Genomic DNA, 57671 nt, shown 5'->3' with positions numbered 1-57671 from the left:
AGCCAACGATCCGCGCCGGCGCGACCAACGACGCGCCACACACCGGCACTCCCAACCTCGGCCCGAGCGCCAGCACATTGGCAAGCCGAATCGGAGCTCCAGCACAGTGCAGGCGTTCAGTCTCCGATCGAGCCAGAGTCCCCAGGCAACGAGGACCGACGTGTTCCCCAGCCCACCAGCGCCTGCGCTCGTCGGCACCTGACACGCTCCTGGACGACCGTCCCGCGCGGTGCCAGCCGCTGCCGGAGCGGCCTCCGACCTCGGAACGTGGCATCTGGGCACGTCCATAGGCTGGCCAGTCCGCCACAGTTCGCCTCGGGCCTTTCGATGTGTGGCAGATGGGCAAGCCTGGGGACATGCTGATCTGACACGATCCGCGCTTGGGCCGGTGCCCCGGCGGACACCATCCCGTCCCGGGCCGCGCGGACTGGGCGAGTACCCGCCCCGGCCGCGGTCGTCCTTCCACGGCCGCTTCAGCCGTGCGCACGCGAACACTCTCTGTGCAGCGCAGGTGAGGCTCCGCCCGGAACGCCGTCGGACAGGCTGTCCCGCTGGCGTCCAGGTCACGCGCCGGCCGTCGGGCTCAGTCGTGCAGGTCGAGCAGGCGGCATGCGTAGTGGAAGACCCGCTGCCGCAAGACCTCTGGGTCGAGCGCCGCGAGCGCGGGCTGGCCGACGGCAGTGATGGCGGCGGCGAGCATCGCCGCCGGGATGCTCCAGTCGGTGTCGCTGTCGTCGTCGGCGAGCAGGGCGAACATGCGCTTGGTGAGGCCGCTGAACGGCTCGTGCTTCGCGAGGACCCGCATCATCGCGGGGTCACCCTGCCAGGCCCGGACCTGCGCGCGGTTGCGCACGGAGAAATCGACCAGCTGAAGTAGGAGGACCCGGCGCGCCTCGACGCGGCTGGGCGCCGCCTCGGCGTTCTCGACGGCCGCCTCGAGGGTGACCAGCTCGTGGTCGGCGGTCGCGATGACGATCTCGTCCTTGGTCTTGAACTGGTGGTAGACCGCCGCCTTGGTGACGCCCATCGCGTCGGCGATCATCTGCAGCGATGTTCCGGCCACGCCGTACTCGGCGAAGAGCCCGAACGCGGCGGTGATCACGCGCACCTGGGCCGGGGTGTGCCTGATCTCTGCCAGGCGCGTGCCCGAGCGGAACGGCGTCGTCGAAGCCATGGACGACAGGATAGCCGATCGGCTAGACCGTAGAGTAGCCGATCGGCTATCCTCGCCCCTCATGCGACGAACTACCGGCGAGACGATCATCTTCTGGACATTACCCGCGGTGGCGGTTATCTGGGTCGCGGCGTTCTTCCTCTTCCCTGGATTTCTGCCACCAATGTCTCCGCGGGCGCCGGCCGCGGAGGTCGCGGATTTCTATCTCGACCACACCGCCCGCGTCCGCTACAGCATGATCCTTCTCAACTGGTTCTGCGTGGCGTTGGTCCCGATCCTGATGCTGATCGTGGAGCGGATGCGCGATATGGCTCACCGCACCCCGGTCCTGCGCTACTGCATGATCGGTTGCGCGGGAGCCGCCCCCATCACGTTCCTGACCGCGACCGTCTTCTGGCTGCTGGCGGCGTTCCGGCCAGATCGGTCGCCCGACCTCACGCTGCTTTTCAACGATCTCGGATGGGTCACGTTCACGTGCGGCGTTCCTTTTCTCGTCGCACAGAGCCTTTTCCTGGCCCTGGCGATCTATCTCGATGAGCAGGAAGAGCCGGTGTTCCGGCGGTGGGTCGCGCACTTCAATGTCCTCGTCGCGGCCGCGCTTGTGCCGGCCGGGTTTGCCGGGCTGACGCTGAGCGGCGTGCTTGCCTGGGACGGGTTCCTGTCGTTCTGGGTCAGGAACGTCGCCATCGCGATCTGGATCGTCGTGATGTCCGTCGTTCTGGGCCGGTCACTGCGGCGCGACAGCGCCGCCGCCGAGGCCGCCGAGGCCGCCGCATGAAGCGTCTCGCCTGGCGCGGGGACCCGAAGCGCGAGCTGTGGCTTATGTGGTACGCGACTCTCATCTTCTACAACGTGTTCACGGTCGTCTTCTTCGTGCTCACACGTACCCAGCCCCCGGCGCCCCCGTGGTATGACGCCGACCAGGCGACCGCGTGGTTCGCGCACCGCCATCAGGGCCTGCTTGTCGGGTTCGCCCTGATGTTCGCGCTGGGTGGTCTCTCGATGACGTCCACCGCGCTGATCACATACTCGATCCGGCGGATGTCGGTCAGCCGTGCCTTCGCCTACTCCTACCTGATCCTGTACGCGGTCAGCGCGGTCCCCGGGCTTCTGCTCATCTGCCTGGCGATGACGGTCGGCGCCATGCGGCCCGACCGGGACCCCGCGATACAGCACTGGCTCTACGACTTCGGGTTCCTGTCGTTTTCCGGCACGATGGGCGTCTTCCTCGTCGGCTCGCTGATCTGGATGGCCGCGATCCTGCTCGACAAGAACCGCGTCCTCCCCAGGTGGTTCGGCTACCTGAACCTCTGCAACGCCCTCACCGAGGTCGTCGTCTCGCCGGCCTGGATCCTCGATCGCGGTGCCTTCTCCTGGAACGGCACCATCGCCTGGTGGATCAACGTGGCCGTCTTCGGCATGTACACCGGCGTCTTCATCACCTTGCTGCGCAATATGATCATCCGTGAGGACTTCGGTACCGGTCCGCTACCTGACCTCCCGCCGAGGAAACCGCGCCAGCGCGCCGCGGCGGAGGTGGCGGAGGTGGCGTCATGACGACCACGCAGACGGTGACCGCGTCGACGGAGAAGACGCCAAGGCGGGTGCCCGGCGAATCGGGCATGTGGTTCTTCGTCCTCTTCGAGTCCCTTGTCTTCACCTCGTACTTCGGTGTCTATCTCTACTACCGCGCTCAGCACGAGGCCGCATTCCTGCGGGCCCAGTCGCACCTCGACCTCTGGCTCGGAGTCCTCGGCACGATCGCCCTGCTGACGAGCTCGTGGTCGGTGGCCCGCTGCGTCCAGACGGCGCGCGTCGGGCGCTACCGGCTCGCACTGCGGGACGCGGCCCTCACCGCGGGCTTCGGCGCGGTCTTCCTGACCCTCAAAAGCATCGAGTGGGCCCGGCAGATCCACATGGGAAACACGTTCACCAGCGGCGACTTCTTCCAGTATTACTTCTTCTTCACCGCGATTCACTGCGTCCACCTGCTGATCGGCTTCGTCGCTCTCGGTGTCCTCGCCTATCAGCTCGCAAGTCCGAGAAGACGATCCCAGGAGATCGTCGAGACCTGCGCCACGTATTGGCACACGGTCGACTTCCTCTGGGTTCTGATCTTCGCTCTGCTCTACGTCGCGAGGTGAGCCGTGGGAACTACATTCAACAAAAGACTCCTCGCCGTCTGGCTCGTCCTGTCAGCCATCACGGTGATCTACCTCTGGATCGACCGCTCGGCCGACGACCGCGGCGCCCCGACGGCGAGCACCGTCGTCACCGTCAGCGCGATCACCCTCGCCCTGGTCAAGGTCAGGATCATCATGCGGGAGTTCATGGAGGTGCGGCACGCGCCTCCGCTGCTCTGCCGCCTCACGGATCTCTGGGTCGTGCTCATGGCAGCCGCCCTGCTCGGCATGTATTTCGTGGGAAAGGCGGCCGCCTAACGGGCCAAAGGGTGTGCGAAAAGGATCTTCCTTCGCACACCCGGCGGCCGTTGTCCCCAGGATCACTAACAGGTCGACACCGTCGCCGATGATGTCCCGCCGCGCGAGCAGGCCGTCCGAGGGGGCACCGGCGCAGCGAGTTGATCAGTGGTGTGCGAGTTCACCGGTGGCTTCGGCGGTGGCGGCCCAGCTGGCGAGGAGCTTGAGCCCGTCCGCGGTCGGGGTGCCGGCTGGCGCGGTGTAGACGAGGAGGGTGAGCCCTGGGTGTGACGGGAACTCCATGGCCTCGAAGGTGAGGTCGAGCGCGCCGACCACCGGGTGGTGGAGTTTCTTGTGGCCGGCACGGTGGAAGCGGACGTTGTGGGCGGCCCAGCGGGCGCTGAAGTCCTCACTGCGGGTGGACAGCTCGCCGATCAGTTCGATGAGCTGCTTGTCCTGGGGGTTGCGGCCCGCTTCGGAGCGCAGCATCGCGGCGATGTCGTCGGCGGCGCGTTCCCAGTCGACGAAGAAAGCACGCGCGGCGGAGTCGAGGTAGACGAAGCGGGCGGTGTTGGCCGGCCGCCTCGGGTCCGCGAGCACGGGTGCGTACAGGGCGCGGGCCAGTCGGTTGGCGGCGAGCAGGTCGTGGCGGGCGTTGCGGACCCAGGCCGGGGCGTCGGTGATGGCGTCGAGGACCTGCTCGATTCCGTCGGTGACACCGGTGGTCTTCGTCCGCCGCTGCCGGGCAGGAGCGGGCGCTGCCGCGCGGGCGAGGTCGAACAGGTGCTCCCGCTCGGCCTCGTCGAGCTGCAGCGCGGTCGCGAGGCCGTCGAGGACCGCGTCGGAGGCGCCGGCGAGGTTCCCGCGCTCCATCCGGACGTAGTAGTCGATGCTCACCCCCGCCAGCAGCGCGACCTCCTCGCGACGTAGGCCCTTGACGCGGCGGTTGCCGCCGCCGTACGCGGGCAGCCCGGCCTGCTCGGGGGTGATCCGCTCCCGCCGCGAGACGAGGAACTCGCGGGCCTGGGCCCGGTTGTCCGCGTAGCTGTCCATGCCTCCACGGTAGGCGCGCCCGACGGCCGGAAGGAGGTACCGCCGTTACCTGGAAAGCCAGGCACTCCCCGGGCGCCGCAGCTGACGCCAGAGTCGGTGACGTGACCGCCTCGACCACCGCGACCGCCTGGCGGGCCGCCACGCCGTTCCTGGCGATCCGTGCCTGTTCGGCCCATTCGACGTATCGCGAAGAGGTGTTTCTATACATGCGACCGTGATGTACGGGGCCGGCGACGTCCGGGTCGAGAACGTGCCCGACGCCCGGCTCGTGGAGTCCTCCGACGCGGTGGTGCGGGCCGTGGCCGGCTGTATCTCAAGGTCCTCATTCGCCCCTGAACACCGACATACTCCCGTGATAGTCGGCCCTCCGAGGGGAGCCCGGACAAGGGGACACGAGCCGGCGAGGACGTTCGCCACCGCGGGACTCAGGATGAAGCCCGGCGCGCCGTGCGCCGAGGCCGACGCCATCGGGACCGGACACCTGCCACAGCGCCGCCCGGCCGAGGCGGCGCGGAAGGACCTGACTATGAAGCATGCCAAGCTGGGCAATCTTGATGTTTCACGGATCGGCCTGGGCGCGATGGGTATGTCGACCGCGTATATCGGGCCGGGCGACGACGACCAGTCGATCCGGACCATTCACCGGGCGTTGGACCTCGGAGTCACCTTCCTCGACACCGCCGAGGTCTACGGGCCGTACATCAACGAGGAACTGGTGGGCCGGGCGCTCAAGGGCCGGCGGGACGCCGTGGTGCTCGCGACGAAGTTCGGGCTGATCTCCCACACCGGCCGCGGCGGGCTCGACAGCAGCCCGGCGAGCATCCGGGCCGCCGTCGAGGGCTCGCTGCGCCGGCTGGGCACCGACTACATCGACCTCTACTACCAGCACCGCGTCGACCCGGACACACCGATCGAGGACACCATCGGCGCCCTGGCCGAACTGGTCGCCGAGGGGAAGATCCGTCACATCGGGCTTTCCGAGGCCGGTGTGGCCACGATCCGCCGGGCCCATGCCGTCCACCCGGTCACCGCGCTCCAGTCCGAGTACTCCCTGTGGACCCGCGACCCGGAGCCGGCGGTGCTGCCGCTGCTGCGCGAGCTGCGCATCGGCTTCGTGCCGTACTCGCCGCTGGGCCGCGGCTTCCTCACCGGCCAGATCCGCTCCGCCGGCGAGCTCGACGACGCCGACTTCCGCCGGAACAACCCCCGGTTCTCCACCGAGAACTTCGACCGCAACCTGCGCAGCGCCGACGAGGTCGCGGCGGTCGCCTCCGAGGTGGGCGCCACATCCGCGCAGGTGGCGCTGGCCTGGCTGCTCGCCAAGGGCGACGACATCGCCCCGATCCCCGGCACCAAGCGGGTCTCCCGCGTGGAGGAGAACGCCGCGGCCGACCAGGTCACCCTGGCCCCCGAGCAGATCGACCGGCTCGACCGCCTCACCCCCGCGGCCGGCGACCACCACAACGAGGAGCAGATGCGGATGATCGAACGCTGACACGGCCGTGGTTGGGTCAGCGGGGCCGGCTTCCGGTCGATGGCTGGGTTAGTCGGCGGCGGCGCCGCGGCGGGCGTTGTAGACGATGACGTCCTCGCGGCTGCCGTAGTCCGCGAAGACCTTCAGGGCCTCGTCGCGGAGGATGTCGGTGCGCACGGTGATGCCGCGGCGGGCGAACTGCTCGGCCCAGTCGTCACGCATGGGTCCCTCGTCGAAGCCGGTGAGCTGTTCGAGCTCCTCGCCGTCGCCGGCGATGGTCAGCAGCTGGACGCCGGACCACAGGACGGCTCCGTAGCACATGACGCAGGGGCGCCAGTTGACGACGAGCTCGACCGGGGTGCCGGCAGCGCTGAGGTCCCAGAGCCCGAGGCGGGTCTGGGCGAAGGAGAGGGCGACGACCTCGGCGTGCATCGCGGACACGCCGGTGGCGAGGACGAGGTTGACGCCGGCGGCATAGATCTCGCCGGTGTCGGGGTTGGCGACGGCGGCGGCGAACGGGCCGCCGCTGCCTTCCTGGTGGTTACGGGCCGCGAGCCGGTGCACGAGGCGCATCCGGTCCTCGACGTCGGGGAGCACGCCGCCGGCGGCGCGGGCCTCCTCGTCGACCCAGGCGGGCAGGACGACGTCGAGCGCGGTGGCGGCGCGGATGGCGGGTGACGCGGGGCTGGGGTTCATCAGGGCTGGGCTTCCTGTTCAGGCGGTGAAGAAGTGGCTCAGACCGAGGGCGCGCAGGCCGCGCCGGTAGGCGACGGAGCTGCGGTCGGCGGCGATGTTGACCTCGATGCGGGGGTCGAGCGGGAGGTTTTCGGGCCGCTGGGCTTCGACGATGGCCCGGTCTTCCTCGAAGATCCGCAGGTTGAAGTCGTAGATCTCCTGGTCGGGCTGGTCGGTATCGAAGTTCTTCGCGATCGGCGCGAACATCCTGGTTCGCCGGGCGGAGACGGGCGACGCGGCGTTCATGATCACAAGGCGGCCGTCGTTCGGGAAGTGCACGACGAGCGTGCCGGTGAACGGCAGGTGGGCCTCGAAGTGGCGCAGCCAGCGAAATCCGGGGTCACCTTGCCGGCCGCCGCGGGGGTAGTTGGCGACGGTGCTCCAGTAGTCGGCGACGAAGCCGTGTTCGGTCGGGGTGGGCGAGTACTCGGGGACCTGGGCGTTGTCCGGGTCGGCAAAGGTGGCGGTGTGTACGAAGGCGAAGTGCGCGACGTCGAAGAAGCCTTCCATCTGCCGGCCGGCGAACGCGGCCACGTCGAAGGGCGGGCAGGTCACCCGCTGGTATCCGGGGTCATCCCAGTGCGGCATCCGCGGGATGACCGCCGCCGGCGGTCCGCCTGGGGCCGGGTCCGGATCTGGGCGTAGGCAGGTCCAGACCAGCCCGTACCGCTCGACGGCGGGGTAGGTCGTCAGGGTCATCCGGGCCGGGATCTTCGCCTGCGGGTGCGCGGGTATCGCGACGCAGGCGCCGGCGGGACCGAACCGCAGGCCGTGGTAGGCGCAGGCGATGGTCTCGCCGTCGCCGTTGCCCAGGGTCAGCGGGACGCCGCGGTGGGGGCACAGGTCGCGGGCGACGACGGCCGCGTCGCCGGCCCGGTACACGACGAGCCGCTCGTCGAGCAGGCGAGCCGCGACCGGCTGGTCGCGGACCTCGCGGGACAGCGCGACCGGATACCACTGCCGGGCGAGGATCGCCCAGTCGTCCGGGTCGAAGGAGCAGTCAGTGGGAAGCGTCACCGGAGCGGCGAGCGCGGCGGGTGCGTCAGCCATCGGAAGCCTCGGAAGGTTCGGAGGGTCCAGAAAGTTCGGAAGGGCGGGGATCGCGTGCCGCCGGGCACGCAAGAGGGACTGGTGGGCTGGCACCGGACGCGGCATGACGAGGCGGCACCCGGAACGGGGCCGACCGGAGGTCTGGTCGTCGGCGTCGTCGGCGTCAGGCGCCGTGCGCGATCCGCCCGCGGGTCCAGGCATGCCGGTGGACATGGCGGCGCACGTCCACGCGACGGTCCTGCCTCATCCTCATCCTCATCCGGCACACCTCCTTCCGTCCGCGGGGCCATCCGGCCACGGAGCTACCCGACTCTCCGCCACCGTCGTTACGAGCCGGTGGCGTTCGTCGAAAAACGGCGTGTCAACCGGCGGGCTCCCGCGCGGGGTGGCCGAGGTGGCGGAGCGGACAGGAGCAGGTCACGGCAGGTACACGAGCGGGTCAGGGCAGGTGTCGAGTGCCGCCCGGGTGGGTGTCCGCGCGCAGGCGCGCGGCGTCCTGGCCCGGTGGGGCGCCGAACAGGCGGCGGTACTCGCGGCTGAACTGGGTGGGGCTGTCGTAGCCGACGAGATGTCCCACGCCGGCGACGTCGCCCGCGCGGGAGAGCAGCAGGGAGCGGGCCTCCTGGAGGCGGATGCGTTTCTGGAACTGCAGCGGGCTCATCGTGGTGACCTCGCGGAAGTGCCGGTGGAACGCGGACGGGCTCATCCCGGCCAGCCGGGCGAGGTCGGGGATCCGCGCGGGCTCGGCATAGTTGTCGCGGATCCACCGGATCGCCCGGCTGACGTGGGACAGGCTGCTGTCGGTCAGGCCGGCCTGGCGGATCACGGCGCCGTGCGGGCCGGTGAGCAGCCGCCAGAGGATCTCCCGCTCGGTCAGCGGGGCGAGCACGGACGCGTCCGCGGGGTGGTCGAGCAGCCGCAGCATCCGCGCCACGGCGTCAAGCAGGTCGATATCGGCGTCGCTGGTCGCGATGGCGGGAAGCCCGGCCGTGGTGCGCGACCACCGCCCGGCCGGGGCCTCCAGCCGCGAGGCAAGCCTGATCCGGGCGAAGTCGAGAGGATTAGGCAAGGCGCCGCGCGGATTGGCCTACCGCGGGACACCCGGCTCGCGCTTCGATGTCATCGACCACTTCCGAGATCATTCCAGCTCGCACGGGAGCATCCTCGGCGCCAGGCGCGTGGACCACCTCGAGACCAACCTCACCGGCCTGGAAGTGCGGCTCGGCCCGGACCACCTCCGCCTGCTGGACGAGGTCTCGGCCCCCGACCTGGACTACCCGGGACTACCCGGCACCCATGCACGGCGCGCAGCGGGCGATGCTGCAGTTCGCCGGCACCACCGTCGACGGCGAGACCTCCACGGTGTATCCACCCTTGCTGCAGAGCGCCGTCCGCTACTGAGCTACGGAGACGCGCCCCCGTAGCGGTCCAACCGTCATGTGCGGTGAACTGGTACCGAGTGCTGCGTGAGACTGGTATTGCCGCCCGCGGCTGACTGGTACTCGGGTACGTGTGAGTCTGGTAGCCGGTACGGCTGGGACCGTCGGGCTGAGGCACCGCCCACAGGAGGCCGGATGATCACAACCGGAGCACCGAGAGCGCCGGTGTGCAAAGAAGGCCTGTGACGAACCGAACAGATACGATTCCAGCCTTCGGGCGGTCGTCAGGCACGGTGGGCAGAGCGCACGGGAGCGGGTGAGAGGTCACCCCGGACTCGGCGGAGCTGTGGTCCCTGCCGACGACACGCAATTCCGAGACAGGAGCATGCTGATGTCCGGGCGCTCTCCCCAGACGCAGGCGACCACCGGGTCCACGATCACCGATCGGCGGGGGGCGCTGGCGCTCGCCCTGGTGACCGGCCTGACCGAGACGGGCACGGGTGCCGGCGGCCATCCGGAGGTCAGGGTCAGTCTGCACGTCACGGGATCGGGCTTCGCGTTCGACACGGCGGCCAGGCTGCTCGCCGGCGAGAGCCGCAGGGCGAGCTTAGACGCCGGAAAGATCGTGGTGCTCGTCGATCCGTCCACGCACGCCATCCAGATCGACTGGGCCCGCAGCGCGCTGGTCAACGGGCTCGTTCCGGCGCTGTTCACCCTGGCCGAGGACGACACGACCTACGACCTGAGTGGGCAGATCGGCCCGCTGATGGAGATCCTCCAGGTTCTCTGGGCGGGCGGCGTCTCACTGAACCGGACGGTCGACGCGCACTGCGACCCGGCGCTGCGCGGGCAGCTCCAGGCGATCATCCGCCGCGCGCCCGCCCAGCCACCGAGGACCGACCGGCCTGAGCCTGAGCTCGACGCCTGAGCTACCGCCGAACGCGCCGCCGACCTGATCAGTCATGATGCGTAGGTGCGCCACGGCTGATCAGGTCATCCGGCGGGCGCCGGGATCAGACGCGGGTTCGCCGATGCGAGCCCTGGTGAGGGATCTCGACGGTGCCGCCCTCGGCGGGCGGGCCAGCGTCGGCGTGGCCGGGCCACCAGGCGGCGTGGCCGATGAGCGCTGTCAGCGACGGGGTGAAGAACATCGCCATGACGAAGGCCGCGACGGCGATGCCGAAGGAGATCGCGAATCCCATCTGGGTGAGGGTGGAGTTGCCGGCGAGCATCAGCGAGGCGAACGTCCCGGCCAGGATGACTCCGGCCGCGGCGACCGTGGGGCCGGTGTGGCGCAGCGACATCGCGGCGGCCTCGCGGGGGTTGCGGCCCTCGCGGGCCTCCTCTCGAAGCCGGGCGATCATCAGGATGTTGTAGTCGGTGCCGAGGGCGACGACGAACAGGTACATGATGATCGGCAGCATGAAGATCAGGCCGGGCTCCCCGCCGGCGTTCTGGAAGATCAGCACCGTGGCGCCCAGGGTCGCGGCGAAGCCGAGCCCGACGGAGAGCATCAGGTACAGCGGGGCGACGACGCTGCGCAGCAACAGGCCGAGTATCAGCATGATCAGAACGGCGGCGATGGGGAAGACGACCGTGTAGTCGTGGTTGACGGCCTTCTGGATGTCGACATAGACGGCGGTGATGCCGCCGACGATTGCGGTGGTGCCGGGCGGTGCCGCGGTGTGGGCGGTGGAGCGCAGCGGGCCGTCGACGGTGTCGATCGCCGTGCTCGACTCGGGCTTGTCGGCGAGCGTGACCTGGTAGTACGCGACGGTCCTGTCCGGGGACAGCTCGGCGGGGGCGACCTGGCCGACGCCGCCGACCTTGGCCAGCGCGTCGTGGTAGGCGGCGGTCTCGGTGTCGGTCAGGGCCGTGTGCCCGGTGGAGCGCAGGTAGATCTGGGTGGGCTCGGTGGCGCCCGCCGGCAGGCCCTTGAGGAGCTCGTTGCTGTAGACGCTGGACTCCGCGTCACTCGTGGTGGAGCCGCCGCTGAGGTCGAAGTTCGGGTGGAAACCGAGCGCGGCGATGGACAGCGCCACGAGGACGCCGCCCGAGGCGAGGGCGAACCGGCCGGGGTGGCGGCCCATCGCGGTGCCGATCGCGGCGAAGCGGGCACCGGTCGGCTCGCGCCGCCAGCTCTTCGACGGCCAGAACACGCGGGTTCCCAGCAGGGACACGATGGCCGGGATGAGCGTGAGCCCGGCGAGCAGGGTGACCGCTACGGCGATGGCCAACGCCGGGCCGAGCGACTTGAACAGCCCGAGCGTGGACAGGCTGAGGATCAGGAAGGCGATGATGACGGCGCCGGCGGCCGAGGTGATCGCCTCGCCCACCCGGGTGACGGCGGCGATCATCGCCGTCTTCGGGTCCTCGCCCGCGCGTAGGCGTTCCCGGTAGCGGAACATCAGGAACAGGATGTAGTCCGTACCGACGCCGAAAAGCACCACGATCAGCAGCGACGTCACGGAGCTGTCGGTCTTGAGGTTGAACGCCTCGTTGGCCCAGCCGATGAACCCGGTCGCGATCTGCGAGACCAGGCCGATGGTCACGATCGGCAGCAGCGCGATGATCGGACTACGGAAGATCACCAGCAGCAGGATGATGATCAGGCCGATCGTGGCCACGCCGATGATCGCCTCGGCCCGGTTGCCGGACTTCTCCGAGTCGAGCGCCTGCGCGGCGGTGCCGGTGATGCCGCCCTTCAGCCCGGTGCCCGCCAGCTTCTCCTGAAGGTCTGCGCGCAGGACCTTGGCCGCGTCGCTCTGGCGCTTGTCGTTCGCGCCGGAGAGCTCGGTCATCTGCACGCCGATCGTCTGGATCAACTTGTTCGGGGACGGCTTACCGGTCTGGACCGCGGTCACGTTCGGCACCTTGGCCGCCGTCAGCGCCGCGCCGATCTCGGCCACCTTCGCCGAGTCGGCCGCGGTCAGCGCCGCGCCGTCGGCGCGTTCGAGCACCACGATCGCCGCCGGTGTCGCCGCCTGCGGGAACGCCTCCTGCTGCACGTTCTGCGCCTGGATCGACTCGTAGTGGCTCGGCAGGAAGGACGCCTCGTCGCTGGTCGACTTCAGCTTCGGCGCGCTCGCCACGATCGCGACCGCCGCCACGACCCACGCGGCGATCACCCACCACCGGCGACGCACCACGAATCGGCCGAGCGCGGCGAACATGTGCGGCTCCTTTTCCGAGCTCGGGAGGTCCGGCCGTGCCTGGCCGGCTGCCGGTCCCGGGTCGCGAAGCGGTCGAACCGACCGCGCCAACGGAAGGCAGCATACCTGTCGCCCGACAAGGGACTTACTAGGCGCCCGTCAAGTAGATTCCGTGCGTCCACGGAGGTGCGCTGGACGTCCGACCGGGCGCACGTCAAGTGAATGTGAGGATGTCAATGCCTACAATCAAGCCCCCGTCCCGGCCCGAATGATCCGGGCGACGGACACTGCGATGAGGAGAAAGCCCGTATGGCCAGCACTGCCGCCACGGCTCTGACGGGCGGCGTGACCCCGCCGGCGGGCACCCGAGAGCAGATCCTCAGCACGGCGCGGGAGCTGTTCGTCTCCCAGGGCTTCGCGGCCACCACGACCCGCGAGCTCGCCGAGCGGCTCGGGTTCACCAAGGCCGCCCTGTACTACCACTTCCGTACCAAGGACGACCTGCTGAAGGCGCTGGCCGCCCCCTTCGTCGAGCAGATGCGCGCGCTGGTCACCGGGACGCCACTGAGCGCCGCCCCCTCCGCCCGCCGCGCGCTGCTCGCCGCCTACGTCGACATCGCCGGCGCGGACCTGGACCTGATCCGTGTCCTCACCCAGGACCCGTCCGTCACCCACCGCCCCGCGACCGCCGAGCATGCCGACCTGTCCCGGCGGATACTGCAGCTGCTGTCCGGCCAGGCCGAGCCGGACACGGCGGCCCGGGCCAGGGCCCGGGCCGCCGTCGGCGCCATCTGGGCCGGGCTTGTCCACGCCGACCCGGACGACGACCCGACCGCCGTCCGCGCCGCGACACTCGCCGCCGCGTGCGGCGCGCTGGGCATTCCCGCCCCGTCGACGCGCCATCCCCTAGGTCACCGAACAGCCGCGCGGTGAATCGCGTGATGATGGGCACAGGTCTTGTCAGGACGACACAGGCCCTGTGGAGGTAGTCAGATGAGCTTCGACACGCAGAACGGCACCCGCGGCGCCCGGCAGCCCGGCAAGTGGGTCAACCTGCCGAACAAACTGATGGCGAAGAGGATCCGCAAGGGCGGCCAGGCGGGCGGATCCGACGCCCTGGTCCTGACCACCGTCGGTCGCAGGACCGGAACCGCGCGCGAGACCCCGGTCGCCTGTTTCCCCGGCGACGAGGGCAGCTGGCTGATCGTGGCGTCGGCCGCTGGCGCGCCCCGCAACCCGGCCTGGTACTACAACCTCGCCGCGCACCCGGACGAGGTCCAGATCGAGACGGCCGGCCGCAAGGTGGCCGTGACCGCCGAGCAGCTCCACGGCGGGGCGCGTGATGACGCGTGGCAGCGGATCACCGCCAACTCCCCCCGCTTCGCCCAATACCAGCAGAAGACCGACCGCGAACTCCCGGTCATCCGCCTGGCCCCCCGCTCGACCTGACCGCGCCCCACCCGTACGCGGACGCGCCCGAGGCCGCGTCGGCCACGGTCCGCGACCCCTCCGGACGCGCCGGACGCGCCGGAGGAGTGCCGGGGCGCCGCCCCTACCGCCGCTCCAGCCGGAATGTCTCGGTCGTGGACAGCGCGGGGTCACCGGGCCGAAGGCGTAGTTCGCCAAGCCCCGGCAGCAGGACCGCCGCCGCGACCGTGCGCTCGCGCCGGATGTCGCGGCTGTCCGGTACTCGGATCGGCGGTGCGGACAGCAGCGCCAGGTGCTCCTCGGGCTCCGTCCCCGCGCTCGCGAGCGCCGCCCTGGCCGCCTCGAGCCGGCGGACGGAGGAGTTGCGGGCGAACACGTTGATCTCGTCGTGGGCGGCGAGGTCCGGGTGCAGGAAGTGGTTGGTGTGCACGGTCTGTGGCGCCCGCATGGTCCGCTGCTCGTCTCCGAGGATCTCCACACAGACGGCCTGGGTGGCATCGCAGAGGGTCAGCGACCGCGAGCTAGCCAGCCGCAGACCGCCCAGGACGTCGAGTGCTTCCTCGACGCTCGCCGCCGTGTCGAGAAGGTGCCGGATCGCCAGGTACGGGGGCAGGCCTGCCCGCCAGTCGCCGCCGAGGACGAGGTTGAGCCCGACGGCGAGGCCGCGGCTGTTGAGGCCGAGGTATCCGAGCAGGCCCCCGAAGCTCAGCACGAGCGAGCGGCCGATCGGCGAGGCGAGGTCGAGCACGGCGATCTGGTCGTCCAGGCCGCCGTTGAGGTCGACGGTCTGGGCGAGCAGAGGGGTCTGGGCGAGCAGAGGGCCGGCGTCCCGCGCGTAGGTGGTGCAGTCTCCCGAGGTGGGGATCTTGGTGTAGCCGAGGATCTCGCGTCGAAGCTGGAGCAGCCAGGCCTCGTCCTCGTCCAGGCCGGCGCCGGCCGCGAGCCCGGCGACCTCCTCGGCGAGCCGCGGTGTGGCGCGCTCGATCTGGGCGCGGTACCGGGCGATCGTCGGGCGCAGGCCGTCGACCGTCACCGGCTCGGGGAGCAGCCGGCCAAGCCGGCAGGCGTCGTCGTCGATGAACGACCGCAGCCGGCCCGCGAGTGCCGCCCCGTGAGCCCTGCCCAGCTCCGCCGGCTCCCCGTCGGCCCTGACCAGCACCGTCACGGGCGCACCTTCGGGTGCTCGCTGAGTGTCTTCTTCAGGCTCGGCCATTCCTCGGCCAGGACGCTGTAGTAGACCGCGTCGCGGCGGCGCCCGTCCGGCATGGGGTTGTAGCTGCGGAGCACGCCCTCCTCGACGGCGCCGATGTTGCGTAGGCCGCGCCGGGCCTGGGTGTTGAGCACGTCGGTCTTGAACTCCACCCGCAACGCGCCCAGGCGTTCGAAGGCGTGCTCCAGCAGCAGCAACTTGGCCCACCGGTTGATCCCCGCGCCGCGGAAGTCGCGGCCGAGCCAGGACCAGCCGATCTCCAGCCTGGAGTCCGGTTCGGACAGGTTGCCGTAGCTCATGCTGCCCGCGGCCCGGCCGGTGCGCCTGTCGGTGATGACGAAGACACATCGCCGGCCGGCTCGGTGATCGGCCAGCGTGGCGTCGAAGAACGCGTCGAAGTCGGGGTCGGATTCCACCCGGGACACGAAGTACCGCCAGATGTCCGGGTCAAGGGCGATCGCCCGCAATGGTTCCCGGTCGGGCTCGGTGACGGGCGCGAGGCGGACATGGTCGTTACCCAGGACGGCCGGACCGTCCGTGCTCCAGGCCACCGGTCAGGTCCCGGCCGGAAGGTGCGGCGACAGGATGTCCACGCAGTCGCGCAGCGTGTGCATTCCCGCCAGATCGTCCTCGGTGAGGCGCGCGATGTCGACGCCCGTGTCCCTGCACAGCGAGGTCAGGAAAAGAACCTTGTTCAGTGAGGTGAGCCCATAGGTGCCGGTCAGGTCGACGTCGCTCGCCAGGTCGGCGGGGGCGACGTCGAACGTCAGCACCGCCGCCAGGTTCTCCCGGGCCGCGGCCTCGATGTCGGCTGGCACGCCTCCGGCCGCGCAAGGCTTCGCCATTGTCGCGCGGCCTTTGGCTGGGTCGGCTGGTACGCCTCCGGCCGCGCAAGGCTTCGCCATTGTCGCCGCCGGGGTCCCCAAAGATCGGCGCCAGCCGATCTTTGGGGGAGCGTCTTTGGCTGGGTCAGGCAGCATGGATTCCCTTCCTCGGGTCGCCGATCTCGCGCAGGTAGCGCGCCCGGATCTGCTTCCGCCTGGGCTTGTACTGCGAGGTGAGCAGGCCGTTGTCGATGCTGAACGGCTCGTCGGCCACCACGACGCGGTGGATGTACTGGTCACCGCTGAGCGCGCGGTTCGTGGCCGTGAGCTGCGCCGAAATGGCGGCCGTGTCCGCCGGCGCCGACGCGGGCGAGACGACCGCCACCAGCTCCGTCTGGGCGGGGCAGTAGAGCACGCATTCCGCGATGGCCGGGCTGGCCTTCAGGTGTTCCTCGATCTGCCGGACAATGACTTTCTTGCCGTTGTCGAGCACGATCGTGTCATCGGCGCGGCCGAGGATGAAAAGGAAGCCGTCGGGGTCGAGATATCCGAGGTCGCCGGTGCGGACCGTGCCATCAGGGCCGAAGACGCGTTCGGAGTCGCCGGGCTCGCAGTAGGCGTACCGCCGGTTCACCGGGTGCTCGGCGCGCACGTGGATGACCCCGTCGTCGTCGACGATCACCTGCTTGCCCGGCAGCACCCGGCCCACGCTGCCCTCGCGGTGCGCCGCCGGGTGGTTCTTGGCCACGATGCAGGTCTCGTTGAGACCGTAGCCCTCGTAGATCGGCAGCCCGAGCCGATTGAAGAAGGCGAGGGTGGCGGGATCGGCGGGGGCCGAGCCGGTCCACAGGTAGCGGATGCGGTCGCCGAACAGGTCGCGAGCCACCTCGGCGAGGTCCAGGCCGGTGCGCCGGGCGCGGCGCTCGATCTGGCTGCGGGCGCCCTCGAAGAAGCCGGGCACGCCCATCACGACGGTCGGGCGTACCTGGGTGAGCGCCGCGAAGGCCGCCTCGTAGGTGCACACCGTCACGTCATGGCCGTACCGCAGCGCCGAGTACACCCAGTAGCGCTGCTGGAGCAACGACAACGGCAGGAACACGAGCAGGTTGTCGCCGGGGCCATGGCCGAACATGTCCTGGACGGCGTTCAGCGAACTGTCGACGCTGCCGATGGTGGCGCCCAGGCCCTTGGGTGTGCCGGTGCTTCCCGAGGTGAACTTGATCGTGGTGACCTCGTCCGGGGCGTACGTCGCCGGCGCCGGTTGCGCCGCGCCGGTCAGGTCGGTCAGGTCGTCGAGCAGCGTCCCGAGCTGCTCGACGCCGGGCTCGTCGCACGGCCGGTCGGTGAAGAGGAGGGACAGGCCGTAGCGGCGCATGAGCTCGCGCGTGGGCATGAACTTGCCTGGTTCCAGGCCGGCGGTCTCGACCTTGCTGCGCAGGGCGGCCAGGTCGAGCACTACCCATTCGAGGCTGTTGGCGCCGAGGATGCCGATCCGGTCGCCCGCGCCGAGGCCGCGGGCACGCAGGCCGGCCGCGACCAGACCGGACAACCGCCAGACCTCGGCGAGCGGGACCTCGCGGGTGCCGGCCAGCCTGCTGATGTGCAGGGTCCCGCGGTCCGGCGTGGACGCCAGGAGCTCGTTGATCACGAGAGGTTCCCGCTGGTCGGGCGGAAGAACGTGGCGTCGGCGAGGGTGAGCTTGCTGCCCGGCGGTATCAGCTCGACGGTGCTCGGCCACCGGTCGGGCGGCGGCTGGCCGAGGGCCTCGGCCAGCCGGCCGGCGAAGCGCGGCATCACCGGCGCGGCGCCGCGCGCGAGCAGCGCGGCGGCGGCCAGCTCGAGCGCCGTGGCCGTGCGCGTCTCGTCCGGCATGCCGCCGGCCCGCGCCAGCCCATCCTCCGCGCGGCTGAACCGCGACGCGTCCGCCACCAGCGCGTCCAGTTCGGCGGCGGCCTGGTTGAGGGAGAACCCGCCGGGCCGCAGGCTGGCGGTGAGCGCGCGGAGCCGGGCCTCCAGCCGGCCGAGAAACCCGGCGTGCTCGGGCGTCCAGTTGCCGGCGTCGGGCGCCACACCGCCGTGGCGGTCGGCGACCCGCCAGCCGAGGTCGTTCAGCCAGGACTGCCAGGTACCGATCAGGCTGGTCGACAGCGTGTGTTCGTAGTCGGCGAGCGTGAAGTTCGTCCGCTCCACTTCGGGGCGGTTACGGGCGAGGAAGTACCGCACGGCGTCCACGCTGTCGGCGTCGAGGATCTGCTTGCCCCAGATGGCGTGCCGGCGGCTGGTCGAGAACTTCTGGCCGTCGTAGAGGAGGAACTCGTTGACGTGGTAGTCGATGTCCGGTGTCCAGCCGGGCAGGGCGAGCCGGTAGAGCACCGGGTAGAGAATCGCGTGGTAGAAGCTGTTGTCGTAGCCAAAGAAATGGACGATCTTCCAGTCGTCGGCCGGCTCGGCTGCCGTCCAGCCGTGGCCGAGCCGCTCGCCCAGCTTCTGGATGCCATACAGGAAACCGAAGGCCATCTCCGGCCACACCCAGATCACCTGGCCGGCGCCGTCCGCCTCGCGCGGGGTGACGCCCCAGTCGCTGGGGTGGCTCACGGGGAGGTCGATGCGTTCCCGGCGGAACAGCCGCGCGGCGAGCTCCCGCAACCGGGCCGGGACGCGGCCCCGGCGGTGGTGGTCGAGCACCGTGCCGGCGTGCTCGTGCAGCCCGAGCAGGTAGCGACGGGCCGTGCCGGCGGTCGGTGCCTGGCCGGACGGCGCGGCGACCGGGTCGGCCAGGTCGGCCACGGTGTTCGGCTCGCCGCACTCCTCGCAGATGTTGCCGCCGGTGGTCTGGCCGCAGCCGGGGCAGCGGCCGCGGACGTCCACCTCGTAGAGGTACTGGCCGGTCCGCGGGTCGAACAGCGCGGGGCCGTCCGCCGCGGCGATCGCGCCGCGCTCGACCAGCCCGGTGAAGAAGTCCCTCAGCACGGGGACGTAGGTGGGGTCGGTGCTCGTCGCGGTGTACTGGTCGGGCGAGATGTCTATCAGCCGCAGGGTTTCCGCGATCTCGGCGCTGTAGTGCGCCGCCGTCTCGGCGTTCGACCTGCCTTCCCGGCGAGCGCGGTCGACCACGTAGGACTGGAAGTCGTCGCTGCCCGTCAGGTGCCAGACGCGGGCGCCGTGCATCCGCTGGAACCGGACGTAGACGTCGGCGCCCAGGTAGGGCCCGGCGAGGTGGCCGAGGTGAAGGTCGCCGTTCGGGGTGGGCGGCGTCGAGAAGACGAACACCGGCCGGCCGCGATGCTCGCTGGTCACCGGCGCGGCCGAGGACACCGCGCGGGCGCCGTCGCGCCAGTACTGGCTGAGGAAGACCAGATCCCGGTCCCCCGTGTTGCGCACGACGTGGTCCTCGAACGGTTCGAACAGCAGGGCGGTACCCGCCTCGACCGGGTGGTGCCCCGCGCCCACGACGACCTCACCGCGGCCGGCGACGACGACGATCAGCTCGGTCTCGTCGTGCCGGTGGTGCATCGAGACGCTGTGGGGCGCGACGCGGCCCCAGGCGGCGGCGGAGCCCAGCCCGTCGACCGAGGCCATGTCGATCCCGAAGGCCTGGGAGAGCGCGGCGGCGTCATAGCGCTCGATGATCATGCACTGTCCTCCTCGTCGAGCCAGTCGGCGCACTCGGCGGCGATCGCGGGGGCCAGCCGGTAGCCGGAACCGCCCGCCGCCCCGGCGAACATCACCCGGCCGTCGGCGGTGATCGGGCGCACGATCGGCGCACGGTCAGGGCTGTACGCGTCGCAGAAGACCCGGCCCGAGACGCAGTGCGGGCGCAGCGCCGGGGCGTGGTGCGCCAGGAGCGCCCGACCGCGGTCGAGGTCTTCGGCGGACAGCCCGCCGGCCAGCGCGTCGGGTGTGACGTCCCAGTCGGTCGAGGTGTAGCTGAACAGCCAGTGGCGACGGTGGGCGAGCGGGAGCAGGAACGCGTCCTCGTCGTGGAAGACGGTCGCGCGGTCAGTCAGGGAGGCGGGTCGTTCGACGTGCAGGGCGACGACCTTCTTGACGCGGATGCCGAGCGGGGCGAGCAGCTCCGGCCAGGCGAGCCAGGGGCCGGGCGCCAGCACGACCCGGCTGGCGGTGAGCCGCGCGCCGGTGCCCAGCGTGAGAACGACGCCGTCCGCGGTCGGACTCACGGAGGTGACCGCCGTGCCCTCACGGATCGTCACCCGGTCGCGCAGCCGGGCGGCCAGCAGCTGGGTCAGCGCGCCGACGTCGGCGTACTGCGCCCCGTCGCAGTCCCAGCCGCCGTCGACCGGGCGCAGCCGGACCTCGGCGAGATAGTGCTCCCGGACCGAGGCCTCGTCGGCGCTGACCACGGTCATGCCGACCGGGTGGATGGGCATCTGTGGGTCTCGCCGGCGCAGCTCCTCGTACCAGCGCCCGCTGTAGGCGGCCATGGCCCGCACCCGCGCGGAGGCCCCGCGGGGGAAGTGCAGGCCGGCGGAGAACCGGGAGGCCCCTCCCCCGACCAGCCCCTTGTCGATCACCGTCACCCGCCGCCGGGGCTCGCGGGCCATCGCCTCGGTGGCCACCAGGCAGCCGACCACTCCGGCACCGACCACCACGATGTCGGCGTCCACGGTCGGCGTCGCCTGGGCGGCGGCCTCCGGGCGCGCGGCTTCGCCATGATCGCACGCCCCTTGGCCCATCAGTGGGCTCCCGTCTTCGGTGACCACTCGACGAACGCCGGGTCCTGTGCCCTGGCCCGGACGCCACGGATCCGGTCGACGATGCGCTGGCTGCGCCAGGCGTTGAGGCTGAGGTTCACCTCGGCGAGGCCGCGCTGCGCGCGGGTGGCGTTCTGCAGGAACAGGTTCCGGTCGGCCGGGCCGTCCCAGCGGGCGGCGAAGTCGGCGTCGACCCGGTACTCGTCGCCCTCCCGCTCCAGGCGCCCTTCCAGGGGCGCCAGGAAGTCCATCCGAGCCGGCCGGAAACCGGTGGCCCAGATGATCACATCGGCCTCGAAGATCTCCAGCCCGCCCGCCAGGTCGTTGTGCTGGGCGGAGATGCTCCAGCCGTCGGGCGAGCACGCCTCGACGCTGACCACCTCACGGTTGGGGTAGAGCCCGGCGAGCTGCGGGGCGCCGGTGATGAACCGGTGGATGTAGACCTGCTGGTAGATCCTGCGCGCGGTGGCCTCGGAGATGCCGTCGCTGGTCAGCACGTGCTGGATGTTGAACTCGGTCCGCACCGCCGGGTCGAGGTCGGCGAAGTAGTCGGAGTGGCAGGGCATGTAGAACTCGTTGGTGAACGGCGAGTCGTCCATCGGGAAGTAGTTGCGCCGCCGGGACAGCCACGACACCCGGTGAGGCAGCTCGCTCTCCGGCCTGGAGATCAGGTCGAGGAACGCCTCGGCCCCGGACTGCCCGCCGCCGATCACCGCCACCCGCCGGTCGCGCAGGCCGACGGCCTTCGACCGCAACTCGCTGACGTGGAACTGGGTGGCGCCGCCCAGGTGCCGCCGGGCGAACGGCGGCACCCACGGCGCGGTTCCGACGCCGACCACCACGTTGTCCGACCGGAGGGTGCGCCGGTCGGTTCGCACCACGAACGCGTCGTCGACGAAGTCGACGGACCGCGCCTCCTCGCCGAAGACGACGTTCTCGTTGCGGCCGCAGGCCCAGCGCAGGTAGTTGCGGAACTCCTCTCGGGGCACGTTGTCGAACCGCGCGTTGAGGTAGTGGTAGATCCGCCCGCGGTCGTGCAGGTAGGCCATGAACGAGAACGGGCTGGTCGGGTCGGACAGGCTGACCAGGTCCTTGAACAAGGACACCTGGAGGGTCGCGCCCGGGACGAGTTGGTCGTCGTGCCAGCTGAACTCGGCCTTCCGGTCGATGATCAGGTTTGGCGTCGCCGGGTCACCGTGCAGCAGGGCGGCGAGGCTCAGGTTCGCTGGTCCGGCGCCGATTCCGACACAGCGGTACCGCGGAGACGTACTCCCCATGAGTAGAGCTCGCTTTCAGCGTCTGGCGAGATCAGGTCGTCGAGCGCGGTCACGTCGACCGGCGGCGGGTTCGCCGACCACCCGGCGTCGAAGGGGGGTGGTGCGGACGGAGAGGGGTGTTACGGGCAGGGGGTGTTACGGGCAGGGAGCGGTGTGGGCAGGGAGTGGTGTGGGCAGGGTGGGTAGCGGTCCGGACGGTCCGGCGGTGTCATCGGGCGAGCGCACCGTCCCGGCCGCGCGGCCCCAGCGCGTCGGCGACGGCGAGCCGCAGCACCTCGGAGGCGCCCTCGTAGATCCGTAGCGACCGGATCTGCCGGTACAGCCGTTCGGGCAGGCTGTCGCGCACCAGCCCCGCCGCGCCGTACACCTGCACCGCGGCGTCCACGACCTGCTGGGCGGCCTCGGTGGCGTACAGCTTCGCGATGCTGGAGTGCCTCGCCAGCGGGGCGCCCCGGTCGGCCTCCCAGGCGGCCCTGGCCACCAGGAGCGCGGCGGCGTTGAGCCTTACCTCGATGTCGCCGAAGGTGGCCTTCACCGTCGGCAGGTCGAACAGCCGCCCGCCGTACGCCGCCCGCTGCCGGGCCCTCACCAGGGCAGCGTCGGCGGCCCGGCGCGCGAAGCCAAGCGCCGCGGCGCCGACGGTGAGGCGGAACCGTTCGAGCAGTTCCATGGCCACGACGAACCCGCCGCCACGGGCGCCCAGCACCGCGTCGGCCGGGACCCGGCAGCCGTCGAACTCCAGCCGGGCGATGTCACGCGGCGCGACCAGGTCGATCGGCTCGATCCGCAGCCCCCGTGTGCCGGCCGGCACGAGCAGGGCGGTCAGGCCCAGCGCGGCCGGGCCCTCGCCGGTGCGGGCCACCACGCAGAAGACGTCGGCTCCCGCGGCGCCGGCGATCCACGTCTTGTGCCCGTCCAGGACATACCCGTCGCCCTCGGGCACGGCGCGTAGGGCGAGTGCCCCGACGTCCGAGCCGGCCTGCTCCTCGGACAGCGCGAACGCACCGGCCAGCTCGCCGCGCGCCATCCCGGGAAGCCAGCGCCGCCGCTGCTCGTCGGTGCCATGGCGCCGGATCGGCCAGGCGGCGAGGACCTGGATGGAGAACGCGAAGTCGGCCAGGTCCTCGGTGTAGGCAAGAGCCTCCCTGATGAGGCACAGGCTGCGCAGGTCGGCGGGGTCGAGCAGCCCCGCGGCCCCCAGCGCACGCAGGACGCGGGCGGCGTACTTCTCCGGCGCGTCGGCGCGGGCCGTCACCACGAGCTCCGGGTGGGTGTCGCAGAACCCGCGCAGCGACTCGGCCAGCTCTCGGTGCCGCTGCTCGTAGAACGGCAGCGCCACCAGTTCCGCGTCCAGGCTCACGGCGCCCCCCGCCCCGCGAGCAGGCGCCGGGCCAGCCGCGGCTCGACGAAGAGCGCGAACGAGGCGTAGCCGCGCCACACCCGCCGCCACGCTGGCTCGACGGCGGCCGGACCGGCGGCGCGGCCGACGTGGTCGAGGTGGTCGACTATCAGGTCGGCCGCCTGGCGGCTGTGGCCCGCCGAGACGTTGTCGATCGACAGGTGCACCGACTCGTAGGCGGTGTCCATACGGTGGTGGCGCAGCTTCTGCACCTCGTGCAGCCGTAGCTCGCCGAGGCCGAACATCTCGAGGCCGAGGTGGTAGCCGAGGATCTCCTCGTAGTGGGAGTCCGGGAACAGCGCCAGGCTGAGCTGGTAGGTGGCGTAGGGGTAGCCCAGGTCCGGCAGCTCGGTCTGGGTGAGGAACTCCCGCGCGCGCAGGTGCGGCAGCTGGATGTCCATGCTGGCCAGGGCCTGGTGGATCAGCGTGATGTGGTTCTTGGCGACGTCTCCGCGGCCCATCTCGTCGGCGTAGATCGCGAACAGCGCGGCGTCGCCAGGCCGGTCACGGCCGGTAGCGCCGATCCGGTGTGTGCAGGCGCCGTCGACGAGGTTGCCCAGCGCGAACCGCTTCTGGTTGTTGATCACCTCGTCCCGCGGTGGGATGTCGGTCAGCGGCCGGAACGGCTCGACGAGCTTCGTCCAGTAGATGGTGTCCATCCGTCGCCGCAGCGCCACGGGGCTGTAGTCGAACCAGGTGGCGTCGGTGTAGCGCCCGGCGGCGCCCAGCTCGAACAGCGCCTCGGCCGCGGCCAGCACCCGCTCGACGCGGGTCCTGGCCGCGGCCAGCACGCCCGGGAACCGCTCGACGTTGACCAGGCGGTAAAGGAACCGGCGTTCGTCGAGAACCGCCGGCTCGGCGACGACGACGTCGCCGGGAGCGGCGGCCACGAGCGCGCGCCGCCAGGCGGCGGCCTCGTCGTCCCCCGCGGTACAGGGAGCGAGCGTGGCGCGTGGTTCGTCGCCGCTGGCAACGGCCGACGCCCACCGCGTGATCGTGCGCGCCTCGACCTCGTCGAAGATCCCGAACATCGGTCCGCCGAACCTGATCGCCCTGGTGAAGCGGCAACCGCCGGACGGCGACGGTCTCAGCTGGCTGGCGGAGCGGAGGCGGTGGACGAGCGCCGCGGCGTCGAAGTCCGGGCCGGCGAGCAGATCGCGCAGCGCTACACCGGAGATTTGCACGTTGTCGTGCTGGCGGCCGGCGTACGGCGCGTGCCTGGCGACGATCAGCGCCATGCGGTCGTCTAGCGAGAGGCCCTCGTGCCAGCCGGCGAGCTCGGCGAGCATGGCGACGTGCGCGCGTTCCAGGCCCACGACGAGCTGGATGGCCGCGAGCAGCCGGGCCCTGTCGGCCGGGCCCGTGGGTGCCCGCTCGGTGAGCGCCAGGTACTCCGACAGCAGCGGCGCGGGGTCGTACCCGGGGCCGTTCATCCCGGACAGGCCGGTGTCGGTGCCCAGTGCGCGGAAGGCGCAGTGCGCGCCGACCACCTCCGGCAGGAAGGTGGCCGGCAGCCGGGACAGCGCCAGGTAGAAGGCGCCTGTCACCGCGGTGAGCGGCCGGGCCCGCGCCCCGGCCAGGAAGTCGGGAGACGTCAGGCCGGGGAGCAGCACGCCGTGGTCGTCCAGCAGCCGGCGGCGGCGCTGGGCCAGGGTGCGTTCGGCGACGCCATGGCCCAGGATCTCCAGTCGCTCGGCGAGCAGCCGGTTGACGATCACGGCGGGCTGGGTCGCCGGCTGCGACACGGCGTCGAGCCAGCAGCCCTCGATCAGCGCGAGCGGGGCCCGCTCGCGCAGCACGGCGGCCAGGGTCTCCGCCGACGCGGCGCGCAGCCGCGCGGCGGCCGTCGCGATCGCGGCGCGGGCGTCGGCCAGCTCGGCGAGCACCCGATCCCGGTCCAGGCCCGCGCCATCCGGCAGGAACGCGGCGAGCACCCGGCGGGCGGCCACCAGCGCCGCCTCGGACTCCTGCTCGACCAGCAGCACCCGGTAGAGCGCGCCCGGCGGCCCGGCGACCAGCGCGGCCGCCTGCGCGGCGGCGGCCGGGCCGCACTCGAACGGCTCGGGCGGCAGCGACGTCGTCGGGTCGATCATGAGACCTGGCTCCTCGCGGCCAGGTGGGCGGCGAGCGCGCACATCTTCTCGGTGGCCTCGAAGGCCTGGCCGCGGCAGTTGAGGTGCAGCTTGTCGCCGCAGTAGAGACCCGGGTCGGCGCAGAGCGGATGGTCGGTGAACGAGACGAAGATCGCGCCGTGCTCCTGGGACACCTCGCGGGTGATCCGGGTGAGGATCCTCGTCGCCTCGCCGATCGGTCCCGCGAATCGCTCCGAGACGACGCCCGCCCGGCTGATGTCGAGCATGCCGATGGTGAGGATGTCGGCACCGCTCCCCCGGACCCCGGAGACGATCTCGGTGAGCTCGGCGCGGGCGACGACCGGGTCGAAGCCCGGCCTGATGAAGTCGTTGCCCCCGCCCGAGAGGAACACCAGGTCGGGCGCGAAGTCCAGGGCGGGCGGCAGCTGCGCCCGGCGGATCTCGGCCAGCGTCACGTCGCGCCGGGCTAGCCGTATCTCGTCGAAGTCGGGGTGGATCCGGCGCAGCACGGCGCTGATCCGGTCCACCCAGGACAGGTCCTGGTAGCCGGGAACGACCTCGCGCACTCCGGCGGAGATGCTGTCGCCGATCACGGCGATCCGCTTCCACGGCGCGCCCGCCAGCAGCTGCACGCCGGCCTCGGTGGGGGTGACGTACGGGTCGGTGGCCTCGGTCGGCTCGGTCATTCCGCGGCCTCGCCGTCGTCAGCGGGGCCGGCACCGCGGGCGACGGCCGAGGAGACCTCCCGCCGCCGGGCGGCGAGCTCCGCCTCGGCGATCTCGTCGGCGATCCGCTCGTCCTCGGCGGAGAGCTCCGCCCCGTCCACCTTGCCGAACCCGAGCACGCCCAGCGCGCGCAGGGTCTCCCGCATCCTGGGACCGAACAGGTTGATGTCCTTCAGCGTCGGGACGATCCGGCTGAACAGCCGGCGCCGGAACTCCCGCTGGGCCGGCGAGCGGTTGGCCGCCGCGATGCATTCCTCGGCGCCGTGGTCGAGGTTGCGCCACATCTCCTCGCCAGTGAACCGGTCCTTGAGCACCCAGCACGTCTCGGCCGCGAAGTCCTCGCGCTCACGTAGTTCGGCGGCGCTGAGCTGGCCGTAGTAGTCACGCAGCGCCAGCCGCCCGAACGCGACATGACGCGCCTCGTCCTGCAGCACGTAGGCGTTGAGCGCCCGCGCCAGCGGATCGCGCATCCGGTCGCGCTGGATGCTGAACGACGCCAGCGCGAGGCCCTCGATCATCACCTGCATGCCGAGGTAGGTGATGTCCCACCGGCCGTCCCCGATGATGGTCTCGAGCAGGCCGCCCAGGGCCGTCGAGATCGGATACTCAACCTTGATCTTGGTCTGCAGCATGCGCTGGAACGCCTCGACGTGCCTGGCCTCGTCCATCACCTGGGTGGCGCCGTAGAACTTCGAGGCGATGTCCGGCGCCGACTGGACGACCTTCGCCGAGCACACCAGGGCGCCCTGCTCACCGTGCAGGAACTGTGAGTAGAGCCAGCCAGCCAGGTGCCGGCGGACGGTCACCCGCTCCGCGTCCGGCAGGCGCTCCCACACCGGCGAGCCGGCGATCCAGACGAACTCGTCGGACAGGCCGAGCGGGTTGTCCGGGTCGACGTCGTGGCTCCAGTCCAGCCGCAGCTCGGCGTCCCACTGACGCTGTTTGCCGCGGGAGTACAGGTCCAGCATCTGCTCGGTGCCGGCGCTGTAGTCCCAGGTGAACAGCGCGTCCCCACCCAGCGGAACGGCCCAGTTCCCGGCCAGCCGCGCCATCGTGTCCGGCTCCATGACCATTCTCCTCAGGCCCGCGCGGCGGCGCGCCGCAGGCGTGAGGACACGGCGGCGACGGCCCAGGCCGGGGCGGGCGAGCCGTCTGGCGACAGGAACAGCGCGGCCGACTCGGCCACCGCGCACGGCAGCACCCGGTTGAAACGGCCGCCGCGGCAGGCCGTCTCGAACCTCGCCGCGCTGTCCCGACCGTGCTCGGCCGCGAGGTAGGCGAACACGGGGTCCAACGGGCGCCACTGGCCGTCGAGGTGAACCTCGCACCAGCCGTGGTCGTTGCCGATGAGGCCGAGCAGGAAGCCGCGGCGCGCCCTGGCCTGGAATCCCTCGGCCCGCAGCCGGTCGGCGAGCACCCTCCCGGCCACGACGCAGTCGGCGACACCCAGTTCCCAGGACCGCCGGTGGTCGGCGCGCAGCGGCTCGGCGATCGCCTGGTAGTGCACCGCGCCGCCGTGGAGCGCCGCGAGAACGTCGTCGAACGCGGCGTGGATCCGGCGGTCGGTGACGTCGTACCGCTCACCGGTGAGCCGGACCCGCACCTGGTACGGATCGGCCTGATGCCCATCCGGGACGACCGGTCGCGGCAGGTCGGCGGCCGGGTCGTCCAGGAGCTCCACGCCCTCGGCGTCCAGATCCGGCACCGCCATCTGGAGGGTCTCGCCGGTGGGCGGCTGGTGGACCGCCACCGTCCAGTCCAGAGGCGCGTACCACCGGTCGGGCTCGCCGGCCGCGAACCGCATGAGCAGCCGCCTGGCCATTTCCGGCAGTGTGGTGCCCGTCCCGGAGTGCAGCGCCGCGTTGGCGACGTCCGTGAAGTCCAGCAGGCCACCGACCTGGGGAAGGCCGAGCGCGGCCACCGCGGCCTCGTCGGCGCACAGCACGGTGGCCGCGGCGGCGAGGGTGGTGTCGAAGACGGCCAGGTCGGGCGGGGTCGGCTCGAAACCGAGCCGCGCGCGCCGCCACCCGAGATCCGGTTGACCGGCGCGGCCGCGGCCCAGGTCCTCGAGGGTCTGCCTACTCACAGGGACTCATAGGGCGTCCTTCACGGTCTGCTGGTGGAGGTCCACGGCTGCCTGGTGGCGACCTTGCCGGTGGTGGCGAGCGGTGTGACGCCGAGCGGCCCGAGTGCGCGCCGCTCCGGGCGGAGGCAGGACGGAAGTGCGGGGCGGTGGCCACTCTGCCGACGTCCGTCGGCGCGAGCCGTTTCCTCCGGCCCGCCACGACCGGCCAGGCGTCAGGGCCCGTCGCGGTGGCGGAAAAGCCACCGGTCCGCACATTTGCGTAGTTGTTCGGCTACACGAGTTCGAAGGGCGAGAAGTGCCCACTGACGGACGCCCGCGCCCATCGCCCGCCGAGGAGCACTCACCAGGAATCCTGTCAACAACAGTGTCGGTAACAAGACGAGAATGAGTTCGGAAGCCCCGGTTGTCGATGGAACGGGTGGAAGCGAATCACGGGATCACGTCGGGCGGCAAGGAGAATACCTATCTCCAATCAGCCGTTCGATTTCCATGATCCTGCCGACGGCCAGGGGCGGCCGGGAATGTACTGGGCGGATAACGATCGACGCCCACAACTATGACCAACCACGGCTGCGCCCGGTCGGCCGCGAGGGGTGACGTGGAGTTGATCAGGATGACTCCAGTGCGGTACCGCCTTGTCCGAGTGCCGCCGGCATGACTGTCCGCACGCCGTACCGACCGGTGAACCACCTGAGGGCCAGCCGCGTCGGGGCCGAAGGACGGGGGAACGCACTGCCTCAAGACGGTAAAGATCCTGCTTCCAGGCCGCTCGTCATGATCACTCAAGGCCGAGCTGCAACTGGCTACTAATTGCAGTCATACCATGACGTCCCGGCACCTCCAAGCCGTGATTGATCCGCCGACGACGGGACCGGCCGGCGCTCGGGGCTGATGGTGTGGTCCGACCGGACGGCGAAGAACTTCAGCGCACCGTCCGACCAGCGGACGGAGAACCATTTCTCCGGCATCTTCGGCTGAGTTCGATCTGCCATGTTCCTGACCGGATACTGCGGCACTCGTCTCCCACCTGCCCGGGCCGCGCCCGGTGACTGGTGGCCGCCCGCAACGGGCACACTGGATCTATGAGCCGCACCCGGAAGCGCACCGGGCCGTCAAGGTCGCCGGCGGTCCGTGCGCACCAGGAGACGCACCAGCCGGAGCGACCCGGAGGCTGCCGCTGCGCGGCCTGCCGGGAGGAGCAGAACCGGGTGCGCCAGCTTGGCGACCAGCTTCTGACTTCGGGAAGGAGCCTGCTGCGCACCGACGACCCGCTTGAGGCCGAGATGCTCGGCGCGATCTTCGCCTCGGTCGACGAGCAGACGGACGGCGAGCTTCTGCGGACCGTCGTCGAGAAGGTCCTGCCGCGCTTCGCCCGCAAGCCGAGCAGGCAGGCCCTCGCGGTGACCCTCGCGCTGCGCGCCGTCGCGCCCGGTCCTGTCCGCGAAGCCCTCGGCGCGACCGCGGACCGGCTCGCCGCCGCCGGGACCCACCTGCCCCGCTGGGCCGGTGACCTGGCCGAGCCGCTGACCGCGACGCGGTTCCAGCTGCTCACCGATGAGAAACCGACCGACGTGGTCGTCCTGACCGGCGTCTTCGAGCGGGCCGGCCGGGCGCACGCGTTCCTGCTCAGCGCCGACCCCGACGACTGCGGCGCCGCGATCGACATCGCCACGATGGACGCCGACGAGATCGACGGTGTCCTCGACGAGATCCGCGCCGACGCGCGCGCCGACGGCATCGAGCTGCGCACCACGCCGTTGACCGCCGAGGACTTCCGTTGGCGAACCGAGAACGCGCTCACCGCGCGGGCCGACCATGACCGCGTGGAACTCGAGCTGGACCTCGACGGGGAGGCCGTCCATCCCGCCGGCCTCGACCTGGAGGACGACAGCCCGTTCGGCCCGTTCGACGGCGAGGAGGACCTGTTCGGCCCGTCCGACGACGAGGACCTCTTCGACGAGGAGGACGAGGAGGAGGACGAGGCGCTCTACACCGCGGCGGCGTTCCTGCTGCGCGCCCGCCTGGCGATCCTGCCCGCCCCGACCAGACCGCCCGCCCCCCACGACACCGAGTGCGAGGCATCCCTGCCCGTCGTCCTCGACGATCTCGCGAGCCGCCCATGATCCTCGCGCGGTTCAGCGGCGCCGAGACGGGCGGCCGTCTGTCCGGAGCGGCTCAGGGGGCCGCGGCGGTGAGGTGGAGGACGGCGTCGTGAAGGTGATCGGTTTCCGGTCGACGGCCTGGCGCCAGGCGTTGGACTCGCCTACCGAATGGTGTGCGCCCCCGGCGTCATGCGGCATTCCTTTGATCTGGCACCAGCCCACGCGCGGTTGTCACATCGATCTGGCCGGTCACGGCCGCGGTGATGAGCGCCTGTCGGCGTTCCGCCAGGAGGTTGATCTGCTGCGTCAGGGCGCGCGCGGACTCCTGCGCCATACCGCGGCGAGCCGCCAGCTCGCGGATGACGGCGTCCTGTTTCGCCAGGGGAACATCTGGCAGCGGGAGGTTGGTGACGGTCGCCGTCGGCAGGTTGTTCGCCATGCCATCGGCGCCGGATATCCCGATCCTGATCAGCTCGCGCACCCGATGCGTCGTAAGCATGAACGCGACGAACTCGTGAGCCATGCGGGTGCGATCCATCCGGAGCCGATAGATCTTGTCGCACAGCAGGAGCCTGGGAGGCAGGTCCTCCGGCAGGACGGCGATGCTCCCGATCAGCTCGACCGACCCGCTGGCGCGCGACATGAGAAGGTCGCCGGGCGCGAGGCGAAAACGCGGGTCCGGTGGGATGCCGGCCGGGAGGGACTTGTGCTGGCTCGCGTCGAAGGCGCCCCCGTTCACACAGCCCGCCTTGACGACGCCCCACTCCTCTCCCTCCACAGGGCGCTCCTCGCACAGCGGCGACCATCCCTGCTCGATCTTCCGGAGCACATGCCGGACCTTCACCACGCCGTGCTCCCGGCTCAGGTCCTCGGCCAGCTGATGAAGATGCGCGCGCGTCCGCGAGGCGACCAGGCCGAGCTGGGACCTGTGAAGCCCGATCATTCTGTCGATCCGACCGGTCTCGGCGTCGAGGAAGTCGGCGATACGGCGCTGCTCGTCGGGTGGCGGCAGTGGGACCGGGAGACGGTTGATGTCCCACTGGAACAGATGCGGAACGCCCATGCCCCCCTTGAGCTCCTCGATGAGGCTCTGGGTCGGGCTGCTGGCCAGGGAGTAACGCAGGAACCGCGAGCCGACACCGAACGGCCGAAGGACCGCGATGGAACCGTTCACCGTGGCCGGTCTCGGCAGCTCGCGGACGACGTTGGTGATCCCGAGCGTGTTCCCGTCCTTCGCGAGCAGGACGTCGCCGACCGCCAGCTTCAGCTCCGGGGACTCCTCGTACCGAAACTCGCTGATGTAGTTGACGTTCTCGAAGTCGATGGATCCGGACTTGATGTTCGGGGTCGAGAGGAAGACATAGCCGTCCGGCTGGTACTCGCTCGCCGTCAACGCCTTCCAGCCGATCCGGGCATTGACGGTCGCCACGCGATAGACGCGCGTCGACCTCCAGGCAGGAGGACCGCTCACGCCGTGACCTCGCCCAGGAGCTTCTGGATCTGGGCCTCGAGGTCGCGGAGCTCGGCGTCGATCTCGGCCAGCGGCCTGGGCGGCGTGTAGACGTAGAAGTGGCGGGTGAAGGGGATCTCGTAGCCGACCTTGGTCTTCTCGCGGTCGATCCACGCGTCGGCGACGTGGGGAGTGACCTCACGGGCGAAGTAGGCCTCGATGTCCTCGTCGAGGGGCACGTTCTCGTAGTCGCGCAGGTCCGGGTCGGGCAGCGGGCTCCCGCTCCTGTCGCGCTGGACCTCGCCCTCGGGGTCGGAGACCGCGACGGCGGACCACACGGCCTTGAGCAGCACCGCCGTGCCGGGCAGGCTGGCGCCGGCGCCCATGGCGATGCCGAGCAGCGCGGCGGTCGCCTCATCCTTGCTCCACCAGACCGAGCCGACCGCGCCGCGCAGGGCCTCGACCAGGCTCTCCCTGCCGCCCCATCGGGCGAGGGCCTTCGCCTCGGCCAGGGTGAGCAGGGTGTCCTCGGTGATCTCGAAGCGCTGCTTGAGCGGCCGCTCCACCGTGACGCGGTGGTAGCCGAAGTCCCGCGTCGCAAAGATCTTCACCTTGCCGTGGTCGGGGTCGTCCGGGCTGGCGGCGACGTCGACGGACCGCTCGTAGAGCCTCGTGATGTGCTTGATCTGGGCATCGCTGATGAGCTTGCGCTTGTCCCCCAGGGACTTGCGCATCTTCGCCCACTGGTCGCGGGCGTCGAGCAGGATCACCTTGTTCCGCAGCACGGGCGCCTTGCGGTTCGACAGGATCCAGAAGTAGGTGGAGATGCCCGTGTTGTAGAAGAGCTGGTCGGGCAGGGCGACGATGCTCTCCAGCCAGTCGTTCTCCAGGATCCAGCGGCGGATGTTCGACTCGCCGGACTCGGCGGCGCCGGTGAACAGCGGCGAGCCGTTGAAGACGATCGCGAGCCGCGCGCCCTTGCCCTCGACCCGCTCCATCTTCGAGATCATGTGCTGCAGGAAGAGGAACGACCCGTCGTTGATCCGCGGCAGGTCGGCACCGAACCGGCCGGCGTGGCCCAGCTCGGCCTCCTGCTCGACCTCGTCCTTGACCTTCTTCCACTCCACGCCGAACGGCGGGTTGGCGAGCATGTAGTCGAACCGCTTGCCGGCGAACCTGTCCTGGCTGAAGGAGTTGCCGAGCGCGATGTCGCCGCGCTGGCCGCGCAGCAGCATCTCCGACTGACATATCGCCCACGACTCGGGGTTGACCTCCTGGCCGTTGAGGAACACGTTGGCGCCCGGGTTCATGTTCCGCAGATGGTCCGCGGCGGCGGTCAGCATGCCGCCGGTCCCGCAGGCCGGGTCGAAAACGTTGATCACCTGGCCCGGCACGGCGACGGTGTCCGCGTCCGGGGCAACCAGCAGGTTGACCATCAGCTCGATGACCTCACGCGGGGTGAAGTGCTCACCGGTGGTCTCGTTCGAGTCCTCCGCGAACTTGCGGATCAGGTGCTCGAAGACGTAGCCCATGTCGTGGCTGGACAGGCCGCCGAGGTCCATCTTCGTGAACCGACCGATGACCTGGCAGAGCAGCTTGGAGCCTGCCAGCCTGCCGATCTGGTTATCCAGACCAAAGGCCTCCAGGACGGCGCGCACGTTCGGCGAGAAGCCGTTCACGTAGTCCCGAAGGTTCTTCGCCACCACTGCCTGGTTGGTGGAGTCGGAGGCGATCGTCGAGAAATCCTGCTTGGACACGTTGTAGAACTGCCGCCCAGCAGCGCTCACCAGAAGGGGGTGCTTGTTTTGGTTGGCTAGCGAGGCGTCCTTGTCGCGCACGGGCTGCCGGCTCTCGGCCATGACGGCGCCCAGGCGGCGCATCAGCGTGAACGGCAGAATGACGCCGCCGTACTCGTGCCGCTTGTAGTCGCCGCGCAGCAGGTCGGCCACCGACCAGATGTCGGCGGCGGTCCGGGAGTGACTGGGTACCGTGCTCACAGCGTCTCCTCGTTCCTTCGTCCCGCGGCGGCGTGGGCTGGCCCGGAGCCTGCCGACCGGGAGCCAGGATCCCGGCGGTCAGCCCGTGCAGCGTCTGGTCGATCACGGTATTGCTCAGCCGGGCGAGCGTCGCCAGCGGATGGACGCCTTCGGCGGCCAGGCCCAGGCGATCTGGGAACAGCCGCGGCAGGAGAGCAACGTCAGCCTGAACGAGGTCCGCCTCGACGGCAGCGAGAAGGCCAACGTCCGCAGGCTCGTCATGGACGTCTCCGTCGACGACGAGCGGGCCCCGGCGCTGGCCGTCATGAGCCAGGGCGAACAGCACTCCCTCGCGCTCTCGCTGTTCCCGCCGCGGGCGCGGACCGCCGACAGCCCGTTCGGCTTCCTGCTCATCGACGACCCGGTGCAATCGACGACCCGGTGCAGTCGATGGTGTCAGGCGTACTGTTGCTGGCCGGTGCCGCACGCCATGGAGGGAGACGTCTCCGGTTGGGGCGGCGACCTTACGTTGCTCGCTTGTGTCGGGCCTCACTGAGGCCGATCACGCCGGTCACGGGCGACGGGTCCTCTGTCAGCCGGGTGCCAATCGCGACACGGCCACGACCAGCGCTGGCATCGACCGCCGGCGTTCCTCGTGAAGTCGGTCGGGCAGGACGATCCGGGCGGACCGCATGCCGTAGCCGCGGGATGATCTGGGTGAATTAAGCTGCCTCATGACAGGTCATGAGACTACAGGGGGTTAGTAGTGGTCGCGGACGGTGGCGCCTGGGAGGCGGGGCTCACGCAATGGCCGAAGTCGGCGGTCGATGGGCCACTAACGCCAGTGGACCTGAAGACGGACGTGGCCCATTCCGCCCGGATGTACGACTACTACCTCGGCGGCAAGGACAATTTCCCAGCTGATCGGCAGGCGGCCGAGCAGGTACGCACGACCATGCCCGAGGTCGTCCACGGGGCCGTGCAGAACCGGGCGTTCCTGGTCCGAGCGATCCGGTATCTAGCCGCCGAGGCCGGCCTGCGCCAGTTCCTCGACATCGGCACCGGAATACCGACCAGCCCGAACCTGCACGAAGTCGCCCAAGTGGTCGCGCCGACCTCGCGGCTGGTCTACGTCGACAACGACCCGATCGTGCTGGCCCACGCCCGGGCATTGCTGACCAGCCGTCCCGAGGGCGCAACCGCATACCTCGACGCCGACTTCCGCGACCCCCAGCGCATCCTGACAGCGCCGGAACTGTTGGAGACGCTAGACCTGACCCGTCCGATAGGGCTGTCTCTCGGTGCGCTCCTGCCGTTCATCCCCGAGCAGGCCGACCCCGAAGGCATCGTTCGCCAGTTGATCGACGCCCTGCCGTCGGGTAGCTACTTGACCGTCACCTATCTCACCACCGACTTCAGCCCGGACCAGGTCGCCAAGACCGTCGACATTTACCGCGCACAGAACATTCCGGTCCATCCGCGCACCCACGACGAGATCCTGCGGTTCTTCGACGGCCTCGACGTCGTCGACCCCGGCGTGACTCCGCTACACCGGTGGCGTCCCGACGCAACCGTCGTGGACAGCCCGGAGGCGGAAGAAGGCGGGCGCCTCGCCTACGCCGGAGTAGCCCGCAAACCATAGGCCCGAACACATCGACCCGCTTTGGAAGGCATCCTCGCCGCGTCCCGCCACCAGACCGGTGAGAACAAGACCAGCAGACTTCTCGAGATGCTGCGCCGGGTGAAAGATTTCCGCGCAGCCCGCGGAAAGATGTACGACCTCTATTTCGTACTCGCTGTCGCGGTCGTCGCCACACTCGCTGGCGCCGCGCCCTCCTTCGCCTCCACAGCGCCACAAAGATCAAGGAGACCCTCGAATACATCGCCGGAGACCGCAACCGGGCACTCCAGTTCCTAGCCACCCAAAGTAATCGATCACTACGCTAGGCGACCTTCGCGCAGCCCTGGGCATCACCTCAGGTCGTCGATCGACGAGTGAGCCGGTTTGGGCTCGGCCACAGAGATCGAGGGTCGCCGGCGACGTGTCCAGACGGCAAAACGACCGCCGGTCACCCCGAAGCCGCGGATACCCGCATGGCGCAGGCGTGATCACTCTTGTCGTTGAGGTACACCTGTGTGCGTCCCTTCGGGTCCAGGACCACCGGGCCGGCGCCGTCGCCGTGCCGGACCGCACGGGTATCCAGCTCCTCGCCGTTGGTGGCGTCGTGCAGCGTGGGGGAACAGTCCCCGGTGCCGTTGAAGTCCACGACCTCCACGGCCACCCGGGCCGGGGCGGCGAAGGCGGCGGTGTCGCCCTCGTTCGCCGGCTGGGTGAAGGGCAGCGTGACCGCACCTGTGCCCGCGATCGCCATCACCAGGCAACCGGGGTCGTTCACCTCCCACTGGAAATTGCCACTGGTCGAAATCTGGAAGGTCCACATTCCGTACAGGTCCGTCGCGTTTCCGATTTCCTTGCCGTCGGCGTCGACATCACGCAGCGTTACCACACAGCCGTGATCGGCCTTCTCGACCGTGTTGCGGATGACGATCCGCCACGGCGCGTCCGCCCGGTAGGAGGATGTCAGCGTGGTCGGTGCCGGGCTCGGCGTCGTGGTCTGCGCGGTCGACGGTGTCGCGGATGGTGTCGATCCTGGTGCCGTGCTGCTCACATCCTGGCCGCCGCCGTCCCCTCCGCCCGCGAGGGATCCGGCCACGATCACCGTGACCGTGAGGGCCAGCGCCCCCGCCGCCGCATACGGCCACCGACGCCGCCGCACCACCGGCATCGGGGTCGGCACCGGGGTCGGAGATCGGGGCCAGGCCGGCGGCGGAGTCGATCCGCCGGGAACCATCAGGTCAGGCGGCAGCACCCGGGTGACCTCGGTCGTCGGACCGTCGTGGGGAGCCGTCAACGCCACGGCTCCGCCGACGGGGTCGGCGAGCTCGTCGCGCAACGCCTCGGCCGTCGGTCGCGATGCCGGCTCGCGGGCCAGCGCGCGGCGGACGAGGGCTCGCAGCGGCGCCGCGACCTGGTCATAGTCGACGTCGGGCTCGGCGGACCGGACGCGGTCCAGGACCACCTCGGCCCGGCCGCCGCCGAACGGCGGCCGTCCGGAAGCGGCGAAGCAGACCAGTGCGCCCCAGCCGAACACGTCCGTGGCGGTGGTGGCCTCGCCGCCAGCCGCCTGCTCGGGGGAGAACCAGGCGGGGGTACCGATGAACTGGCCGGTCGCGGTCAACGGACGGGCGTCGGCCGCCGCCGCGATCCCGAAGTCGATGACCTGGGGGCCGTCGGCCGTCCACAACACGTTGGACGGCTTGAGGTCGCGGTGCACCAGCCCGACCGCGTGAATGGCCGCGAGCGCCTCGGCGAGCCCCGCGGCCAGGGTCCGCTGGGCGGCATCGGGCAGCGGACCGTGGGTACGCACCCACCGTTCCAGGTCCGTGGCGTCGATGAACTCGGTCGCCAGCCACGGCCGGTCGCTATCCAGCTCGAAATCGACCAGTCGGGCCGTGTGGGCGCTCTCGACCCGGAAACATGCCTGGATCTCGCGCTGGAACCGCACTCGGTAGTCGGGGTCGTCGACCAGCTCGGCGCGGATCATTTTGAGCGCGACCCGGCCTCGCGGGCCTTCGGCCAGGTAGACGACCCCCATTCCGCCACTGCCCAGCCGGCCGACGAGCCGGTGGCGTCCCAGCATCGGGGGATCCGTGGACCGCAACGGCCGCAACGGAACGCGGTGCTCGCCAGGCATCACGATCATTTCTGGTTCCCCTGCCGCCACGCCCGCACCGTCGCCGTCACCATCACTGGACATCGGTCACCTGGCATCCGGTCCGGCCTCCGCGGAACGAGGCACACCTCGACGACACCGGCGCCGGCGGCTGGAGAGCCTGGAGGACTGGAAGTGCCTGGAGTGAAGGTCCGGCAGCCGGCGGACGGGCCCGAGGAAGCTGGGATGGGTTCATGGGATGCGCACGTCTCCGATGGGGCTTGCCGTGGTGCGAGCCGCGACAAAGGGAGGCAGAAGGGCGAGCGCCGCGTCGGCGTCGTCTGCCTCGACGTCCCACCAGAGCTGGTGGTCGTCGAGATGACAGCTTCCGGTGGTCGGGTGGTGGCGCAGCGGACTCGGGAAGCCGCGCCAGCAGGCGAACGCCGCCGGGCACTCCCGCGGGGTGTGCCGGTGGCTGAGCCGGAAGGTGGCCATACCGACGATCATGTGCACCGGTAGGAGGTCGCGGCATCGGGGACCTCCGCCAGATGCCCGCACGGATGGGGGACGGTCCGTCACGTTCGCGGCGGACGTCCGCCATCGTCGGGGAATCCGCCCACTATTCTGGACAGGTGGCTATGCGGCTGGTAGGCCGCGACGGTGGGCTCGCCACCATCGACGCCGTCCTGGGGGGACTCACCGCGGCGCGGGCTTCCCGCCGGTCCGCGTTCGTGCGGGTCGTCGGCGAACCGGGGATCGGCAAGTCGCGGCTGCTCGCCGAGGCGACCCGTCGCGCTGACCGGCGGGGTTTCCTCGTCGTGGAGGGGGCCGCCGCGGAGTTCGACGACGACCTGGCGTTCGCCGTCTTCGTGGATGCGTTGGACGACTATCTCGCCGGGCTCGATGATCGCGCGCTGCAACGGCTGGCTCCCGCCGTCCTCGCCCATCTCGGAACCGTCTTTCCGGCGCTGGAACACCGGGCCGATGGACCGGTGCTCACCCTGCCCGCCGAGCGGTACCGGATTCACCGGGCGGTCCGCGCGCTGCTGAGCCTGCTGGCTGAACCGGCACCCCTGGTCCTCGTGCTGGACGACGTGCACTGGAGCGACACCGCGTCGGGCGAGCTGCTGACCTACCTGCTGGCGCACCCCCCGACCGGATCGGTGTTGATCGCGGTCGGCTACCGGCCGGCGCACCTGCCGGATCGACTCCGGGCCGCGTTCGACCGCGGGCACCTCTCGGGGCACGTCGAGACGATCGAGCTCGGCCCGCTGCGGCGAGCCGACGCGGAGCTGCTCGCCGGTGCGGCGGTGCGCCGCGGAACCTTCGAGCACCTCTATACCGAGTCCGGGGGCAACCCCTTCTACCTGCTGGAGCTGGCGCGGGCCGCCGACCGCGATGGGACCGCCAGCTCCGGCGGGACCGCCGTCCGTGGCGGCATCGTCTCAGGAGGCACTGTCGTCTCAGGAGGCACTGTCGTCTCAGGAGGCACTGTCGTCTCAGGAGGCACTGTTGTCTCCGGCGGCACCTCCGCGGGCGCGGTGCCCGCTGCTGTCATCGCCGCGATCGGACAGGAGATCGCCACCCTGCCCGACGCGGCGCGCACCCTCGTGCACGGCGCGGCGGTCGCCGGCGAACCGTTCGACATCCAACTCGCGGCGCTCGCCGCCGGGATGGCCGACTCGGACGCCCTCAGCCTGGTCGACCAGCTGGCGAGCGTCGGGCTGGTCACGCAGACCGACGTGCCGCGCCGCTTCGCCTTCCGCCACCCGCTGGTCCGCCGCGCCGTGTACGAGTCGGCCGGGCCGGGGTGGCGGATCGAGGCGCACCGCCGCCTCGCCGACGCGCTGCGCGCCCGGGGCGCGGCGGCCGTGGAGCTCGCTCATCATGTCCAGGCCTGCGCGCAGCCCGGTGATCTCGAGGCCGTGGCCGCGCTCACCGCCGCCGGTCACGCGGTGGCCAGCCAGGCCCCGCTGGTCGCCGCCCGCCGCTTCGACGCGGCGCTGCGGCTGCTGCCCGTGGGTCCGGCTGATACCCGGACACGGCTTGATCTGCTCGTGGCGCTGGCGACCTCGCTGGGCGCGGCCGGGCAGTTCCAGGACAGCCACCGCGCGCTTGAACTGGCCCTTGCCCACCTCCCGGCGGGAGAGGTGGGGATGGCGGCTCGCCTGCAGGCGTTCTGCGCGGCGGTGGAGACCGTGCTGGGCCTGCACGACCAGGCGCGCCGACGGCTGCGACTCGCCCTCGACGCGCTGGCGGACCGGCGCTCGGCGGAGGCGGCGACCCTCATGATCGAACTTGCCGCGGACGCTCATTGGAGCCTGGACTGGCCCGCGGAGCGACGCTGGGCGGCCGAGGCCGCGGCGGTCGCCCGTCACGTCGGCGACCAGGCCATCGAGGCCTCCGCGCTCACGCTCGTCGCCTTCAGCGAGTTCGGCATGGGCACCGCGGAACTCGCCGACGACACGCTGCGCACAGCCGCGACACTCGCGGACACGATGAGCGACGCCGAGGTGGCTGGACGCCTGGACATCACCTTTCACCTGGCCGGGGCCGGGCTCAACCTCGAACAGTTCGAGCAGGCCGTCCGACACGCGGACCGCGGCGTGGCGCTTGCCCGCGCGACCGGGCAGGGACAGTACATGGTACAGACGATCATCATGAAGTGCGGTGCGCTGCGCCTGCTCGGCCGGCTGAGCGAGGCCGCGCAGTCGGCCGAGGAAGCTGTCGACAGCGCCCGGCTCGGCGGCCACGACAACCTGATCGCCTTCGCGCTGCAGGCCCGCACCTGGGTGGCAACGGCACGCGGCGATCTGGACCTCGCGCTGGCCAGCGGGCAGGAGAGCCGCGCGATCACCCGGCGCAACCCGCACACCATGCTCGCCGCCGTCGATGCCTGGATCCTGGGCGAGGCGGAGCTGGAGGCCGGCCGGCCGGCCCGCTGCGTCGCCGTCGTCCTCGACGCCGCGGGCGGACCCGACGCCGAACGCCTGCCCTGGGCCAACCGCTGCCGCGCCTGGCACCTGCTCGCCCGCGCCGACACCGAGCGCGGCCGCCTGTCAGCCGCGCAGGAGTGGATCGCACGCCTCGACGCCGCCTTGCCGGGCGTCGCGCCGTTCAGCCTGCCGCGCGCCGAGACCGAAAGCGCACGCGCGCACCTCCTGCTCGCCCAGGGAAAATACCAGGCCGCCGCGTCGGCCGCGCTCGTCTCCGCCGCCGCCGCCGACCGTATCTCCGCCCGGCTGTACGCCGCCCGCGCCCGGCTGCTGGCCGGACGCGCCCTGGCCGCCGCCGGCCGCAAGACCGCGGGCGACGGGACCCCCGGAGGAACCAACGTCCGTGGGACCGCCGACGGGGAAGGCGCCGTCGACCTTCTGGAGCGGGCCCGCACCGAGCTCGAGCTCTACGGAGCGCTGCGCTACCGCGACGAGGCGGCCCGCGAGCTGCGCAGACTTGGCGTCCGGACCGGATCCGGGGCCACGCCTCAGCGCGGCGCATCCCAGGGCGCATCCGGCCAGGGGACGCACGACGACGCCCTCAGCCCACGGGAACGCACCATCGCCGCCCTGGCCGCCGCCGGCCGGACCAACAGCCAGATCGCGACGGAGCTGTTCCTGTCCACCCGAACCGTCGAACGACACCTCACCCACATCTTCAGCAAGCTCGATGTCTCCTCCCGGGCCCAGCTCGGTGCCGTCCTCCAGCCCCGGGCGGATACAGACGGACAGCACTCCCGCTGACGGCCAGCCCACGTGTTCCCCGCCCTGCCGGCGCGTATCGATGTGGGGACTGGGTCAGCGTGGCGAGGCGTTCGCTCGTTCCGGTGGCCAGACGACCACCCGTCGCCCGTTCTGCCACTGCACCGTCAGCACCTGGTGCCCGAGCTGCCGTCCGGAGGCGTCGACGCGGAACGGGCCAAACAGCGTCGTGCACGTCAGGCGCTGGGCCGCCGTCCGCAGAGCGTCGTCACTGGCGGTACCCGACGCCCGCAGGCAGCGCAGGGCGACGAGGCCCGCGGCGAACGCCTGCGCGGCCGGGTACGGCGGTTCAGAGCCGGTGCGGGCCCGGTAGGCGGCGACGAACGACGCCGCGGTGGGCCCCTCGTCCGGCTCGGGCGCGGCCTCGGGCAGCCACTGCGCCGGGCCCACGAGACCCTCCCGCGCGTCACCCAGCTCGGCGAGCACCTCCCGCACACCGGCCGCGACGAAACCGAGCACCCGCCACCCCGCACGGTCCACCGTGCGGGCGACCGCGAGCTCCTCGTCGAAACGAGCCGCCACCAACAGTGCGCCGGCGCGCGGAGGCGCGGCGGGCAGGACCGCCGGGCGGACGTCGAGGCCGTGCCGCTCCACCCGCGCCACCGCGCCGGCGGCGACGCCGCGCGCGAATCCAGTGGGGCCGTGCAGCACGCCGACCGTCCGGATGCCGGGGAAATCCCGACGGATCATCTCCACCGTGCCGGCGAAGTACGTGTCCGCCGGGGCGAGGATGCTCACCACGTTGTTCCGTGGCGGAACCAGGGCGCCACCGTGGTTCCAGACGAGCCGACGGGTGGCGGCGGCGGCGACGGCGGCCGAGCGGCTCCCGTACGGACCGAAGAACAGGTCCGGGTGCAGGCCTTCGGCACGGCGGGCCGCCGCGCGCGCATCCGGATGGGCGTCAACCACCTCGAGAGACACCCGGTCCGGCCCGGCGAACTCCTCTGCCCAGAGGGCGAGGGCGGCCGCGCCGGCCCGGCCGTACTCGGCCAGGGGCCCGGACATCGCCGTCACCAGCACCGCCCGCACCGCCGCCATCAGTCAGCAATCGCGGTCAGTACCCGGTGGCCAGTACTCGGTGGCCAGCGCCGGGTGGCCAGGCAAGGATCAGGTGGCCATCTTTCTGCCGGACACCCAGCCATGCCAGGTCACCACCTCGATCCACGCGCTCACCCGCCCGCGGACCCGGTCGGGGTATGGCTGGCCGGTGTAGTGCGTGGCGATCCGGTCGATGTCGACCAGGTCCGGATCGTCCTTCAGCTCTACCACCTGGCCCTGCAGGCTGACGTGCGTGTACCAGTCGTCCGCCTTGAGCACGGTGAGCGACACCCGGGGGTCGGACCTCAGGTACTCGAGCCGTTTGCGGCCTTCGTCCAGGTTGACCAGCACCCGGCCGTCCTCCCACAGGTACCAGGTGGCCACCGAGACCGGCTGACCATCCGGTCGCATGGTCGTCATCACGCTCGGATTCGGCTTCACCAGTAGTTCGCTGACCTTCTCTGGCAACGGGGGCTTCGCCACGGCCAGGTCCTCCCTCCGTGTCACCGCCCACTCATGTCACGGTGCGGCATGGTTCTGCCCAGGCCCGGCCCATCGACACCGGGCCTGACGGGCCGTTGCCGGCGCTCCGCGGGGGAAAGCCTAGACCCTGTCAGCCGGCCAGCGTCGTGACAGTGACGTCCCACAGGCGCGCGGCGGCCTCGGGGTCGAGGGCGTACGGCGCGACGCCGCTGCGGGCGCTGAGGGTGCCGACCTCGGCCTCGCCGCAGTCCTCGAAGTAGCGTCCGCCGATGCCGTCGAGCAGGGGTGACGTCGCGACGAGGATCGACGTGGCGGCGCCCTGCTCGGGGGTCTTCCACTTGAGGTCGGCCCCGCCCGCGGCGGCTCGCAGACGCTCCAGGTCCTCCTCGGACACGTAGCGCTGCAGGTTGGTCCGGATGCCGCCGGGCATCAGCGCGTTGACAGTGATCCCGTCACCAGCCCACCGCTTGCTGGCCTCGACGGCGAACAGCACGTTGGCGGTCTTGGACTGCCCATAGGCAGACCACGGCTCGTACTCGCGGCGCTCGAAGTGGATGTCGTCGAAGACGACCGGCGAGCGGTGGTGTGCGCTAGAGCTGACCGACACGATCCGGGCACCACCGGCGGCGGCCAGCGCGCCGTGCAGCCCGGTGGCGAGGGCGAAGTGGCCGAGGTGGTTCGTGGCGAACTGCAGCTCCCAGCCTTCGGGAGTCCGCAGGAGCGGCGAGGCCATGATGCCGGCGTTGTTGACCAGGATGTCCAGCGGGCCGTCCCACTGGGCGACGAACGCCGCGACCGATGCCTGGTCGGCGAGGTCGAGGGCAGCGACGAGGACCTGCTTGTTGCCGGTGCTGGCGATGAGGTCGGCGGCGGTGCGGTCGCCCGCCTCTACGTTGCGGACGGCCAGGGTCACCTCCGCGCCGGCGCCGGCCAGGGCGCGCGCCGTCTCGATGCCGATGCCCGAGGCGCCGCCCGTGACGACGGCCCGGCGGCCGGAGAGGTCGATGCCGTCGATCACCTCGGCGGCCGTCGACTCGGCGGTGAACGGGGTGATGATCCGATCGGTCATGACGCGTTCCCTCTCGATGCTCGGTAGGCTCAACCGGAGGAACCTCCGGCTCGTCGAACAGTAACCGGAGGAACCTCCGAATCTTTCCCGCGCGGGAGGTGTGATGGCCACCACACGGCCGCTGCGTGCCGACGCGCGGCGCAATCGGGAGCGGCTGCTCGAGGTCGCTGTCCGAGCCTTCTCGCAGGACGGTCCGGACATCGCGCTCGAGACGATCGCGAAGGAGGCGGGCGTGGGTATCGGCACGCTCTACCGCCACTTCCCGACGCGCGAGGCACTCGTCGACGCGGCGTACCGCAACGAGCTCGACCGGCTGTGCGACTCCGTCGACGACCTGCTGGCCACGATGTCGCCCGATCAGGCTCTACGGGCCTGGATGGATCACTTCATCGACTACATGAGCACGAAGCGCGGCATGGGCGACGCCCTGCGCGCGCTCATCGCCTCCGGCGGCGATCCCTTCTCCCGCAGCCGCGACCGGCTGACCGGCGCCGTGACGACGTTGCTGCGAGCAGGTTCGTCGGCCGGGACGCTGCGCTCGGACGTGACGCCCGACGACCTTCTGATGAGCCTCAGCGGCCTGTCGCTGGCGACGGCCGACCGACAGGACCGCGCACAGGCCGGCCGCCTGCTCGACCTCCTCATGGACGCGCTGCGCGCCCGTCCCTGAGCAGGCCCGCGCTAGGCGGCGAAGGCCGCGGCGAGGGCGTCGACGCAGGACGTCGTCTTTGTCTCGGCGACGACGAGACAGCCGGGGACATCCAGCGGAGGGTCGGTCGGCCGGATGGCCACCGAGCGGAGCTGGGCCGCCGGGTCCTTCGCGGCCTCGCCGTGCAGCACCGTCCAGGTGGGACCGCCCGGTCCCTCCGCCGTCGCCGCCGGGCGGGCGGCGCCGATCTCGACCAGCGTGTCCTGGACACTGCCGGACGGCCGTCCCAGCCGGGGCTCGAACCCGGCGACCTGGCACGCCCGGAGCACGAACGCCCGGAAGAACGGGTCACAGGCTTCTGACGGGATCCGTAGCGGAAGGCCAGCCAGGGCGGCCAGGTCCACGGCGGGCCGGGGTGCCGTCTCGAGCCAGGCTGGCATCGCGACCCGCAGCGGCTCGCGCCACAGCTCCACGACCCGGACGCCCGGGCTCGGGCGGGCGGCCCGCACCAGCGCGACGTCGACCTCGCCCCGCGCCACCGCCGCCACCTGGTCCGGGATCCGCACACTGACCAGCTCGACCGCCACCTCGCGCTGGCCCGCCGCCTCCCGCAGCTCACGAAGCGCCCGCTCGAGCCGCGGGCCGAGACCCGGGCTGGCGCTGACCCGCATCGTGGCCCTGCCGGCCGCGACCAGCTCGGCGGCCACGGCCGACGTCCGGTCCGCCGCGGCGAGCACAGACCGGGCCTCGACGAGCAGCCGCGCCCCCTCCGCTGTGAGCCGGACATGGCGGGAGGAGCGGTCCAGCAGGCGCACCCCCAGCTCACGCTCGAGCCGGGCGACCTGCTGGCTCACCGCGGGCTGGACGACGTGCAGCTTCTCGGCCGCCCGGGCGAAATGCAGTTCCTCGGCGACGGTCACGAAGTAGCGAAGCTGACGAAGCTCCACGCCGTCGCCCCCTCCATCAACGTTCGTTATCGCTGCCCAGGCTAATCGGGCCTTGGTCAGCCGCGCGGCGCCTCGTTGACTGGCGATGGTCCTGGCACGCGCGGGACCCGACGCCTGAAGACGGAAGACGGAAGACGGAGGAGCACATGCGGATCGGGCTGTGGCTCGACGACGGTGACCGGACGGCGCGGGACCTCGCGCACGACGCCGCGCGGGCGGCCGAGGCGGGATTCGGCTCGCTGTGGCTGAGCGAGCGGGACGGCTGGGACCCGCTGACCCTGCTGACCGCGGTCGGCCGGGCGGCGCCCGGCGCCACCCTGGGCACCTCGATCATCCGCAGCTACCCGCGCCACCCCGTGGCGCTGGCCGCGCAGGCGCTGACGGTCCAGGCCCTGACCGGGAACCGGCTGGTGCTCGGAGTGGGGCCGGGGCCCGCTCCGATCATCGAGACCCGGTACGGCCACCCGTTCGCCGAGCCGGTCGCGAACCTGCGTGACTACCTGCGCGTCCTGACGCCCGCTCTGCGCGGCGAGCCGGTCTCGTACCGGGGGCGGCACTGGGCGGCCGAGGGGACGGTGGCGGTGCCCGGCGCGAAGGAACCGGCCGTGCTGCTGTCCGCGCTCGGCCCGGCCATGCTCCGGCTGGCGGGCGAGGCGGCCGACGGGACCCTGACCACCTGGGCCGGACCCGGCCTCCTCGAGAGCTACTTCCTGCCCACCCTGGCCCGGGCCGCCGCGGCGGCGGGACGCCCGGCCCCGGCGGTGGTGGCCGGGGTCTGCGTCTGCGTCACCGCCGACCCGGAGGGGGCGCGGCGCTGGATCGACGACGCGTTCGGCGCGGCACGCGGCCTGCCCAGCTATCGCGCGATCTTCGACCGCCAGGGCCTCGACGGCCCGGCCGACACGGCCGTCGTCGGCGACGCCGCCGACGTCGAACGGCAGCTGCGACAGTTCGCCGACGCCGGCGCGGCCGAGGTCCAGATCATCGCCTGCGGCAGCGCCACCGACCGCGCCCGCACGATCGAGGTCGTTGGCGCGCTGGCCCGCTCGTCCGAGTAACCCGCTCGCCCGGGCAAAGGGTCCTCGGGGCGGGCGGTTACCCCTCGAATGCCGCGAAGATCGCCGGCGGGGTACGGGGATCGGTGTCCTCTAGGCTCTCTTCGTATGCGCTCCTCCCCCCACAGCGCGGATGGCCTGCTCGCGGATTACCTACCCGTTGGCGAGACCGAGGTGAAGGACGTCGCCAGGGTCAGGGCGATGATCGCCAGCACCCCCGACCCGTGGTCGCGGGACGTTCCGCTGCACCTCACGGCGTCGGCACTGATCGTGCATCCCGAGACCGGGCGCGTCCTGCTGCGCTGGCACGACAGGATGGGGAGCTGGCTGCAGGTCGGTGGCCACGGCGACCCCGGGGAGAGCGACCCGCTGAGCGTCGTCCTGCGCGAGGGCCGCGAGGAGACGGGCCTCGCGGATCTGCGCCCCTGGCCGACCGGGGAGCTGCGGCACGCGGTCGTGGTCTCGGTGCCCGGGACGCCTCGCGAACCCGCGCATGAGCACGCGGACCTTCGCTTCGTCCTGGCCACGGCCACCCCCGACGAGGCCAGCCCGGAGAAGCCGACCACTCCCCTGCGCTGGCTCAGCCTGCCCGAGGCACTGGACCTCGCCGCCGAGGACAACCTGCGCGAGACCCTGACGCGGACGCGGCTTCTGCTCGCCTGACCCGATATTCGGCTGACCCGATCCACGGACGTCAGGCGACGTCGGCGGGCGACGTTGGCGGGCAACGTCGGCGGGCGCTGTGCGACGTCGGGAGCGCCGCGCGGCGTCGATTGGCGCTCGCGGCGCGCGACATGACCGCCGGTAAAAGCTGGGATGTGACGGTCGCGGCGATATGGCCGGCCGGCCGGCCGCCGTAGGCTTTCCGCGTGAGCTGGGAGCAGGACCGCCCGCCGAGGTCGCGTCGTCCAATATCGGGTCCGGCAACGACGGTCAGAGAAGGTGCCGCGCGGTTAGGCGACGCCCTGCGCAGGCCGGTGTCGCTGGTCCATCCTCGACGTCGCACGTCCAGCCTGGAAGGACCCCCCTTGGGCGCGCGCGACGCGGTCGTGGCGTGCGGGGTGTACCGCCACGGCGAGCGCGACCCGCATCCGCACGGGTTCGACGCCGCGCTGCGCACCGTGCGCTCCGGGAGGGACAGCTTCCTGTGGCTCGGCCTGTACGAGCCCTCGGAGGATGACCTGGCCGCGGTGGCGGCCACGTTCGGGCTGCATCCGCTCGCGGTGGAGGACGCCGCCCAGAACCACGACCGACCCAAGCTGGAACGCTACGACGACACCCTGTTCGCCGTGTTGAAGACCATCCGCTATGTCGACCATGACAACGTCTCCACGACCGCGGAGATCGTCGAGACCGGGCAGATCATGGTCTTCCTGGGTCGCGATTTCGTGGTCACCGTTCGTCACGGCGCGCACGGCGAGCTGCAGACGCTGCGCGCCCGGATGGAAGCCCGCCCCCAGTTGCTCGCCCGCGGCCCGGCCATCGTGCTGCACGCCATCGCCGACCACATCGTCGATGACTATCTGAAGGTCGCCGACCTGATGGAAACCGACATCGACGCGCTCGAAAGCGCCGTGTTCGATCACCGGGCCCGGTTTCCCGACGCCGGAGCGGTCTACCTGCTCAAACGGGAGGTCGTCGAGTTCAAGCACGCCGTGCTGCCGCTGGCCGCCCCGCTGCGCGTCCTCGCCGACCCGGACGGCGCCGCCGGACTGGTCCCGCCCGAGGTGCGCAGCTACTTCCGCGATGTCGAGGACCATCTGCACCGCGTCACCGAACGGATCGCCGGATTCGACGACCTGCTCGGCTCCCTCCTGCAGGCCACCCTCACCCAGGTCTCCGTCGCCCAGAACCAGGACATGCGCAAGATCAGCGCGTGGGTGGCCATCGCCGCCGTCCCCACCGCGACCGCGGGCATCTACGGCATGAACTTCGAGCACATGCCCGAGCTACGCCAGGTCTGGGGCTATCCCGCCGCCCTGGCGTTCATGGCCACCGTCAGCGCCCTGCTCTACCTCGTCTTCAAACGCAACGACTGGCTGTGAGACCGAGCCACAGGGGCCGAGCGTGTCCCGGCGTCACCGGCTACTGGCACTACCCCACCGCGATACCCGCGGCAGCAGGCGGCGGCCTGGCGGCGCGCATCGGCCCTGCCACCGCCCTTCGCGGTCTGACAGCCGTGTCGGGCCCAGGTTCCTCCGAGTTCATCGGGCTGGCCGCGCCATAAACGGCGCGACCAGCCGACGAACAGGCCAGCGCTCCAGCGGTGCCACCGCGGATCGTTCAGCCTTCGGAACGGCTACTCAGCGAGACTCAGCCGAGGGGGGATTGGCTCGGAGGCCCCGCCCACGGGGTTGTCGAGCGATTCGGCTATTGCCGCGAACTCGGCCAGTGCCGCCTGAAGATCCTCGACGATCTCGCGGGCGATGACAGCTGGGGGAAGGAGGCTGTCGGCGTCGTCGAGAGAGGGGTCTCGCAGCCAGGTGACGTCGAGGTTGACCTTGTCGCGGGCCATCAGCTCGGCATAGGTGAAGGGGCGGAAGCGCTCGGACTCGACCCGCTCGGCGCGGGGCTTGCCGGGGAGGTAGCTCTCGACGAAGCCGTCCAGATCGTCCCGGCGGAGCGGGCGCTGGCGCAGCGTGAAGTGCTTGCCCGTGCGGAAGTCGTAGACCCAGACGGTCGAGGTGTTCGGGCCGCCGTCCGCGCGCGGCGGCTTCTTCTCGAAGAACAGCACGTTGGCCTTGACGCCGCCGGCGTAGAAGATGCCGGTCGGCAGCCGCAGGATCGTGTGCAGGTCGAACTCGTCGAGCAGTCGCCGGCGCACCTTCTCGCCGGCGCCGCCCTCGAACAGCACGTTGTCCGGCAGGACGACCGCCGCCCGGCCGTTCATCGCCAGCAGCGACATGATGTGCTGCAGGAAGTTCAGCTGCTTGTTCGTCGTGGTGGCGCGGAAGTCGTCGCGGTCGTAGGCGATGTCCTCGTTCTCCACGTTGCCGTCGTTGCCGACGACGGTGATCGCGGACTTCCGGCCGAACGGCGGATTCGCCAGGACCAGTGATGCGTGCCGCGTGGGCTTCTCCGCGAGCGCGTCGTCCACCGTGATCAACGACGGGCCGTCGGCATCGCCGATGCCGTGGAGCAGCATGTTCATCGCGGCGAGCCGGGCGGTGCCGGTGACCAGCTCGGTGCCCCGGATCCGCCCGGCGCCGAGCGCGAGCCGCTCGTCGCGCGAGAGATCACCCAGGTGGTGTTCCCGGATGTGGTGGTGCGCGGCGATGAGGAAGCCGCCGGTGCCACAGGCCGGGTCCGAGATCGTGTCGTCAGGCCGTGGCTGGGTGACGGCGACCATCGCGTCGATCAGCGCCCGCGGGGTGAAGTACTGCCCGGCGCCGGTCTTGGTGTCCTCGCCGCCTTTGGCGAGCAGCCCCTCGTAGGCGTCGCCCTTGAGGTCGGTCCCCTGGATCGTCCAGTCATCCCTGCCGATCAGATCCTTGACCAGCTTCTCCAGCAGCGCCGGCTTGGTGATCCGGTTCTGCGCCTCCGCGAAGATCGTGGACAGCGTCGTACCCGTGCCCTTGCCGAGCGCCCCGAGAATGTCCCGGTAATGCTGTTCCAACGCCTCGCCCTGTAGCCGGACCAGCGACCTCCAGTCGTAGGCGGACGGCACGACAGCCATCGCTTCCTTCTCCGTGAACGGGTCGGAGGCGATCTCGTCGGCCATCTTCAGAAACAGCAGGTACGACAGCTGCTCGATGTACTCGATCGTCGACAGCCCGTTGTCCCGCAGCACATTGCAGTAGTTCCACAGCTTCGCGACCAGCGCGTTCGTCCGAGTACGCGCCTGGGTGGCGGATGCGGGGATCGCGGATGCGGGGGTCACAGTGGAAGCTCCTGGGGCACGGGGATCGATCGTGGCGCGGTGGCGGCGGCTCTCCGTCGGCCGCGCGTCACCGCCCGGTGCCCGTCGCCCATCCGGGCGGGCAGCTCGGGGGCGGGCTCGTCGGCGGGGTCCCGCGGCACGAGCCGGCCGCTGACGGCGCTGGCAAGGAGCGACCGCCGAAGGTGGGCCGCCCTGTTCAGACCACTCCGCACGGCGCCGTCCAGGGCGTCAGCGCCGCTCATCAGCTCGTCACAGACACCGACGAGACGCTTCTGTTCGTCGAGCGGTGGGACAGGGAACTCGACCGTGGCCAGCCGTTTCGCGGAAAGATGGGCGATGTTCGTGGTGATTCGGGCTTCGCGCATGAAGCGGAGCGAGTGCATATGCCGGCGGAAGACCAGCAGTGCCCATTCCGGAAGCACGTCGGGGCGGGCGCGGAACCGGAGCAGGCTGTTCGTGAAGGCGACGTTCTCGGGGACACCCCGGTAGATCGCCGGCCGGCCGACGAGATGCGGGCTCTGCCCTTCGTTCAGGAGCACGTCGCCCGGCTCGAGCCGGTACTTGGCAAAGACTCCCGAGAAATCCATCTCCTTGACGTCGGCGGTGTCGATCCGGTTCTCGAACACGTTGGCGACCCGAAGGTACGGCCGCATCTCGGGGCCGTGGTGCCGGGCCGGATGGCGCTGCCGGCCGAGCTCTATGACTCCGGCCTCGCCCGTCGTCGTCACCGACCACGACGCCGGCGGGTCCTCCGGCACCAGTGTGAGCAGGATGGCCTTCCGCAGCGAGCGTGTCTTCAGGCGGGCGTTCTCGATCTCGCGGACCGCCGCGTCGAGGCGGGAGAGGCGGTCTTCGAGGGCCTCGACGATGCGGCGCTGCTCGCCTACCGGAGGCAGGGGCAGAGGGATCTGCTGAACGCTCCGCGACGACAGGTGCTTGACGGTGACCGACGAGGTTCTCGCCCATATCGCGTCGAGATAGCCCTGCAGCACATGCAGCAGGAAACCTGGGTCATAGACATCGGGATCACGAACGGAGATCTTGCATACCCGCTGGTTGAGAAGCGCCTCGGGGCCACGCCAGACGGCCACCCGAAAATCGCCGTCCATTCCGACGACCATGTCCCCGGCCCGGACTGTGTATCCCTCTTCGTACTCACCCGAATAGTAGGTATCGCTGGCGAGCCGACCGACGTCTCGAATACGGATCAGCGGCATGCCATGGCCATGGTGGTTGAAGAGGCCCGCCTTGAAGGCGAAACCGTTCCGTACATCCGCCACGTCCGCCAGCGGGACACGCCTCCAGGCCTCGTGACATCCCAGCAGGCCGGGAGCACCGGAGCGCTCCGCCTCGGCGACTATGTCGACGGGATTCAGGACAAGGGTCACGAAACCGCGCTCCAGAGCTGGTCGTCGGTGAGGTCGGCACCGGCCTGACGCCGGCGTCGGATCCAGCCTTCGAAGCGTTCGTCGACCGTGTCCCGGTACGGCCGCGGGGCGTCGTCCACACCCAGTTCATACCTGATGAGTGAGATCAGGCCGGGCACACGCGACGTGCCCCGGTGCCGCCTCCGCCAACGACTGGTAGATCACCACTACCGTGTCGCCGCAGTCGTGGATCGGGCCAAATTACGACTGCGACAACACGCCCGTGGCGATCATGAATGATCGAGGGCCGGCAGGCCCTTCGCTGGCGTGGCTCTAGGACGTGGACTCGATCTGGGCGAGGAAGCGGTTGGCGGCCGCCTGCCTGGGGTAGCCGGCCGGGTCCTTGACGCATTCGGGGCACCAGTGCCCGGCGGTGAGGATGAGCCGGGGGCTGCCCGCGAACTCGTGCCCGTCGACGCAGCGCCAGCGCAGTGGCGTGGCGAGGTCGCCCGTCGTCACCGTCCGGGACAGTAGTTCGCCGCCGCGGAAGTCGGCGGCCGCGGCAAGGTCGGCGCGATTCCACGCGGCCGGGTCCTTCGTCTCGTCGTAGCCGTGGTCGAGCAGACGCGGGGTCCGGTCCGGGGCCGGCGGCTGGAAGGTGGACCAGTCGCCGATGGCGTCCCAGTCCGCGCGGGAGCCGAAATAGGCCTGGATCCGCGCCTCGTCGTTGTCCCGGATCCAGGTCATGGTGCCCCTAGGCTGCCGCGTCAGCGGACCGATGACGAAGTTCTTCACGATCGCCGCCGGCACCTTCCCGGCCAGGCGCACCGTGCACGGGGCGGCACCCAGGGCGCGGGCAAGCGCGCCGTCGAAGGTGTCGCGCCGGAAGGGCACGAGGTTCTCCAGGTCGTCCGAGTCGGTGTACCAGTGGCCGTGAAAGTTGCGAGTGGCGAACCAGCTGCGCTCATACCAGCGCCGGAAGTCCTTCACGCCGAGCGCACCGGCCAGGCCGACCTGCAGGTCCCAGTTGGTCAGCCGCCACGGCTCACCGCCGCCGATGTTGTACACCCGGCTCCAGAACCGTTCGGGCACGCCGTCCTCACAGATGTTGGCGACCAGGCGGGCGGAATCCTCGGCCGACGCCCATTCCATCACCCCCGCGAACGGCACGTGGGTCACGATGGCATCGCGGATCTCCAGGACCCCGGGATGGAAGATCCCCGTCTGGCGCAGCCACACCCAGCGCGGCAGGCGGGACTCGATCAGCACCCGCTCTGCAATGATCTTGCTCTGGCCGTACTCGTCGAACCGGGAGACCCGCAGCGGGTCGCCGACCCGGCCCCAGTGGTGCGGGGGGTTGCGGTCGCCGGTTTCGGCGACCGACCCGACCATGACCACGCCGATCGCCGTGGGGTCCTCCTGAGCCAGCACCGCCCTGACAATGTTCTGGACGCCGCCGACGTTCACCCGGCGCGTGAGCTCGGGATGGTCGTCGGCCAGCGGCGAGACGACGGCGCCCAGGTGCAGGACGTGGTCGCTGCCGCGCACGCACCGCTCGACGGCGCCGTAGTCCGTCAGATCGCCCCAGGCGACCCGCAGATTGGGCATGCCGGCGAACTCGCCGATGACTTCTCGCTCACGCCGGGTCGGCAGCACCAGGGCGACGACGTCGAACCGGTCGGCCCTGTCGGCGAACTCACGCAGGACGCAGCGGCCCCAGTTTCCGGTCGCCCCGGTGAGAAACACCCGCCGCCTGCCGCCCACGCCGTCCAGCTCCTCGGCTCGAGGATGTCAAGGAATGTCACAGGATGCCATAGAAGTTCTGGGCGGGCGGAGTTCTGACGCACCGTCGCGCCGGCGGACAACCCGGCAGCCGATGGCCATGCGGGCACCGCGGCTCACCGGCCAGCGGCACGCGGCACGCGGCATCAGGTGAGCGGATCGGTCGCACCCTCGCCGGCACCGGCGGCGAGCGCGCCTGACGCCGTCCCCGGCAACGTTCGCCCGACCTCGGCGCGGAAGATCACCGGACGGCCGCCGGCGAAGCGGTCGAAGGGCGAGCCCGGCCGGCTGACCGGGCTCCGCCCGCCGGCGGGGGCGCCGGGGTGACGCCGTCCACGGTGACCAGCAGATGGCGAGGGCCGCGCAGGAGCGGGCTCGGCCGGTAGGGCGGCGGGTCGGCGGCCAGCCGGGGATTCTCCAGCCGGCGCGCGAGTTCCGTCAGGGCGATCTGTGCCTCGAGCCGGGCCAGCGGGGCGCCGAAGCAGTAGTGGACTCCCCCGCCGAAGCCGAGATGCTCGATGTACTGCCGATCCGGGTCGAACCGATCGGGGTCGGCGACGTGGGCGGGGTCGCGGTTGCCCGCGGCGAGCACCAGGGTGATGGGCGCGCCGCGGGGAATGACGGTGCCGGCGACCTCGATCTCGTCGAGGGCGCCGCGGTTCCCCAGGAACTGCACCGGTGGGTCGTGGCGCAGCACCTCCTCGACCACCCGGCCGGCCACGTCGGGCTGCCGGGCCAGCCTGCGCGCGACGTCGGGATGGCGCAGCAGGGTAAGCATGCCGTTCGCGATGAGGTTGACGGTGGTCTCGTGGCCGGCGATGAGGAGAAGCGCGGCGTTGACCATCAGTTCGCCGCGCGACAGCCGGCCCCCCACGTCGGTGTCGGAGTCGGTGGCCAGCCCGGACAGGATGTCGTCGCCGGGGTCGCGCCGGTGGGCGTCGGCCAGGTCGCCGAGGTACTCCCCGAGCTCGGCCAGAGCCCTGGTGCGCCGGCCTCGCCGGGTGGCCAGGTCGCCGGTGGCCGGGTCGGTGGCCTCGACCACGGCGTCGGCCCACACGCGGAAGCGCGGCTCGTCCTCGCGGGGCACTCCGAGCAGCCGGCAGATGACCGTGACCGGGAGCGGGTAGGCGAACTCGTCGACGAGGTCCACCCGGCCGCGCCCGGCGAGGCCGTCCACCAGGCCGCCGGCGATCTCGGCGATCTCGGGGACCAGCCGGACGATCCGTCCAGGGTTGTGCGGCGGCCCGAAGTGCCGGGTCAGCAGCCGCCGGATCCTGTCGTGCTCTGGCGGGTCGAGGGCGATGAACGACGGCGGCAGCGGCCCGGCCGCCTCGTCCTGGGCCACGGCCGCGTGGTCCGCGCGGTTGCGAAGATCCGAACTGAGCCGGGGATCGTGCAGCAGCGCGACGATCTCGGCGTACGTGCTCACGACGAAGCCGCCGTCATCCGCCCGGCTGACCGGTGTGCGGCGCAGCTCGGCGCAGAGCGGGTACGGATTGGCACGGTTGCTGTGGTCGAGAATCTGGTCGAAGACGCTGACCGGCGCCATAGCCATAGGGCGGCCCTCCGAGTTGTCGACGGTGTGCGGCCGGCTCACTCAGCGGCCCACGTGGACGAACCGGGCGCGCCGCGCGGACGGGTCATGTCCGGTCACCATGACCGTGGCCTCGTGGATGAGCGCCGGCCGGTCGGGGATCTCCGCCGGCACGGGCCGCCGGGCGGGCTGGTCGACGCGGCGGAAGTCCGGCGGGAACGGCGCTGCCCGCTCGATCAGGCCCTGGTAGAAGTCCAGCCATTTCCCCTGGTCGAAGGCGACCGCGGCGGTGACCCGGCCTCGGTGGCCGTAGACGGCGATGAACCGGCGGTCCGCGGTCGAGCCCTGCGCGATGACGACCTCGTCGGCGAAGGTGGGGACGCCCACGGACTTGATCTCCGTACCGAACTGGGTCGACCAGAAGCTGGGCACGGCCAGGTGCGGCCAGCGCTCGGTCTGCGGGCTGATCATGTTGTGAGCCGCGATCTCGCCCTGCGCGACCGCGTTGCCCCAGTGCTCGAGCGCGAGGAACTGGAAGTCGTAGAGAGGGTGCGGGAACCGTGCCACGTCTCCCGCGACGAAGACGTCGTCGCAGACCATGCCGTCGACCGTGAAGGCCCGCGACCCGGTGTCGCAGCCGACTCCCCACGGCCCGGCCCCGAGCCCCGAGTCCAGGAGCCATTCGACGTTGCGGACGCTGCCGAGCGCGGCGACGGCCACGTCGACGTCGAGCGACGTGCCGTCCGACAGGTGGGCGCGGCGAAGCCGGCCGGCCCGGTCACCCTCCAGCGCCGTGACCGTGACGTCGCAGCGCAGGTCGACGCCGTGGTCGCGGTGCAGGTCCGCGGCGACCGCGCCGACCGCTCGCCCGAGCGCCCCGACGAGCGGCGCGGGGCCCCGCTCGGCGACGGTCACCGGCAGCCCCAGCCCACGGCACGACGACGCGACCTCCGACCCGGTGAAGCCGGCGCCGATGACCAGCACCCGGCGAGGCCCGGCGGCGAGCCGCTGGCGCAGGCCGGCGGCGTCGTCCCGGCCACGCAGGACGAACATGCCGTCCAGGGCCGCCTCGGCTGGATTAGGCCACGGTCGCGCCCGCGCACCGGTGGTGATCAGCAGCCGATCGAACTCGACCTCCTCGCCGTCCGCGAGCAGGACCCGCTTGCGGGCCAGGTCGAGGCCGGTCGCGCGCACGCCGAGCCGCCACTCTGCGTCGAGGTCATCGGGCCGAGGCAGGGCGGTCCGCCGGCCCGGCACCCAGCCGTCGAGGACCTGCTTGGACAGGGGCGGCCGGTCGTAGGGCTCGCACGGCTCGTCTCCGATCAGCGTCAGCGGGCCGGTGAAGCCCTCCCGCCGCAGCGCCGTCGCGGCTCGCAGGCCGGCGACCGAGACGCCGACGACGACGATTCGCGCGGCCCGCCTCATGGCATCGCCGTCGGCATCGGCAGTGGCAGTGCGGCCGGCAGTGGCAGTGCGGCCGCCAGTGGCAGTGCCACCGCCAGTGGCAGTGCCACCGCTGGCGCCAGCGCGAAGCGGCGGACCCGCGCCGACGCGGTCGCGCACCCGGATCGGCTCGACCCGCAGCGCCTGGACCGGGCAGGCGGCCGCCGCCCGGAGAACCTGCTCTCGCCGGGTGTCGTCGGGCTCCGGGTCGTACCAGAGCGCCTCGTCCCCCTGCATGTGGAACACGTCCGGCGCGAGGAAGGCGCACTGCGCATATCCCTGGCAGCGCGTGAGGTCAACGACGAGTCTCAAGAGAAGTCCCCCGGTCACCTCGGCTCGGGGACGGCCCTGACCCCGACGCTGCCGGACTCCTGCCCGACGCCGCCGGAAAAAACCTGGCCACCGGTTCCGTGGCTTCCATCGTTCCGAGTTTCCGATGTTCCGCGGGCATATTCGCCGCCCCACGTCGGATATGGCTGTTACGGCCGGAGGCTTTCATGGCGGCATAGCGGGCGATGGCGGCCATGAGATTAATTGCCTCATTGGAGAATCCTGGGAAGTCGGCCGGTGATCCTGGTCCCAGTCTCGATCCCGGTCCCCGGTCCCGGTCGCGACGACCTACGTGCCGTCGGGGTGCCCGGCCGGTGAACTGTCCCGAGGGTCGCCGAGCTTGCCTGAGGGTACGCATTCCCGTAACTTGACGTAGTCCTTCGCGTACAGGCAGCGATCTCCATGAAAACGTGGACGTCCAGCGCCTCCGGAATCGGAGGGGGCACGGCCTCGACCCGCATGGTCTCGACTAGCCAGTCGGCGAAGCCCGCCGACGCGAGGCTCACGGCCCCCGCATGGACACGTATCGCGACGTCACTGTCGCGCAGGTGGCATACGGATGACGGCACCGGCAAAGGCACCGGCGCCCAGCGCGGTGCCGGTGGCCGATTCGGCGAGGATGACCACCCGGGTCGGTGGCGGCGGAACCGACCGTGGCGGGCGGGCCGGCTGGGCCGGGCCGTTCCCCTCATCACCGGTGCCGTCCTCGCCCTGCTGCTCGCGCTCACCGCCGTGCTGGTCGGGCGCTGGCAGCTTGGCAACGCCGAGCACGGCCGCCGGGCCAACCGGGTCGACCTCGTCGAGAGCATCGCGAACTACCGGTCGCAGACCGACGACCCAGCGACTCTCCAGACGATGGTCGACGGCGCCGGGTTCAGCCTGACCGATCCGGCCCACGACGCCG

Annotated in this window: 49 protein-coding genes (1 of these 49 cut by a window edge); 17 read left to right on the top strand and 32 right to left on the bottom strand. The window is 71.2% G+C overall.

Features of this window, described 5'->3' with window-relative positions; all coding sequences use genetic code 11:
- Window positions 1–583: 583 nt before the first annotated feature.
- A complete protein-coding gene (locus QOZ89_RS00715) occupies window positions 584–1102 on the bottom strand; it encodes a TetR/AcrR family transcriptional regulator (protein WP_241841799.1) in 519 nt (172 codons plus the stop codon).
- Here QOZ89_RS00715 and QOZ89_RS00710 point away from each other — a divergent pair.
- Genes QOZ89_RS00710 through QOZ89_RS00695 form a run of 4 tightly spaced genes read left to right on the top strand, consistent with a single transcriptional unit; the run spans window position 1095 to window position 3615 of the window.
- Window positions 1095–1952, top strand: a complete 858-nt coding sequence (locus QOZ89_RS00710) for a hypothetical protein (RefSeq protein WP_312622673.1) — start codon at window positions 1095–1097, stop codon at window positions 1950–1952. The two genes, QOZ89_RS00715 and QOZ89_RS00710, sit on opposite strands and share 8 nt — an antisense overlap.
- Window positions 1949–2731 (top strand): hypothetical protein, encoded by a 783-nt coding sequence (locus tag QOZ89_RS00705; protein ID WP_071049404.1) that lies wholly within the window; start codon window positions 1949–1951, stop codon window positions 2729–2731. The genes QOZ89_RS00710 and QOZ89_RS00705 overlap by 4 nt, the downstream gene beginning before the upstream one ends.
- On the top strand, window positions 2728–3318 hold the full coding sequence (locus QOZ89_RS00700) for a cytochrome c oxidase subunit 3 (protein ID WP_312622672.1): 591 nt from the start codon (window positions 2728–2730) through the stop codon (window positions 3316–3318). Before QOZ89_RS00705 ends, QOZ89_RS00700 begins: the two co-directional genes overlap by 4 nt.
- A 3-nt stretch (window positions 3319–3321) precedes the next feature.
- Window positions 3322–3615, top strand: a complete 294-nt coding sequence (locus QOZ89_RS00695; protein WP_071049402.1) for a cytochrome C oxidase subunit IV family protein — start codon at window positions 3322–3324, stop codon at window positions 3613–3615.
- A gap of 144 nt (window positions 3616–3759) precedes the next feature.
- Here QOZ89_RS00695 and QOZ89_RS00690 read toward each other — a convergent pair whose 3' ends face one another.
- Window positions 3760–4647 carry a helix-turn-helix transcriptional regulator gene (locus QOZ89_RS00690; RefSeq protein WP_071049401.1) on the bottom strand — a complete coding sequence of 296 codons (888 nt, stop codon included), beginning with the start codon at window positions 4645–4647 and terminating at the stop codon, window positions 3760–3762.
- A 526-nt stretch (window positions 4648–5173) separates the two neighbouring features.
- On the opposite strand from QOZ89_RS00690, the gene QOZ89_RS00685 reads away from it, so the two are divergent.
- Window positions 5174–6142, top strand: a complete 969-nt coding sequence (locus tag QOZ89_RS00685; protein ID WP_071049463.1) for an aldo/keto reductase — start codon at window positions 5174–5176, stop codon at window positions 6140–6142.
- A 48-nt stretch (window positions 6143–6190) separates the two neighbouring features.
- Here QOZ89_RS00685 and QOZ89_RS00680 read toward each other — a convergent pair whose 3' ends face one another.
- The 3 genes from QOZ89_RS00680 to QOZ89_RS00670 form a co-directional block, all read right to left on the bottom strand.
- Window positions 6191–6817, bottom strand: coding sequence for a tRNA-specific adenosine deaminase (locus tag QOZ89_RS00680; RefSeq protein WP_071049400.1), 627 nt, complete (start codon window positions 6815–6817; stop codon window positions 6191–6193).
- Between the two features lie 18 nt (window positions 6818–6835).
- Window positions 6836–7906: a Rieske 2Fe-2S domain-containing protein gene (locus QOZ89_RS00675; RefSeq protein WP_312622671.1), complete on the bottom strand. Its 1071-nt coding sequence runs from the start codon at window positions 7904–7906 to the stop codon at window positions 6836–6838.
- Between the two features lie 439 nt (window positions 7907–8345).
- On the bottom strand, window positions 8346–8975 hold the full coding sequence (locus QOZ89_RS00670) for an AraC family transcriptional regulator (protein WP_198543280.1): 630 nt from the start codon (window positions 8973–8975) through the stop codon (window positions 8346–8348).
- Window positions 8976–9676: 701 nt separating this feature from the next.
- Between QOZ89_RS00670 and QOZ89_RS00665 the strand changes: the two genes are divergently transcribed.
- Window positions 9677–10213: a hypothetical protein gene (locus tag QOZ89_RS00665; RefSeq protein WP_083418787.1), complete on the top strand. Its 537-nt coding sequence runs from the start codon at window positions 9677–9679 to the stop codon at window positions 10211–10213.
- Window positions 10214–10298: 85 nt separating this feature from the next.
- On the opposite strand, the gene QOZ89_RS00660 is transcribed toward QOZ89_RS00665, so the two are convergent.
- Window positions 10299–12458 carry an MMPL family transporter gene (locus tag QOZ89_RS00660; protein ID WP_312622670.1) on the bottom strand — a complete coding sequence of 720 codons (2160 nt, stop codon included), beginning with the start codon at window positions 12456–12458 and terminating at the stop codon, window positions 10299–10301.
- A 288-nt stretch (window positions 12459–12746) separates the two neighbouring features.
- Between QOZ89_RS00660 and QOZ89_RS00655 the strand changes: the two genes are divergently transcribed.
- Complete coding sequence (locus QOZ89_RS00655; RefSeq protein ID WP_071049397.1) at window positions 12747–13370, top strand: TetR/AcrR family transcriptional regulator; 624 nt, start codon at window positions 12747–12749, stop codon at window positions 13368–13370.
- Between the two features lie 60 nt (window positions 13371–13430).
- Window positions 13431–13886 carry a nitroreductase/quinone reductase family protein gene (locus tag QOZ89_RS00650; RefSeq protein WP_198543279.1) on the top strand — a complete coding sequence of 152 codons (456 nt, stop codon included), beginning with the start codon at window positions 13431–13433 and terminating at the stop codon, window positions 13884–13886.
- A gap of 103 nt (window positions 13887–13989) precedes the next feature.
- On the opposite strand, the gene QOZ89_RS00645 is transcribed toward QOZ89_RS00650, so the two are convergent.
- The 12 genes from QOZ89_RS00645 to QOZ89_RS00590 form a co-directional block, all read right to left on the bottom strand.
- Window positions 13990–15030, bottom strand: a complete 1041-nt coding sequence (locus QOZ89_RS00645; protein WP_312622669.1) for a C45 family autoproteolytic acyltransferase/hydrolase — start codon at window positions 15028–15030, stop codon at window positions 13990–13992.
- Entirely contained in the window at window positions 15027–15626 is a 600-nt protein-coding gene (locus QOZ89_RS00640) for a GNAT family N-acetyltransferase (RefSeq protein ID WP_071049395.1), read from the bottom strand. The genes QOZ89_RS00645 and QOZ89_RS00640 overlap by 4 nt, the downstream gene beginning before the upstream one ends.
- A 3-nt stretch (window positions 15627–15629) precedes the next feature.
- A complete protein-coding gene (locus tag QOZ89_RS00635) occupies window positions 15630–15893 on the bottom strand; it encodes an acyl carrier protein (protein WP_116271546.1) in 264 nt (87 codons plus the stop codon).
- Window positions 15894–16044: 151 nt separating this feature from the next.
- A complete protein-coding gene (locus tag QOZ89_RS00630) occupies window positions 16045–17547 on the bottom strand; it encodes an AMP-binding protein (RefSeq protein ID WP_071049393.1) in 1503 nt (500 codons plus the stop codon).
- Window positions 17544–19532, bottom strand: a complete 1989-nt coding sequence (locus QOZ89_RS00625; RefSeq protein ID WP_312622668.1) for a class I tRNA ligase family protein — start codon at window positions 19530–19532, stop codon at window positions 17544–17546. The genes QOZ89_RS00630 and QOZ89_RS00625 overlap by 4 nt, the downstream gene beginning before the upstream one ends.
- A complete protein-coding gene (locus QOZ89_RS00620; RefSeq protein WP_083418786.1) occupies window positions 19529–20593 on the bottom strand; it encodes an NAD(P)/FAD-dependent oxidoreductase in 1065 nt (354 codons plus the stop codon). Before QOZ89_RS00620 ends, QOZ89_RS00625 begins: the two co-directional genes overlap by 4 nt.
- Window positions 20593–21888 carry a lysine N(6)-hydroxylase/L-ornithine N(5)-oxygenase family protein gene (locus tag QOZ89_RS00615; RefSeq protein WP_312622667.1) on the bottom strand — a complete coding sequence of 432 codons (1296 nt, stop codon included), beginning with the start codon at window positions 21886–21888 and terminating at the stop codon, window positions 20593–20595. Before QOZ89_RS00615 ends, QOZ89_RS00620 begins: the two co-directional genes overlap by 1 nt.
- Before the next feature lie 208 nt (window positions 21889–22096).
- On the bottom strand, window positions 22097–23248 hold the full coding sequence (locus QOZ89_RS00610; RefSeq protein ID WP_071049390.1) for an acyl-CoA dehydrogenase family protein: 1152 nt from the start codon (window positions 23246–23248) through the stop codon (window positions 22097–22099).
- Window positions 23245–25380, bottom strand: a complete 2136-nt coding sequence (locus QOZ89_RS00605; protein WP_312622665.1) for an iron-containing redox enzyme family protein — start codon at window positions 25378–25380, stop codon at window positions 23245–23247. Before QOZ89_RS00605 ends, QOZ89_RS00610 begins: the two co-directional genes overlap by 4 nt.
- The gene (locus QOZ89_RS00600) at window positions 25377–26066 is read right to left on the bottom strand and encodes an SGNH/GDSL hydrolase family protein (RefSeq protein ID WP_312622664.1); all 690 of its coding nucleotides are present in this window, start codon (window positions 26064–26066) and stop codon (window positions 25377–25379) included. The genes QOZ89_RS00605 and QOZ89_RS00600 overlap by 4 nt, the downstream gene beginning before the upstream one ends.
- Window positions 26063–27172, bottom strand: coding sequence for a ferritin-like domain-containing protein (locus QOZ89_RS00595; protein WP_071049387.1), 1110 nt, complete (start codon window positions 27170–27172; stop codon window positions 26063–26065). Before QOZ89_RS00595 ends, QOZ89_RS00600 begins: the two co-directional genes overlap by 4 nt.
- An 11-nt stretch (window positions 27173–27183) precedes the next feature.
- Entirely contained in the window at window positions 27184–28191 is a 1008-nt protein-coding gene (locus QOZ89_RS00590) for a transglutaminase-like domain-containing protein (protein WP_312622663.1), read from the bottom strand.
- 1208 nt (window positions 28192–29399) lie between these two features.
- Between QOZ89_RS00590 and QOZ89_RS00585 the strand changes: the two genes are divergently transcribed.
- Window positions 29400–30314 carry a hypothetical protein gene (locus tag QOZ89_RS00585; RefSeq protein ID WP_312622662.1) on the top strand — a complete coding sequence of 305 codons (915 nt, stop codon included), beginning with the start codon at window positions 29400–29402 and terminating at the stop codon, window positions 30312–30314.
- A gap of 166 nt (window positions 30315–30480) precedes the next feature.
- On the opposite strand, the gene QOZ89_RS00580 is transcribed toward QOZ89_RS00585, so the two are convergent.
- Window positions 30481–31764, bottom strand: a complete 1284-nt coding sequence (locus tag QOZ89_RS00580) for a restriction endonuclease subunit S (protein WP_312622661.1) — start codon at window positions 31762–31764, stop codon at window positions 30481–30483.
- A complete protein-coding gene (locus QOZ89_RS00575) occupies window positions 31761–33740 on the bottom strand; it encodes a type I restriction-modification system subunit M (RefSeq protein ID WP_312622660.1) in 1980 nt (659 codons plus the stop codon). The genes QOZ89_RS00580 and QOZ89_RS00575 overlap by 4 nt, the downstream gene beginning before the upstream one ends.
- Before the next feature lie 85 nt (window positions 33741–33825).
- Between QOZ89_RS00575 and QOZ89_RS00570 the strand changes: the two genes are divergently transcribed.
- Together QOZ89_RS00570 and QOZ89_RS00565 are read left to right on the top strand one after the other, a co-directional pair.
- Window positions 33826–34275, top strand: coding sequence for a hypothetical protein (locus QOZ89_RS00570; RefSeq protein ID WP_071049383.1), 450 nt, complete (start codon window positions 33826–33828; stop codon window positions 34273–34275).
- A gap of 210 nt (window positions 34276–34485) precedes the next feature.
- A complete protein-coding gene (locus tag QOZ89_RS00565) occupies window positions 34486–35361 on the top strand; it encodes an SAM-dependent methyltransferase (protein WP_083418771.1) in 876 nt (291 codons plus the stop codon).
- A 427-nt stretch (window positions 35362–35788) separates the two neighbouring features.
- Here QOZ89_RS00565 and QOZ89_RS00560 read toward each other — a convergent pair whose 3' ends face one another.
- Window positions 35789–37420: a serine/threonine-protein kinase gene (locus QOZ89_RS00560; protein ID WP_312622659.1), complete on the bottom strand. Its 1632-nt coding sequence runs from the start codon at window positions 37418–37420 to the stop codon at window positions 35789–35791.
- Between the two features lie 264 nt (window positions 37421–37684).
- The gene (locus QOZ89_RS00555; protein ID WP_071049457.1) at window positions 37685–37927 is read right to left on the bottom strand and encodes a hypothetical protein; all 243 of its coding nucleotides are present in this window, start codon (window positions 37925–37927) and stop codon (window positions 37685–37687) included.
- 143 nt (window positions 37928–38070) lie between these two features.
- Between QOZ89_RS00555 and QOZ89_RS00550 the strand changes: the two genes are divergently transcribed.
- Window positions 38071–41172, top strand: coding sequence for a helix-turn-helix transcriptional regulator (locus QOZ89_RS00550; RefSeq protein ID WP_312622658.1), 3102 nt, complete (start codon window positions 38071–38073; stop codon window positions 41170–41172).
- A gap of 54 nt (window positions 41173–41226) precedes the next feature.
- On the opposite strand, the gene QOZ89_RS00545 is transcribed toward QOZ89_RS00550, so the two are convergent.
- The 3 genes from QOZ89_RS00545 to QOZ89_RS00535 form a co-directional block, all read right to left on the bottom strand.
- Window positions 41227–42228: an ABC transporter substrate-binding protein gene (locus tag QOZ89_RS00545; protein ID WP_312622657.1), complete on the bottom strand. Its 1002-nt coding sequence runs from the start codon at window positions 42226–42228 to the stop codon at window positions 41227–41229.
- Between the two features lie 69 nt (window positions 42229–42297).
- Complete coding sequence (locus QOZ89_RS00540; protein ID WP_241841794.1) at window positions 42298–42735, bottom strand: PPOX class F420-dependent oxidoreductase; 438 nt, start codon at window positions 42733–42735, stop codon at window positions 42298–42300.
- A gap of 106 nt (window positions 42736–42841) precedes the next feature.
- Entirely contained in the window at window positions 42842–43780 is a 939-nt protein-coding gene (locus QOZ89_RS00535) for an SDR family NAD(P)-dependent oxidoreductase (RefSeq protein ID WP_312622656.1), read from the bottom strand.
- Between the two features lie 103 nt (window positions 43781–43883).
- Between QOZ89_RS00535 and QOZ89_RS00530 the strand changes: the two genes are divergently transcribed.
- Window positions 43884–44450, top strand: coding sequence for a TetR/AcrR family transcriptional regulator (locus QOZ89_RS00530; RefSeq protein ID WP_312622655.1), 567 nt, complete (start codon window positions 43884–43886; stop codon window positions 44448–44450).
- A gap of 11 nt (window positions 44451–44461) precedes the next feature.
- Here the strand turns inward: QOZ89_RS00530 and QOZ89_RS00525 are convergent, their stop codons facing one another.
- Window positions 44462–45376: a LysR family transcriptional regulator gene (locus tag QOZ89_RS00525; protein ID WP_312622654.1), complete on the bottom strand. Its 915-nt coding sequence runs from the start codon at window positions 45374–45376 to the stop codon at window positions 44462–44464.
- A 146-nt stretch (window positions 45377–45522) separates the two neighbouring features.
- On the opposite strand from QOZ89_RS00525, the gene QOZ89_RS00520 reads away from it, so the two are divergent.
- From QOZ89_RS00520 to QOZ89_RS00510, 3 genes are all read left to right on the top strand, one after another.
- Window positions 45523–46434 carry a TIGR03564 family F420-dependent LLM class oxidoreductase gene (locus tag QOZ89_RS00520; protein WP_071049375.1) on the top strand — a complete coding sequence of 304 codons (912 nt, stop codon included), beginning with the start codon at window positions 45523–45525 and terminating at the stop codon, window positions 46432–46434.
- 105 nt (window positions 46435–46539) lie between these two features.
- Window positions 46540–47094, top strand: coding sequence for an NUDIX hydrolase (locus QOZ89_RS00515; RefSeq protein ID WP_071049374.1), 555 nt, complete (start codon window positions 46540–46542; stop codon window positions 47092–47094).
- 365 nt (window positions 47095–47459) lie between these two features.
- Window positions 47460–48476: a magnesium and cobalt transport protein CorA gene (locus tag QOZ89_RS00510; RefSeq protein WP_241841793.1), complete on the top strand. Its 1017-nt coding sequence runs from the start codon at window positions 47460–47462 to the stop codon at window positions 48474–48476.
- Window positions 48477–48730: 254 nt separating this feature from the next.
- Here the strand turns inward: QOZ89_RS00510 and QOZ89_RS00505 are convergent, their stop codons facing one another.
- From QOZ89_RS00505 to QOZ89_RS00480, 6 genes are all read right to left on the bottom strand, one after another.
- Complete coding sequence (locus QOZ89_RS00505; protein ID WP_312622652.1) at window positions 48731–50311, bottom strand: type I restriction-modification system subunit M; 1581 nt, start codon at window positions 50309–50311, stop codon at window positions 48731–48733.
- Window positions 50308–51699, bottom strand: a complete 1392-nt coding sequence (locus tag QOZ89_RS00500) for a restriction endonuclease subunit S (protein ID WP_312622651.1) — start codon at window positions 51697–51699, stop codon at window positions 50308–50310. The genes QOZ89_RS00505 and QOZ89_RS00500 overlap by 4 nt, the downstream gene beginning before the upstream one ends.
- A complete protein-coding gene (locus QOZ89_RS00495) occupies window positions 51696–51857 on the bottom strand; it encodes a type I restriction-modification enzyme R subunit C-terminal domain-containing protein (RefSeq protein WP_312622650.1) in 162 nt (53 codons plus the stop codon). The genes QOZ89_RS00500 and QOZ89_RS00495 overlap by 4 nt, the downstream gene beginning before the upstream one ends.
- A 154-nt stretch (window positions 51858–52011) precedes the next feature.
- Window positions 52012–53442, bottom strand: coding sequence for an NAD-dependent epimerase/dehydratase family protein (locus tag QOZ89_RS00490; RefSeq protein WP_312622649.1), 1431 nt, complete (start codon window positions 53440–53442; stop codon window positions 52012–52014).
- A 259-nt stretch (window positions 53443–53701) separates the two neighbouring features.
- Window positions 53702–55015, bottom strand: coding sequence for a cytochrome P450 (locus QOZ89_RS00485; protein ID WP_241841791.1), 1314 nt, complete (start codon window positions 55013–55015; stop codon window positions 53702–53704).
- A 42-nt stretch (window positions 55016–55057) separates the two neighbouring features.
- Window positions 55058–56749 (bottom strand): FAD-dependent oxidoreductase, encoded by a 1692-nt coding sequence (locus tag QOZ89_RS00480; RefSeq protein ID WP_312622648.1) that lies wholly within the window; start codon window positions 56747–56749, stop codon window positions 55058–55060.
- 477 nt (window positions 56750–57226) lie between these two features.
- Here QOZ89_RS00480 and QOZ89_RS00475 point away from each other — a divergent pair, with 477 nt between their 5' ends.
- Window positions 57227–57671 carry the start of a diguanylate cyclase domain-containing protein gene (locus QOZ89_RS00475; protein ID WP_312622646.1) on the top strand. Its footprint extends 4034 nt past the window's final position, so only the first 445 of its 4479 coding nucleotides appear in the window; its start codon is at window positions 57227–57229; its stop codon lies off the right edge, out of view.

It is taken from the genome of Pseudofrankia coriaricola, assembly GCF_032027725.1.
Classification (GTDB): Bacteria; Actinomycetota; Actinomycetes; order Frankiales; family Frankiaceae; genus Pseudofrankia.
This window is presented reverse-complemented; position numbering and strand designations above follow the sequence as displayed.

Excerpts from the sequence above, each read along its gene's own strand:
- QOZ89_RS00515 (WP_071049374.1), top strand. The coding sequence starts at position 46,540 with ATGCGCTCCTCCCCCCACAGCGCGGATGGCCTGCTCGCGGATTACCTA.
- QOZ89_RS00675 (WP_312622671.1), bottom strand. The coding sequence starts at position 7,906 with ATGGCTGACGCACCCGCCGCGCTCGCCGCTCCGGTGACGCTTCCCACT.
- QOZ89_RS00680 (WP_071049400.1), bottom strand. The coding sequence starts at position 6,817 with ATGAACCCCAGCCCCGCGTCACCCGCCATCCGCGCCGCCACCGCGCTC.
- QOZ89_RS00655 (WP_071049397.1), top strand. The coding sequence starts at position 12,747 with ATGGCCAGCACTGCCGCCACGGCTCTGACGGGCGGCGTGACCCCGCCG.
- QOZ89_RS00485 (WP_241841791.1), bottom strand. The coding sequence starts at position 55,015 with ATGGCTATGGCGCCGGTCAGCGTCTTCGACCAGATTCTCGACCACAGC.
- QOZ89_RS00555 (WP_071049457.1), bottom strand. The coding sequence starts at position 37,927 with ATGGCCACCTTCCGGCTCAGCCACCGGCACACCCCGCGGGAGTGCCCG.
- QOZ89_RS00625 (WP_312622668.1), bottom strand. The coding sequence starts at position 19,532 with ATGATCATCGAGCGCTATGACGCCGCCGCGCTCTCCCAGGCCTTCGGG.
- QOZ89_RS00660 (WP_312622670.1), bottom strand. The coding sequence starts at position 12,458 with ATGTTCGCCGCGCTCGGCCGATTCGTGGTGCGTCGCCGGTGGTGGGTG.
- QOZ89_RS00560 (WP_312622659.1), bottom strand. The coding sequence starts at position 37,420 with ATGCTGGGACGCCACCGGCTCGTCGGCCGGCTGGGCAGTGGCGGAATG.
- QOZ89_RS00665 (WP_083418787.1), top strand. The coding sequence starts at position 9,677 with ATGTCCGGGCGCTCTCCCCAGACGCAGGCGACCACCGGGTCCACGATC.
- QOZ89_RS00595 (WP_071049387.1), bottom strand. The coding sequence starts at position 27,172 with ATGGAGCCGGACACGATGGCGCGGCTGGCCGGGAACTGGGCCGTTCCG.
- QOZ89_RS00615 (WP_312622667.1), bottom strand. The coding sequence starts at position 21,888 with ATGGGGAGTACGTCTCCGCGGTACCGCTGTGTCGGAATCGGCGCCGGA.
- QOZ89_RS00620 (WP_083418786.1), bottom strand. The coding sequence starts at position 20,593 with ATGGGCCAAGGGGCGTGCGATCATGGCGAAGCCGCGCGCCCGGAGGCC.
- QOZ89_RS00520 (WP_071049375.1), top strand. The coding sequence starts at position 45,523 with ATGCGGATCGGGCTGTGGCTCGACGACGGTGACCGGACGGCGCGGGAC.
- QOZ89_RS00650 (WP_198543279.1), top strand. The coding sequence starts at position 13,431 with ATGAGCTTCGACACGCAGAACGGCACCCGCGGCGCCCGGCAGCCCGGC.
- QOZ89_RS00605 (WP_312622665.1), bottom strand. The coding sequence starts at position 25,380 with ATGATCGACCCGACGACGTCGCTGCCGCCCGAGCCGTTCGAGTGCGGC.
- QOZ89_RS00705 (WP_071049404.1), top strand. The coding sequence starts at position 1,949 with ATGAAGCGTCTCGCCTGGCGCGGGGACCCGAAGCGCGAGCTGTGGCTT.
- QOZ89_RS00545 (WP_312622657.1), bottom strand. The coding sequence starts at position 42,228 with ATGGCGGCGGTGCGGGCGGTGCTGGTGACGGCGATGTCCGGGCCCCTG.
- QOZ89_RS00690 (WP_071049401.1), bottom strand. The coding sequence starts at position 4,647 with ATGGACAGCTACGCGGACAACCGGGCCCAGGCCCGCGAGTTCCTCGTC.
- QOZ89_RS00600 (WP_312622664.1), bottom strand. The coding sequence starts at position 26,066 with ATGACCGAGCCGACCGAGGCCACCGACCCGTACGTCACCCCCACCGAG.
- QOZ89_RS00530 (WP_312622655.1), top strand. The coding sequence starts at position 43,884 with ATGGCCACCACACGGCCGCTGCGTGCCGACGCGCGGCGCAATCGGGAG.
- QOZ89_RS00535 (WP_312622656.1), bottom strand. The coding sequence starts at position 43,780 with ATGACCGATCGGATCATCACCCCGTTCACCGCCGAGTCGACGGCCGCC.
- QOZ89_RS00700 (WP_312622672.1), top strand. The coding sequence starts at position 2,728 with ATGACGACCACGCAGACGGTGACCGCGTCGACGGAGAAGACGCCAAGG.
- QOZ89_RS00550 (WP_312622658.1), top strand. The coding sequence starts at position 38,071 with ATGCGGCTGGTAGGCCGCGACGGTGGGCTCGCCACCATCGACGCCGTC.
- QOZ89_RS00685 (WP_071049463.1), top strand. The coding sequence starts at position 5,174 with ATGAAGCATGCCAAGCTGGGCAATCTTGATGTTTCACGGATCGGCCTG.